General features: G+C 61.4%; 45 protein-coding genes, 1 pseudogene and 2 riboswitches. Of the genes and pseudogenes, 16 read left to right on the top strand and 30 right to left on the bottom strand.

Annotation, left to right across the window (positions count from 1 at the left end):
* The 4 genes from ATY29_RS37325 to ATY29_RS21780 form a co-directional block, all read left to right on the top strand.
* Nucleotides 1–218 (top strand): hypothetical protein (locus tag ATY29_RS37325; RefSeq protein WP_207797762.1); only part of this gene is annotated, 218 nt, incomplete at its 5' end.
* Nucleotides 219–390: 172 nt separating this feature from the next.
* Nucleotides 391–1,392: an NADH-quinone oxidoreductase subunit NuoH gene (nuoH, locus tag ATY29_RS21790; RefSeq protein WP_097537306.1), complete on the top strand. Its 1,002-nt coding sequence runs from the start codon at nt 391–393 to the stop codon at nt 1,390–1,392.
* A 10-nt stretch (nt 1,393–1,402) separates the two neighbouring features.
* The gene (locus ATY29_RS21785) at nt 1,403–1,969 is read left to right on the top strand and encodes an NADH-quinone oxidoreductase subunit I (protein ID WP_003566970.1); all 567 of its coding nucleotides are present in this window, start codon (nt 1,403–1,405) and stop codon (nt 1,967–1,969) included.
* A 45-nt stretch (nt 1,970–2,014) separates the two neighbouring features.
* Complete coding sequence (locus ATY29_RS21780; RefSeq protein ID WP_003566968.1) at nt 2,015–2,455, top strand: CBS domain-containing protein; 441 nt, start codon at nt 2,015–2,017, stop codon at nt 2,453–2,455.
* 70 nt (nt 2,456–2,525) lie between these two features.
* Here the strand turns inward: ATY29_RS21780 and nuoG are convergent, their stop codons facing one another.
* From nuoG to ATY29_RS21710, 14 genes are all read right to left on the bottom strand, one after another.
* Nucleotides 2,526–5,105 (bottom strand): NADH-quinone oxidoreductase subunit NuoG, encoded by a 2,580-nt coding sequence (gene nuoG, locus ATY29_RS21775; RefSeq protein ID WP_097537305.1) that lies wholly within the window; start codon nt 5,103–5,105, stop codon nt 2,526–2,528.
* Between the two features lie 33 nt (nt 5,106–5,138).
* Nucleotides 5,139–6,404 (bottom strand): NADH-quinone oxidoreductase subunit NuoF, encoded by a 1,266-nt coding sequence (gene nuoF, locus ATY29_RS21770; protein WP_003566965.1) that lies wholly within the window; start codon nt 6,402–6,404, stop codon nt 5,139–5,141.
* 2 nt (nt 6,405–6,406) lie between these two features.
* Complete coding sequence (gene nuoE, locus ATY29_RS21765) at nt 6,407–6,916, bottom strand: NADH-quinone oxidoreductase subunit NuoE (protein ID WP_003566963.1); 510 nt, start codon at nt 6,914–6,916, stop codon at nt 6,407–6,409.
* Between the two features lie 16 nt (nt 6,917–6,932).
* Nucleotides 6,933–8,147: an NADH dehydrogenase (quinone) subunit D gene (gene nuoD, locus ATY29_RS21760; protein ID WP_025417148.1), complete on the bottom strand. Its 1,215-nt coding sequence runs from the start codon at nt 8,145–8,147 to the stop codon at nt 6,933–6,935.
* Between the two features lie 28 nt (nt 8,148–8,175).
* The gene (locus tag ATY29_RS21755) at nt 8,176–8,712 is read right to left on the bottom strand and encodes an NADH-quinone oxidoreductase subunit C (protein ID WP_097537304.1); all 537 of its coding nucleotides are present in this window, start codon (nt 8,710–8,712) and stop codon (nt 8,176–8,178) included.
* Nucleotides 8,709–9,212 carry a NuoB/complex I 20 kDa subunit family protein gene (locus tag ATY29_RS21750; protein ID WP_003582024.1) on the bottom strand — a complete coding sequence of 168 codons (504 nt, stop codon included), beginning with the start codon at nt 9,210–9,212 and terminating at the stop codon, nt 8,709–8,711. The genes ATY29_RS21755 and ATY29_RS21750 overlap by 4 nt, the downstream gene beginning before the upstream one ends.
* Nucleotides 9,200–9,565: an NADH-quinone oxidoreductase subunit A gene (locus ATY29_RS21745; RefSeq protein ID WP_037094319.1), complete on the bottom strand. Its 366-nt coding sequence runs from the start codon at nt 9,563–9,565 to the stop codon at nt 9,200–9,202. The genes ATY29_RS21750 and ATY29_RS21745 overlap by 13 nt, the downstream gene beginning before the upstream one ends.
* A gap of 129 nt (nt 9,566–9,694) precedes the next feature.
* Nucleotides 9,695–11,134: an NADH-quinone oxidoreductase subunit N gene (locus ATY29_RS21740; RefSeq protein ID WP_097537303.1), complete on the bottom strand. Its 1,440-nt coding sequence runs from the start codon at nt 11,132–11,134 to the stop codon at nt 9,695–9,697.
* Nucleotides 11,131–12,606: an NADH-quinone oxidoreductase subunit M gene (locus tag ATY29_RS21735; RefSeq protein ID WP_097537302.1), complete on the bottom strand. Its 1,476-nt coding sequence runs from the start codon at nt 12,604–12,606 to the stop codon at nt 11,131–11,133. Before ATY29_RS21735 ends, ATY29_RS21740 begins: the two co-directional genes overlap by 4 nt.
* A gap of 8 nt (nt 12,607–12,614) precedes the next feature.
* Nucleotides 12,615–14,390 (bottom strand): Na(+)/H(+) antiporter subunit D, encoded by a 1,776-nt coding sequence (locus ATY29_RS21730; protein WP_097537301.1) that lies wholly within the window; start codon nt 14,388–14,390, stop codon nt 12,615–12,617.
* Nucleotides 14,383–14,637 (bottom strand): hypothetical protein, encoded by a 255-nt coding sequence (locus tag ATY29_RS21725; protein WP_097537300.1) that lies wholly within the window; start codon nt 14,635–14,637, stop codon nt 14,383–14,385. Before ATY29_RS21725 ends, ATY29_RS21730 begins: the two co-directional genes overlap by 8 nt.
* On the bottom strand, nt 14,634–16,097 hold the full coding sequence (locus ATY29_RS21720; protein ID WP_097537299.1) for a monovalent cation/H+ antiporter subunit D family protein: 1,464 nt from the start codon (nt 16,095–16,097) through the stop codon (nt 14,634–14,636). The genes ATY29_RS21725 and ATY29_RS21720 overlap by 4 nt, the downstream gene beginning before the upstream one ends.
* A 5-nt stretch (nt 16,098–16,102) precedes the next feature.
* Nucleotides 16,103–16,408 carry an NADH-quinone oxidoreductase subunit NuoK gene (gene nuoK / locus ATY29_RS21715; protein ID WP_003566945.1) on the bottom strand — a complete coding sequence of 102 codons (306 nt, stop codon included), beginning with the start codon at nt 16,406–16,408 and terminating at the stop codon, nt 16,103–16,105.
* Nucleotides 16,405–16,905, bottom strand: a complete 501-nt coding sequence (locus tag ATY29_RS21710; RefSeq protein ID WP_003566943.1) for an NADH-quinone oxidoreductase subunit J — start codon at nt 16,903–16,905, stop codon at nt 16,405–16,407. Before ATY29_RS21710 ends, nuoK begins: the two co-directional genes overlap by 4 nt.
* Nucleotides 16,906–17,418: 513 nt before the next feature.
* On the opposite strand from ATY29_RS21710, the gene ATY29_RS21705 reads away from it, so the two are divergent.
* The 3 genes from ATY29_RS21705 (at nt 17,419) to ATY29_RS21695 (ending at nt 19,525) form a co-directional block, all read left to right on the top strand.
* The gene (locus ATY29_RS21705; protein WP_003566942.1) at nt 17,419–18,207 is read left to right on the top strand and encodes a hypothetical protein; all 789 of its coding nucleotides are present in this window, start codon (nt 17,419–17,421) and stop codon (nt 18,205–18,207) included.
* Nucleotides 18,208–18,410: 203 nt separating this feature from the next.
* Nucleotides 18,411–19,199: a DUF2092 domain-containing protein gene (locus ATY29_RS21700; RefSeq protein ID WP_003566941.1), complete on the top strand. Its 789-nt coding sequence runs from the start codon at nt 18,411–18,413 to the stop codon at nt 19,197–19,199.
* Entirely contained in the window at nt 19,196–19,525 is a 330-nt protein-coding gene (locus ATY29_RS21695; protein ID WP_003566939.1) for a hypothetical protein, read from the top strand. The genes ATY29_RS21700 and ATY29_RS21695 overlap by 4 nt, the downstream gene beginning before the upstream one ends.
* Before the next feature lie 14 nt (nt 19,526–19,539).
* Here ATY29_RS21695 and ATY29_RS21690 read toward each other — a convergent pair whose 3' ends face one another.
* The 10 genes from ATY29_RS21690 to ATY29_RS21645 all read right to left on the bottom strand — a co-directional run bounded on the left by ATY29_RS21690 (nt 19,540) and on the right by ATY29_RS21645 (nt 31,679).
* Nucleotides 19,540–22,722 (bottom strand): efflux RND transporter permease subunit, encoded by a 3,183-nt coding sequence (locus ATY29_RS21690; protein ID WP_003566937.1) that lies wholly within the window; start codon nt 22,720–22,722, stop codon nt 19,540–19,542.
* A 41-nt stretch (nt 22,723–22,763) separates the two neighbouring features.
* Nucleotides 22,764–23,960: an efflux RND transporter periplasmic adaptor subunit gene (locus ATY29_RS21685; protein WP_097537298.1), complete on the bottom strand. Its 1,197-nt coding sequence runs from the start codon at nt 23,958–23,960 to the stop codon at nt 22,764–22,766.
* 190 nt (nt 23,961–24,150) lie between these two features.
* Nucleotides 24,151–24,915: a bestrophin-like domain gene (locus tag ATY29_RS21680; protein WP_173883750.1), complete on the bottom strand. Its 765-nt coding sequence runs from the start codon at nt 24,913–24,915 to the stop codon at nt 24,151–24,153.
* Nucleotides 24,916–25,050: 135 nt separating this feature from the next.
* A complete protein-coding gene (locus ATY29_RS21675; RefSeq protein WP_097537297.1) occupies nt 25,051–26,184 on the bottom strand; it encodes a calcium:cation antiporter in 1,134 nt (377 codons plus the stop codon).
* 225 nt (nt 26,185–26,409) lie between these two features.
* A complete protein-coding gene (locus ATY29_RS21670; RefSeq protein ID WP_097537307.1) occupies nt 26,410–27,117 on the bottom strand; it encodes an SDR family NAD(P)-dependent oxidoreductase in 708 nt (235 codons plus the stop codon).
* Between the two features lie 272 nt (nt 27,118–27,389).
* Entirely contained in the window at nt 27,390–27,740 is a 351-nt protein-coding gene (locus tag ATY29_RS21665) for a ribbon-helix-helix domain-containing protein (protein ID WP_097537296.1), read from the bottom strand.
* Nucleotides 27,741–27,764: 24 nt separating this feature from the next.
* Entirely contained in the window at nt 27,765–28,361 is a 597-nt protein-coding gene (locus ATY29_RS21660; protein ID WP_097537295.1) for a DJ-1/PfpI family protein, read from the bottom strand.
* A gap of 88 nt (nt 28,362–28,449) precedes the next feature.
* The gene (locus ATY29_RS21655) at nt 28,450–28,842 is read right to left on the bottom strand and encodes a DUF779 domain-containing protein (protein WP_003566923.1); all 393 of its coding nucleotides are present in this window, start codon (nt 28,840–28,842) and stop codon (nt 28,450–28,452) included.
* Between the two features lie 200 nt (nt 28,843–29,042).
* Complete coding sequence (gene adh / locus ATY29_RS21650) at nt 29,043–30,551, bottom strand: aldehyde dehydrogenase (RefSeq protein WP_025417134.1); 1,509 nt, start codon at nt 30,549–30,551, stop codon at nt 29,043–29,045.
* Nucleotides 30,552–30,719: 168 nt separating this feature from the next.
* Nucleotides 30,720–31,679 (bottom strand): helix-turn-helix domain-containing protein, encoded by a 960-nt coding sequence (locus ATY29_RS21645; protein ID WP_025417133.1) that lies wholly within the window; start codon nt 31,677–31,679, stop codon nt 30,720–30,722.
* A 208-nt stretch (nt 31,680–31,887) separates the two neighbouring features.
* On the opposite strand from ATY29_RS21645, the gene msrB reads away from it, so the two are divergent.
* Entirely contained in the window at nt 31,888–32,373 is a 486-nt protein-coding gene (gene msrB / locus ATY29_RS21640; RefSeq protein WP_025417132.1) for a peptide-methionine (R)-S-oxide reductase MsrB, read from the top strand.
* Here the strand turns inward: msrB and ATY29_RS21635 are convergent.
* Both ATY29_RS21635 and ATY29_RS21630 read right to left on the bottom strand, forming a co-directional pair.
* Nucleotides 32,370–33,578 (bottom strand): TIGR03862 family flavoprotein, encoded by a 1,209-nt coding sequence (locus tag ATY29_RS21635; RefSeq protein ID WP_097537294.1) that lies wholly within the window; start codon nt 33,576–33,578, stop codon nt 32,370–32,372. The two genes, msrB and ATY29_RS21635, sit on opposite strands and share 4 nt — an antisense overlap.
* 72 nt (nt 33,579–33,650) lie before the next feature.
* The gene (locus ATY29_RS21630; RefSeq protein ID WP_003566912.1) at nt 33,651–34,073 is read right to left on the bottom strand and encodes a MerR family transcriptional regulator; all 423 of its coding nucleotides are present in this window, start codon (nt 34,071–34,073) and stop codon (nt 33,651–33,653) included.
* Nucleotides 34,074–34,144: 71 nt separating this feature from the next.
* On the opposite strand from ATY29_RS21630, the gene ATY29_RS21625 reads away from it, so the two are divergent.
* From ATY29_RS21625 to ATY29_RS21595, 7 genes are all read left to right on the top strand, one after another.
* Nucleotides 34,145–36,400 (top strand): heavy metal translocating P-type ATPase, encoded by a 2,256-nt coding sequence (locus tag ATY29_RS21625; RefSeq protein WP_097537293.1) that lies wholly within the window; start codon nt 34,145–34,147, stop codon nt 36,398–36,400.
* Nucleotides 36,401–36,439: 39 nt separating this feature from the next.
* A riboswitch (cobalamin riboswitch) is annotated at nt 36,440–36,708 on the top strand.
* 104 nt (nt 36,709–36,812) lie between these two features.
* On the top strand, nt 36,813–39,137 hold the full coding sequence (metE, locus tag ATY29_RS21620; RefSeq protein WP_097537292.1) for a 5-methyltetrahydropteroyltriglutamate--homocysteine S-methyltransferase: 2,325 nt from the start codon (nt 36,813–36,815) through the stop codon (nt 39,135–39,137).
* A gap of 184 nt (nt 39,138–39,321) precedes the next feature.
* A riboswitch (cobalamin riboswitch) is annotated at nt 39,322–39,547 on the top strand.
* A gap of 278 nt (nt 39,548–39,825) precedes the next feature.
* On the top strand, nt 39,826–40,047 hold the full coding sequence (nrdH, locus tag ATY29_RS21615; protein ID WP_025417128.1) for a glutaredoxin-like protein NrdH: 222 nt from the start codon (nt 39,826–39,828) through the stop codon (nt 40,045–40,047).
* 13 nt (nt 40,048–40,060) lie between these two features.
* A complete protein-coding gene (nrdI, locus tag ATY29_RS21610) occupies nt 40,061–40,477 on the top strand; it encodes a class Ib ribonucleoside-diphosphate reductase assembly flavoprotein NrdI (protein WP_097537291.1) in 417 nt (138 codons plus the stop codon).
* Nucleotides 40,456–42,660 carry a class 1b ribonucleoside-diphosphate reductase subunit alpha gene (gene nrdE / locus ATY29_RS21605; RefSeq protein WP_097537290.1) on the top strand — a complete coding sequence of 735 codons (2,205 nt, stop codon included), beginning with the start codon at nt 40,456–40,458 and terminating at the stop codon, nt 42,658–42,660. The genes nrdI and nrdE overlap by 22 nt, the downstream gene beginning before the upstream one ends.
* 172 nt (nt 42,661–42,832) lie before the next feature.
* Entirely contained in the window at nt 42,833–43,807 is a 975-nt protein-coding gene (nrdF, locus tag ATY29_RS21600; protein WP_097537289.1) for a class 1b ribonucleoside-diphosphate reductase subunit beta, read from the top strand.
* 104 nt (nt 43,808–43,911) lie between these two features.
* A complete protein-coding gene (locus tag ATY29_RS21595) occupies nt 43,912–45,135 on the top strand; it encodes an adenylate/guanylate cyclase domain-containing protein (RefSeq protein ID WP_025417124.1) in 1,224 nt (407 codons plus the stop codon).
* A gap of 6 nt (nt 45,136–45,141) precedes the next feature.
* On the opposite strand, the gene queE is transcribed toward ATY29_RS21595, so the two are convergent.
* The 4 genes from queE to ATY29_RS21575 form a co-directional block, all read right to left on the bottom strand.
* Nucleotides 45,142–45,870: a 7-carboxy-7-deazaguanine synthase QueE gene (queE, locus tag ATY29_RS21590; protein WP_097537288.1), complete on the bottom strand. Its 729-nt coding sequence runs from the start codon at nt 45,868–45,870 to the stop codon at nt 45,142–45,144.
* The gene (gene queD / locus ATY29_RS21585) at nt 45,867–46,223 is read right to left on the bottom strand and encodes a 6-carboxytetrahydropterin synthase QueD (RefSeq protein ID WP_003566894.1); all 357 of its coding nucleotides are present in this window, start codon (nt 46,221–46,223) and stop codon (nt 45,867–45,869) included. The genes queE and queD overlap by 4 nt, the downstream gene beginning before the upstream one ends.
* On the bottom strand, nt 46,223–46,933 hold the full coding sequence (gene queC / locus ATY29_RS21580; protein ID WP_025417122.1) for a 7-cyano-7-deazaguanine synthase QueC: 711 nt from the start codon (nt 46,931–46,933) through the stop codon (nt 46,223–46,225). Before queC ends, queD begins: the two co-directional genes overlap by 1 nt.
* Before the next feature lie 95 nt (nt 46,934–47,028).
* Nucleotides 47,029–48,081, bottom strand: a complete 1,053-nt coding sequence (locus tag ATY29_RS21575; RefSeq protein ID WP_003566890.1) for a LacI family DNA-binding transcriptional regulator — start codon at nt 48,079–48,081, stop codon at nt 47,029–47,031.
* Nucleotides 48,082–48,385: 304 nt separating this feature from the next.
* Between ATY29_RS21575 and ATY29_RS21570 the strand changes: the two are divergent.
* Nucleotides 48,386–48,826 (top strand): annotated as a pseudogene (locus ATY29_RS21570) (sugar ABC transporter substrate-binding protein); the annotation flags it as partial.

The following is a 48,826-nucleotide window of genomic DNA, read 5'->3' as shown; positions in this document are numbered from 1 at the left end:
GTAGCTCGTCGTTCGCTAAAGCTCACCATAACCTGAAGGCCGCAGGTTCAAATCCTGCCCCCGCAACCAAACAAATAGCCCGCCTCGTGCGGGCTTTTTGTTTGGTAACGGGTCGAGGAGTTAACGCCTCATCAGGGGCCCGCAAGGCGGCAAAGCCGACGATGCGGGACAGAAAACTCCAAATCACGAACCAGAAGCCAACTTTCCCTCACCAATGATCAGCAAGACCCATTATCGCGGCGATAACCAGCGACGACATAGCTGCGACGGCATTGTATGAAGTGCGTCGCCGTTGTACCATGTGGTCTGACAAGTGTGCGCAGTGCTCATTGTATAGCCGGAGCCAAAGTCCGGTCGCGCGCTTCAACCGATGAATAAGTAGCCGGGATCATGGAACTTATCGTCGCCCTTGGCCTGATCGTTTTGAAGGTCGCGTTCCTGATTGCGATCCTGCTGTTGCTACCGTTGCCGCTAACCTGGCTGGAACGTAAGATCGCCGGGCATATGCAGCAACGGATGGGGCCGATGCGCGTGGGATGGCACGGGCTGTTGCAGCCGGTGGCGGACGGAATTAAGCTCCTGACCAAAGAGGATCACATCCCAGCCGAGGCCGACCGGTTCCTGTTCAAACTGGCGCCAATCCTGGCGCTCGCCCCGCCCTTTGTGGTGTTCGTCGCGATTCCCTTTGGCGAAACTGTGTCGGTCATCGGCCACGAGGTTACGCTCTACCTCTCCAACATGAATGTGGCGCTCCTTTTCGTTTTCTCGGTGATCGGGATCGAGGTTTATGGCGTCATCTTCGGTGGCTGGGCCTCCAACAGCAAATACGCTGTCCTGGGCAGCCTCAGAACCTGCGCGCAGATGATCAGCTACGAAATCCCGATGGGGTTCGCGGTCATCGGCGTGGTCATGCTGGCGCAATCCATGAGCCTTCTCGAGATCGTGCGCGCGCAGGCCGATGTCTGGAACATCGTCTACCAACCGGTCGGATTCTTCGTGTTCTTCGTCGCCGGGCTCGCCGAAGCGCAGCGCATTCCCTTCGACCTGGCGGAGGCGGAGGGTGATCTGGGGGCCGGGTTCCATACCGAATACAGCGGTATCCGCTTTGCGTTTTTCATGGTCAGCGAATATGCCATCGTGTTGCTGGTGTCGGTCCTGGTAGTGATCCTGTTTTTCGGCGGCTGGAACGGTGTCCTAATCCCCTTGCCACCGCTCCTCTGGTTTGTGCTGAAGGTCGCATTCTTCGTCTATATGTTTATCTGGTTCCGCTTTACTTTCCCCCGCTACCGCTACGACCAACTGATGGCGATCGGATGGAAAGTCTTGCTTCCTCTGTCGATGGCGAACATAATGATCACCGGTGTACTTTTAGGAGCCGTAGCGGCTCCGTAGCGAGGCGGCGATGTCGCGCGCGCAGGACAGAGTCGGAACATGGATTGGCTGGGCATTCTTCGCCGATCTGGCGAGTGCGTTGGCTCTGACCTTCGGCTACCTGTTCTCCAGAACCGTAACCATGCAGTATCCGGACAAGGAAAAATGGCTACCCTACTCACGCTATCGCGGGCATCACTTCCTGACGCGTGATGAAGAGGGCGAGATTAAGTGCGTGGCCTGCGAACTCTGCGCGCGGATCTGTCCCTGCGACTGCATCGAAGTCGTCCCCTATGAGGACGAGAAGGGCAACCGGCACCCGGCGAAATTCGAGATCGACACGGCTCGCTGCCTTTTCTGCGGGCTGTGCGAGGACGCCTGCCCAGCGGATGCAATCGCGCTTGGCCAGCAGTACGAATTTTCGAGTTTTTCCTCGCGTGACCTGGTGATCGGGCGCGACGACCTGCTCGCCAAGCCGGGCAAGGCGGCAACCGGCGGCGGCGTGGTTGCCGCGCGCCTGAATACAACGAAGGACGTGCTCGTCGAGACGAAAGACACGAAGGGCTACAACTGGTGGCGGAATATCCGGCGAACGTGAACGCGCGCCATCCGTCAAACCGGAGCGCGCAGACAGGAGGCTCAGATGCTTGTCGGCGAAATCATGAAGAACAAGGGTGTCGGTGTCATAGCGGTCGCTCCCGATCAGACGATGGTGGAAGTCTTGAGGCTGTTTCGCGACAACAATATCGGCTTCGTTGTCGTCAGCCAATCGAACGACGAATTCCTGGGTTCGCTATCGGAGCGGGATTGCTGCAACGCGGTGGCGGAATACGGGGCCGAGGCGGCGATGATGCGGGTCGCGGATGTCATGAACCGCAATGTGGCGACCTGTTCGACACGGGATTTGCTCCCCGTCGCGATGGGGATCATGACCCAGCGGCGGACCCGTCATGTGCTGGTCATGGATGGAGGCGACGTTGTCGGCGTGGTCAGTATCGGCGACGTGGTTAAACACAGGCTCGACGAAGCGCAGCGCACGGAGCAGGATCTGCAGGATTATATCTGCGGGAACAGGTATCATTGACGTCGCCAACTCGACGTGAAGACGCTGGGGCAGGGCAGCTTACCGGGGGGCGCCGCCCGACCCCAAAGCTTCAGGCCCCACGCCAGATCCGGCTCGTGCGGTCGACCTCCAGAGCGGCATGCACCTTCTGGACCTCCACCGGGCATGGGTATTCGCCCCGCCGCATCAGGCCGTTGAGACGCAAGGCTCTGTAGTTTTCCGGAACGAAGACGAGGCCTTGGGGAAACCGCCTGTCGACCTTGAGCTGCGTCGTCAGGTCTCCCTGGGCGGAACGCACAATGACCAGATCGCCATCCGAAAGGCCAAGCTGTGCGGTATCCTGCGCGCTCATCGCGACATAGGGATCATTGGCGACCGTGTTCAGGATGTCCGACCGTTCGGAAAGATATCCGTTGTGGAACAGGCAGTCGCCGGTGATCAGCATGAGCCGGTCTCCTGCTGTCCGAACCGGCGGCGGCGCAAAGAACTTAGCCCCCGGTGGCGTCGGCGCCGCCTTGGTGAACGCGCCGTCGGCGCCAAGCGCGTCAAGAGTCAATCCCTGATAGGCCGGAATCAGCCGGGCAATCTCGTCGAAAATTTCGCCTGGCGTCGAAGGCCGCAGCACCTGGGTGCGAAGCGCCGCGACGAAGTCGAAGATCGCCAGATTGCTCCGTGCCTCGAAGGCGGGTTCGCGGAATTTGCGGACCGTCTGGGTCCGACCCTCGTTGTTGGTGAACGTGCCAGTTTCCTCGCCGTAACCTGCCGCGGGCAGGACGACCTCGGCAAGGCCGGCCGTATCCGTGAGGAAGGCGTCCTGCACGATGAGGAGATCGGCGGCGCCAAGCGCCCGCGTCACGAAACCTCTGTCGGGATAGGCGATCAGGGGGTCGGTTCCGACGATGTAGAGAGCACCCATCCGGCCGCCGACACAGAGCTCCAGAATGGCGTCGAGATCCGCGCCGGGTTCAGACGGGATTTCGGCGCCCCAGTTCCCCGCAAGAGTTGTGCGCGCCACATCGTCGGCGACCGCCCGCAACCCCGGCAGAACTGCAGGCAGAACTCCCATGTCCCAGGCGCCCATCTGGTTGGCGCGGTCGAAGAGGAACTGCATCGCCAGACCCTTGCCGAGCAGGCGCACAACCTGCAGCAGGTTATTGATCTGCTGCAGCGTCGCGCGCGCCTCGGGTGATCTCAGGAGATCGACGCTGACAAGCACGGTGATGCTGCGGCCTTCCTTGAGTGCCGCGGCCAGACGATCCGGTCCCTCGCTGCCGGTTTCCGCTGCCGGCTTGCCGATTGTCGCATCGATGCCCGCAAGAACATCGCTCGGCAAGACCTGACCGACTGCCGCTACGAGACTGGCCACCACCGCCGCAAGGCTCGCCGCTTCTCCGCCTGGCAGCGCGCGAACTACCACCCTGGCATCAGCATCCAAACGGGATGGCCGCGCCGAGAGTATGAGCAATCCGGTCTGCCGCCGCCGCGCGGCGTCTCGCAGCAGGTATTCGGTGACCGGGTTCTCCTCGGTGACGTTGCCGCCGACGACGAGCACGCAGTTGTTGCCGATCACTTCGTCCAGCGGTGTGCGGCTGTAGAAAGTTCCCAATAGCGGGCCGAGCGCATCGAAGGGCGTGGACCAGCGTGACGAGCAATCAATGTTGTTGGTGCGGAATGCCGTCCGCATCAGCTTCTGGAACTGATAGAGCACCTCGTTGGGGAGGCGAGGCGAGGCCAGCCCGCCGGCAGCCTTGCCCTCGACGGCCGATAGCCGCTGGCGCAGATAGTCCCCAGCCTCATCCCAGGAAACCGGAACCAGGGCGCCATCACGACGGATCATCGGTCGCTTGATCCGATCCCGGCTGGCGACGAAATCGAGGCCGAAGCGTCCCCGAACGCAGAGCGTTTCGTGATTGACCCCCTCGTCCCACGTCGAGCGCACCCGCATGAACTCGCCCTTGCGCGTGCCCACCGTCAGCTGGCAACCGGTGCCACAATGCGGGCAGACCGTGTCGGTCTCGGTGAGATCCCAGGGCCGCGCCTTGTAGCGATAGGGGAAGCTCATCAGCGCGCCGACCGGGCAGACCTCGACGCAATTGCCGCACTGGTCGCAACTCGCCAGACTGCCCTCGAAGCCGGTGACGGCAGTATCCATGCCTTTTTCGACGGTGCCCAGCGCCACCGCGCCGACGACCTCCTCACACATCCGGACGCAGCGCTGGCACTGGATGCAGCGGTTGACGTTCATGATGATGACCGGGCTCAGACGAATGTCCTCGGAGTGGAACACACGTTTGTCATCGCGGAATTGGCTTTCGCGGGGCCCGTAGGCCATTACCATGTCCTGAAGCTCGCATTCGCCGCCCTTGTCGCAGATCGGGCAGTCGAGGGGGTGGTTGGCGAGCAGCATGTCGAGCATGGAAGAGCGCGTTTCCTCGATCAGAGGCGTATTCGTCCGCACGACCATGCCATCGGTGACCGCAGTAGCGCAGGACGGCTGCAGCCGGCGCAGGCCCTCGATCTCCACCAGACACATGCGGCAGGAGGCCAGCGCCGGCAGGCGCTTCATATAGCAGAAGGTCGGGATGTCGATGCCCAAACGCAGGGCGGACTGCAACACCGTCGAGCCAGCCTCAACTTCCAGCGTTTGTCCATCGATCGTGACTTTAAGCATGGTCTCCTCACAACCCGGATCCAGCACGTCGCTTCAGTGAAACGGGCACCTCCGCTCCTCGATATGCGCGACGAATTCATCTCGGAAATGCGCGAGTGCTGCCCGCAGTCCCATCGCTGCCCCGTCACCCAAGGCACAAAACGTATTGCCGAAAATGCCCTTGCAGAGCATATCCAGCTGCTCCAGATCGCCGGGTGCGCCATCCCCGCCTTCAACCCGGCGCAGGACCTTCACGACCCAGTTCAATCCTTCCCGACAGGGCGTGCACTTGCCGCAGGACTCATGGTGGAAGAACTCGATGATCCTGGTGGCGACCTTGACCATGCAGGTGCTATCGTCGATTACGATAACGCCAGCCGAACCGAGCATCGAGCCGGCGGCAGCCAGCGAGTCAAAATCCATCCTCACCTCCAGCCCGTGCTCAGGGATGACCGGCGCCGAGACGCCGCCCGGGATCACCGCCTTGATCTTATGTCCCGGCAAGGCCCCGCCGGCATGTCCCTCGACCAGCTCGCGCAGTGGTATGCCCATCGGCAACTCGTAGAGGCCGGGTTTGCGCACCTGCCCGCTGAGGCAGTAAAGCTTCGGGCCGGGGCTCTTGTCCGGGCCGATGCCCCGGAACCAGTCCGCGCCCCGCGCCACGATATGCGGCACACAGGCCAGCGTCTCGACATTGTTGATCACAGTCGGGCTGGCGTAGAGCCCGGCCACGGCCGGAAACGGCGGCTTCAATCGCGGCTGCGCCCGCTTGCCCTCGAGCGACTCGAGCATCGCAGTCTCCTCGCCGCAGATATAGGCGCCGGCGCCGCAGTGGATGTGGATGGCGAAATCGAAATTCGAGCCCAGAATGCCCGTTCCCAGATAACCCTTTTCGTGTGCCTCGGCGATCGCCTGCTCCAGGCGACGGATCGCCGTCACATATTCTCCGCGGATGTAGACATAGGCGGTTTTGGCCCCAATCGCATAGGCGCTTACCGCCAGCCCCTCGATCAGTTGATGCGGATCGCGCTCCATGATGATCCGGTCCTTGAAGGTGCCTGGCTCGCCCTCATCGGCGTTGCAGCAAAGATATTTCGGCTTGTCGACCTGCTTCGGCACGAAACTCCATTTCATGCCCGTCGGGAATCCGGCACCGCCGCGACCGCGCAGGTTAGACTGTTTGACGAGGTCGATAACCTCGTCAGGCGTGTATTCGCGCAGCGCCTTCGCCAGTGCCTGGTAGCCGCCGCCAGCCTCGTAGGTCGAGAGCAGGTAACTGTCCGGCACGGCGAGATTCTTGAGGAGAACCGGCTCGAACATCGCTACTCTCCCCGTGGTCGCGCAGAGGGCTCGATGCTCGCGCCCCGTTCCGTCATAGCCCGTAGGTTGTCCAAAAGTGCATCTATCCGCGCGACATCAAGGGCGCCATGGTAATCGTCGCCGACCTGCATCACCGGCGCCATCTCGCAGGCACCGAGGCACTCGACGGAGGAAAGCGTGAACAGCCCGTCCGGCGTGGTGTCGCCCCTCCTGATCGCCAGCGCCGTTTCCAGATGCTTCAGCAGGTCCTCGGCTCCGCACAGCATGCAGGAAACATTGTCACAGAGTTGCAGGTGGAACATGCCCACCGGCTCGGTATGGTAGAGCGTATAAAAGGTCGCCAGCTCGTAGACCCAGATCCGTTCGACTCCGAGAATGTCGGCGACTTCTTGCAGCACCTGACCAGGCAGATGGCCATGCTCCCTCTGCGCGATCAGGAGCGCGGGCATGATCGCAGAGCGCTGGTCGGGATACCGCGCCGCCGCCTCTTCGATCTTTTCGCGCATGGTCATCGCATTCAAATCCTTGCTACTTGTCCACCTCCGCCATCACAGGGTCGAGGCTGCCGAGCACGGCGATCATGTCCGCCAGATAGCGGGCGTTGGTGACCCCGAAGAGGGCCTGAAGATTGACGAACGAGGGTGCCCGCACCTTCATGCGGAACGGTTTTGGCGACCCGTCGCTGATGATGTAGAAGCCAAGCTCGCCCTTTGGCGCCTCGATCGCCGAATAGACCTCGCCCTTCGGCACCTTGAAGCCGTAGGCCGACAGGTCGAAATGCTGGATCAGCGTCTCCATCGAGCAGTGCACCCGATCCTTGTTGAGCGGGAAGGCGATTGTCGGATTGTCGATCTGGAACGGCCCCTCGGGCATCTGGTCGATGCATTGTTCGATGATCCCTATGCTTTCGCGCATCTCGTCGACGCGGCATCGCCAGCGTGCATAGCAATCGCCCTCGTTGCGGGTGATGACCTTGAACGCGAGCCGGTCGTAGATCTCGTAGGGCTCATCGCGCCGAATGTCCCAGTCGACACCGGAAGCACGCAGGTTCGGGCCGCTCAGGCCGAGATCAACAGCATCCTCGGCGGAGATCACGCCGATCCCCTTCGTGCGATTGAGAAACACCCGGTTATCTTCGAGCAGTCGCTCATAGTCGCGGATCCGGTTCGGAAAGATGTCGCAAAACTCCCGGATCTTGGGGAAGAACCCGTCAGGCAGGTCCTCGCGCACCCCGCCGACCCGACAGAAGGACGTGTGCATACGCGCCCCGGTGATCATTTCCAGAAGGTCCATGATCATTTCGCGCTCGCGCATGACGTAAAGCAGCGCGGTCATGGCGCCGAGATCCATCGGGAGCGCGCCCGTGATCAGGAGGTGACCGGAGATCCGTGCCAGCTCGGCCATCATCACGCGGATATATTGCGCCCGGATCGGTGCTTCTATGCCGAGGAGTTTCTCCACCGCCAGCGCGAAGGCGAGGTTGTTCGAGGGCGGACAGAGATAGTCGAGCCGGTCGGTGAGCGGAAAAATCTGGGTGTAGGTGAAGCTCTCCGCCAGTTTTTCGGTGCCGCGATGGAGGTAGCCGATATGCGGATCGACGCGCTCGACGAACTCGCCGTCCAGTTCGAGGACGAGCCGAAGAACCCCATGTGTGCTGGGGTGCTGCGGACCGAGGTTAAGAAGCACTTCCCTGGTATTGAGCGCTTCACCCTCAGGCCTGCTGAGCTCGGTGACTTCGGTCATCTCAACGGTCCGGCGTGGTCGGCCTCCCTTACGGAATGTCCCTGGTGGCAAGGTCGGGCTGCGTTGGCGGCGGACCTTCGGCACCGAAAGGGTTCAACTTGTCCTTATAGCCCCTGAGCGGGAAATCCTTGCGCTGTGGGAAGCCCTCGAAGCCTTCCCACATGTAGATCCGGCGCAGATCGGGATGTCCCTCGAACCGGATGCCGTACATGTCCCAGGCCTCACGCTCATGCCAGTTGGCGGTGCGCCAGACTCGCGTGACCGAAGGCACTTCGGGAGGATCGCCAAGCCGGCACTTGATGCGGACCCGCCACCTGTTGGGCAGCGAATAGAGATGGTAGACCGCCTCGAACCGCGGCGTTTCGGGATAATGATCGACCCCGCAAATGTCTGAGAGGAAATTGAACTGCAGCGCCGGATGCTCTTTCAGGAACCGGCAGAATTCGACGATCCTCTCGGGCGGGACGGCAAAGGCGTCGATACCGTGCGCAGTGCCGAGGTCCTCGATTGTTTCTGCGAAGCGCTCCATGATCGGAGCGCGATTGAGGGACGGTTCCGCACTCATGACGCTATAACCCGATCCAGAGGTGTGCCGGCCAGCGCCCGGGACCTCTTAATCTTTTCTTGAAGCAGAAGGAAGCCGTGCATCAGTGCCTCGGGTCGGGGCGGACAGCCAGGCACATGTACATCGACGGGCACGAAAGTTTCCGATCCCTGCACTACGGCATAGGTGTTGTAAACCCCGCCCGAAATAGCGCAGGTGCCCATGGCGATCACCCAGCGCGGCTCCGGCATCTGGTCATAGAGCCGCCGCACGACGGGCGCGAATTTCCGGGTCACGGTGCCGGCGATGATCATGACGTCGGATTGTCTCGGCGAAGGGCGGAAGACCACGCCGAACCGGTCGAGATCATAGCGGGCGCAACCGGCCGAGATCATCTCGATGGCGCAGCAGGCAATGCCAAAAGTCTCCGGCCACAGCGCCGATCTCCGGCTCCAACTGATGATGCTGTCGGCCGTAGTGAACAGCACGCTGTCACGGATCGCGTTGTTTACGCCTCCCATTCCAGCGCTCCTTTCAACCAGGCGTAGGCGAAGCCCACGAGAAGCAGCAATATGAATATGAACATCTCGATGTAGCCGACCAGCCCGATCTCTTTCAGGACGACGGCCCAGGGAAAGAGGAACATCGCTTCGACATCGAAAACGACCAGCAGGATCGCGAGGATAAAGAACGGCACCCTGAAGCGGCCTGCCGCCGCCTCGCCCGCTGCATCCATGCCGCATTCATAGGGCATGTTCTTGGCGGGATAGGGATTGGATGGGCGCAGCAGCGAGGAAACGAACAACGTCACCCCCACCACCAGAACGACTCCGGCGACCATGAAAAGAACGGGCAAGAATTCCATTGCAGTCATATCACTGCACCGGTTGCCCACTGACCTCATCGCGAACCGGTGAATCGGTCACGCCACGGGGCGACTTGGGCAATCCTTCCTCCGTCTTCAAGTCTATTCCGTCGGTGTGATCATTGCAAATCCAATCGCTCACCCGCCAAAGACCGAATCTTGGGCAAGCTTCAGAAACCACGACGGAAATAGGCCGATCCCGATGGTGCCGGCGGCGGTGACGGCCAGCGTGGCGCGCACTAAGGGCGTCAGCGCCGGGGCGAACGCCCTCTTCGGCTCGCGCATGTATATCACCATGACGATGCGAATGTAGAAATAGGCGGCGACTGCGCTAAGCAGCACTGCGATGACCGCCAGCATGACGAAACCACGCTCGACGAGGGCAACTAGCACGTAAAACTTGGCGAAGAACCCGGCCGTCGGCGGAATACCGGCCAGCGAGAAGAGATAGAGTAGCATCAGAAGCGCCAGCCCCGGATGTGATTTGGCGAAACCCGCATAGTCTTCGATGACCTCGCCCGAGAAATCGCCGTTCCGCATCATGATGACGGTGCCGAAAATGCCGAGATTCATGAAAGCGTAGATCAGCAGATAGAGCATCACGCTGGCGATCCCATCGGCACCGCCAGCGACCACGCCGAAAATGGCGAAGCCAGCGTGGGCGATGCTGGAATAGGCCAGGAGGCGCTTGAAATTATCCTGGACCAGCGCCACGAAGCTGCCGAGCGCCATCGTCACCACCGCAATGACGGCGAGGATGATCCAGACGTCCGAGGCTGCGACCAGAGGGTTGAGGAACACCCGCAGGATCACCGCGAACCCCGCCGCCTTGGGGCCTATCGACATGAAGGCGGTGATCGTCGTCGGCGCGCCTTCATAGACGTCTGGCAGCCACATATGGAAGGGAACCGCGCCGACCTTGAAGACCAACCCCGCGACGATGAAGACCACCGCAAGCAGCAATCCGGGATCGAGCGGATCGCCGGTCACGGCCGCAGCCATCCCGTCCATTTGCGTTGTGCCGGTGAGCCCGTAGACCAGCGATACGCCGTAAAGGAAAATCCCGGTCGAGACCGCGCCAAGGATTACGTATTTCAGTGCTGCTTCGTTCGACCGCTGCTCACGCGTCAGGAAGCCGGTCAACACATAGGTGCAAATCACCATCAGCTCGATGCCCACATAGATCGACAGGAGATCGGTCGCCGAGGCCATGATCATCATGCCCGAAAGCGCGAAGAGCAGCAGGACATAGTATTCGCTGCTCCCGATCCCTTCGATATCGGCATATTTTCGCGAAAGGAGGAATGTCAGAACGGTGGCTAAGTAGAAAACGACCTTGAAGAAGACCGCGAAGCGATCGGCGATGAACATGCCCGTGTAGGCCGGCCGCACTTCGCTCGCCAGCATGAGTGTCGCCAAGGCGGCAATCAACACGACCGCGACCGACGCCCAGACAAGGACATGCTCCTGTCGCTTTCGCACAAACTGTCCCAGGATCAGCAGTATGCAGGCGCCGGTGATCACCACGATCTCGGGCAGGCTCGCCAGGGCCGACTGGAAAAGCGTGGCGGCGGTCATGGGCCGCTCCCCCTACTTTGCACGTGCGTCAGCAGATGCTTCACCGAGGCATCGATGATGTTGAGAAAGGGTTTTGGATAGAGCCCAACCCAGAACACGAAGACGGCCAGCGGCAGGATAGCAGCCATCTCACGGGTGTTCACGTCGCGAATCTTCAACCGGGCGCCGACGCTGGCTGGGCCGAGCGCGACTTTCCCATACATGCCAAGCAGATAGGCAGCCCCCAGCAATGCGCCCAAAACGGCGGCCGAGCCGGCGACCAGGTTGGCCGCAAACCCGCCTGACAGCACCAGCAACTCGCCGACGAACGAATTCGTTCCCGGCAGCGCCATCGACGACAGGGTAAACAGTGCCAGAAACGTGGTGTAGACCGGCGCCACCTTCATCAAACCTCCATAGTCGGCGATGCTGCGGGTATGGGTCCGCTCGTAAATCAGCCCGACGAACAGGAATAGGGCGCCTGTGGTCACGCCGTGATTGAACATCTGCAGGATACCGCCCTCGAGCCCGCGGAGGTTCAGCGCAAAAATCCCCAGTGTCACGAAGCCCATGTGGCTGATGCTGGAATAGGCCACCAGTTTCTTCAGATCGTCCTGCGCCAGCGCGAGCAACCCGCCATAGACGATCGCAAGCACCGAAAGCGCCAGCATCAGCGTCGAAAAATACATCGATGCCCCCGGCAGCATCGGCAGCGAGAACCGCAGGAATCCGTAGGCGCCCATCTTCAGGAGCACGCCGGCGAGGACAATGCTGCCCGCCGTCGGCGCCTGCACATGGGCGTCCGGCAGCCAGGTATGGACCGGCACCATCGGCACCTTGACCGCAAAAGCGATCAGGAAGGCAAAGAACAGCCAGGACTGGATCCGGAACGGCAAGTCCTGCTCTGTCAAAGCGAGGATATCGAAGGTCCTGCCACCGTAGAAATAGAGCACGATGACACCGATCAGGAACAGGAGGCTGCCCGCCAGCGTGTAGAGGAAAAACTTGATCGCCGCATAGACCCGACCCTCGCCGCCCCAGACGCCGATGATGAGGTACATCGGGATCAGCATCGCCTCCCAAAAGACGTAGAAGAGGAACAGATCCAGCGCGCAGAAGACCCCGAGCATCAGCGCCTGCATGGAGAGCAGGCAGATCATGAATTCCTTCACCTTGCGGTCGATCGCGACCCAGGAGGCGAGCACGCAGATCGACCCCAACAGTGCGGTCAGGAACACGAAGAGCGCGCTGATTCCGTCGATGCCGAGCGCATAATTGATCCCGAGCGCGGGCACCCACGGGCGCATCTCGGTCAACTGCATGGCATGGGTCGTGGTGTCGAAGCCGACCAGCATGGCGATGCAGAGAGCCAGGTCGAGGACGGTGAAAGAGAGCGCAGTCCACCGCGCCGCATCGTCACCGCGCAGGAACATCAGAACCGCGGCCCCGGCGACGGGGGTGAATATGATGAAGCTGAGGAGCGGGAAGCCCATGGCACCCCCTACCGCCACGCCACGACGAAGACGGCGACGGCTGCGATCAGACCGCCGACCATCGCCAGCACGTAATGGGTCACGACACCCGTCTGGAGCCGCCTGAGTCGCCCGCCGCTGTGCAGGATCGCGTGGGCAATGCCGTTCACAACGGCATCGACGCCGGCAAGATCGAGCCGGAGTCCTGCCCGCGCCGCGCCGTGCAGCAAGGGCAGCGCTGCGGTCTCGGAGACATTGCTCACCGCCTGCTCATAGCGCGCCAGCGGCCTTTCGGCGAGCCACATGAAGGCCCGCGCGCCCTTGCGATAAAACCAGTCGGTGTCGAGGCTGATCGTGTTCTCGGGATCGAGCGCCCAGAGGAACAGCACGAATCCCAGGGCAGTGAACATCAGCAGCCCGAGGCTCTCCGTGACATGCAGGCCCGTATAGGGTTCGAAATCCACCGGATAGGGCAGAAGCGCATAAAGCGGCTGAGGGAACACCCCGATCGCAATGCAGAGCACCGCCGCCATGCCCATGGCAATCAGCATGTTGCGCGGCGGCTCCCGTGCCTCCAGTTTCCGGTCTGTCCCGAAGAACATGTAATAGGGAAGCTTGAGGCCAGTGTGCAGGAACGTCCCGGACGATGCCATCGTCAGCGCCAGCACCACCAGCGCGCGGTGATCCGCTCCTGCGGCCGCTATCACCATCGATTTGGTGACGAAACCCGAAAAGAACGGGAAGGCCGAGATCGCCAAGGCACCGACCATGTAAAGCGCCACGGTCAGCGGCATGGTCTTGTAAAGGCCGCCGAGCTCGGTGAGCTTGCGTCGGCCGGTGACGTAGATGACGGCCCCGGCACCCATGAACAGCAGCGCCTTGTAGAGGATATGCGCGAAGGCGTGGCTGGCGGCGCCGTTCACCGCCATCTCGGTCCCGATGCCGATGCCGGCGATCATATAGCCCACCTGGCTGACGATGTGATAGGCGAGAAGCCGTCGGCAATCGTTCTCCAGCACCGCGTAGATGACGCCGTAGAGCGCCATGATAGTGCCGAGCCAGACCAGGAGCTCGGCCCCCGGAAACGCCCGCGCCAGCACATAGACGGCGGTCTTGGTGGTAAACGCGCTCATGAACACCGCCCCTGTGACGGTCGCCTCCGGATAGGCATCGGTCAGCCAGGCATTGAGCGGCGGCACGGCCGCGTTGAGGATGAAGCCGGCGAGGATCAGGTAGTCGCCGACCCCCAGTCCCCCATTGGTGATGGCCCCCGCGATCGGGCCGAAAAGCAGTGAACCGGTGGCAAGCCCGTGGGAAATGATGCCGCCGAGCAGGACGACGCCGCCGGTGATATGGACCATGAGATAGCGGAACCCGGCCCGGATCGCCGGCCCATCACGCTGCGCGAAGACCAGATAGGCGGAAGCAAATGCCATGCCCTCCCAGAACAGGTAGAGGGTCAGGTAGTCACCGGCAAATACGACGCCAAGCGCGCTGCCGACATAGACGAATGCCGCCACATGCTGGCCGGCATCCGTCAGGTGCAGCGCGTAGACCATGCCGATCAGCGCCATGATGGTGAAAACGGTGGCGAAGACGATGCTGAGCTTGTCCACCTTTGCGATCAGGATCTCCTGCCCGATGAACCGCGCTTCGCCATAGCTGCCCGGCTCCATCGCAAGCACGGCAAGGATCGCCAGTGCAGGGATCAGAAGCAGATAGGCCTTGCGGACCGATCCGCTGAGGAACGGGATCGGCAGGGCGCCAAGAATAAAGAGCAGAGCCGGATGGATGAAGTCAGTCATAATAGTCCTCGCGCCGCATTAGCCCGACCCGATGGCCGAGAAACTTGGAAACGAAGATAAGCAGGACGCAGGAGACGAAGCCGTAGACGGCGGACCAGCCCGGCAGGCTGTCCCACAGATATTCGGCGTGTTCGCGGAAGACCAGAACGTCGGCGACGACGATCAGGACGAGCACGAGGTAGAACAGTCGGCGGCGCGGCCTCGCATATTGTTCGTCACCAAAGAAGTCGACGACATGCTTGATCATCGGATCACTCCGTCTGCCAGGGTAAGAAAATAGCCCGGGAAAATGCCCATCAGCACCGACAGGATTGCCGTTGCGACCAGCGGAATCGTCACCAGCGGAATTTCACGGACCGTCGTCCGGCTCTCCTGCCTCTCAGCCTGGAAGAAGGCGGTATAGCTGATCGGCAGGAAATAGGCGGCGTTCAGGATCGAGCTCACCAGGATGACGACCAGGAACGCTGTCTCTCCCGCCGCCACGGCGCCCTTAGCCAGAAACCACTTGCTGACGAAGCCCGCGGTTGGCGGCACGCCAATCATGCTGAGCGAAGCGACGAAAAATGCCCCCATCGTCCAGGGCAGCCTGCGGCCGATACCGGCCATGTCGCTGATGTTCCGTTTGCCGGACGCGCAATAGATCGACCCGGCGCAGAAAAAGAGCGTGATCTTGGAGAATGCGTGTGCCGCGATGTGGATGATCCCGCCGACCATCGCGACGGGCGATAACAGAACCGCGCCCAGCACGATGTAGGAGAGCTGGCTGACCGTCGAATAGGCGAGCCTGGCCTTCAGGTCGTCCCGCGTCAGGGCGTAAACCGACGCCATCAGGATCGTGAACGAAGCCAGATAGGCCGTGGCGATGCCGAGGCCCAGCCCGCCCACCAGCCCCGTGCCGAAGACATGGAACACCACCCGCAGCACGCAGAACACGCCCATCTTGACCACTGCCACTGCATGCAAAAGCGCGCTGACCGGTGTCGGCGCCACCATCGCGGCGGGCAGCCAGGCGTGCATCGGCATCACAGCGGCCTTGGCGAAGCCGAAAAGATAACAGAAATAGACGACCGTCAGCAGCGCCGCCGAGGCATCGCGGCCCGCCAACAGCCCCCCCGCGACAAAGTCGAGCGATCCCGCAATATCGTAGGTCAGCGCCAGTGCTGCGAGCAACGCGCTTTTCGAGGCGCCCATCAGATAGACGAGGTACTTGCGGCTGCCCCTCCATCCCTCCTCGTCTTCGTGGTGGTAGACGAGCGGATAGGTAACGAGGCTGAGCACTTCGTAGAAGATCACCAGCGTAAACAGATTGGCGGCGAAGGCGCCTCCGGCGGCGGCCGCAATACTGCTGGCGAAGCAGGCGAAGAACCGGGTCTGCGCATGCTCGTTCAAATGCCGCATGTAGCCGATGGAATAGATCGCCGCCACGATCCACAGCAGCGACGAGACGGTGGCAAACACCATGCCGAGCGCATCGACCCGGAAAGCAAAGTCAATCCCCGGCAGAATCTCGAACAGGCGCAATTCGACCGTGCCGCCCGCCAGCACCGTGGGCGCCATCGACACGACAATCGCGAACATGGCGATCGCGGCCAATGGTGAGACCAGATCGCGAAATCTCTCGCGGTTATTCAAAAGGAGAACGGCAAGGGCGGCCAGACCGGCGACAGCGATGGCAAGCAACGGCCGGATCGATACAACCGGGTCCAAAGCCGCTATCCTTTCATCACCGTCACGTCGTCGACCTTGAGGGTGGATTTGTTCCTCACGAGGGCGACCAGGATACCGAGGGCGACGGCAACCTCCGCCGCGGTGATTGCGATGACGAAGATCGCGAAGATCTGCCCGCGGAAATCGGCGTGGTAGCGCCCGAAAGCGATGAAATTGACGTTGACCGAGTTGAGCAGCAGTTCCAGCGACATCAGTACAACGAGAATATTGCGCCTGAGCAGCACGCCCGCCGCTCCGATCACGAACAGGACCACGCCGAGTACAATATACCACCAGAGCGGAACCATCATCCCTGCTCCTTCCGCGCCAGCATGATGGCGCCGATCAGGGCGGCCAGCAGGATTACGGAGGCGGCTTCAAACGGCAGGAGATAGTCGGCGAAAAGGGCTGTTCCAAGCTGCCTGACGTTATCGCCGCCGCCCATGGCGACGGGCTCCATGAGCGAAAAGCGGTTGCTCCAGAGCACCAGCACGAGCATCTCGACCCCGAGCAGGACGAGCAGTACCAGAGCCGGGAGGTTGCCGCCCGGCAAGAACCGCTGCAACACCGCTTCGCGCACATCGATCATCATGATCACGAACAGGAACAGCACCATGATCGCGCCGACATAGACGAAGATCTGAATGACGGCGAGCAATGGTGCCTCGAGCAAGACGAAGATTGCCGAGACCTGCAGGAAGCACGCCATCAGCGCCAATGCGCTGTGAACCGGATTGCGCGCCAGGACCACCGTCAGGGCCGTGATCACGGATACCGTAGCGAACAGAAGAAAGAACCCCTGATCCATCGACGCCGACCTTCCGACGCGAACTGTCGCCCGGCGCGAGACGGCCGGATTTGAGACTGCGCCGCAACTTCCATTGCGTTCATAAATTGTGCCCTAATATTCGATTTTTCACAAGATTATTGTCATCGACCGAGTAGGTTCGGGTCGGTCCGGATGTGGCGAAGGTCGCTTGCGAAAGCGCGCGCTTTCGATAGGGCCGTACCGGAGGCAAAGCCGACCCAGCGGGACAGAAAACTCCCAAATCCTGAACGCGAAACCAACATTCCTTTCCCTATCCCAAAAAGCCCCGGAAGGGGCTTTTGGCGTTTCTGGGCGACAGAACGATGTTGCGACCGATCTGCGAGCGACGACTGGATAGTTGCTAAAGAGATAATATTCTAATATACGTAGATCAGCGTGCTTTTTATATTTCCATAGCGGTAAGCAACGTCCGTCTACACGGCGGCGCCTATTATCTTATTCAGAGGGCAGTTCGATTTCATGAAGTAGATCAGAGATTTATAGGGGGGAGTCATGCGAAAATCTTCTCTACTGACGTCTCGATATCGGAGGCGTCGTCTTCTACTGGTAATCTCCGGCTTGCCCGCGTTCTGTGCGGTGCTCTTCTTCGCTGGGGTTGCATCTGCGCAAGCGCCGACCGAAGAGCAGCGCGATGCCATCAGGGCAGAGTGCCGCTCCGATTTTATCGCGAAATGCTCCGGGGTGACACCGGGAGGTATCGAGGCGCTCACCTGTCTGCAGCAGCACAGCGCTACGCTTTCGGCAGGCTGCCAGAAAGCGGTTTCGGCGGTGAACGTCAAACCGAAATCGACATCCGCGCAGCCAACGCCGGCTGCACCTGCAAATACCGCGGCCTCTACTCCGGCGCCTGCGACCGGCACACCGGCGCAGCAGCCGACCCAGGCGCAGCGCAATGCGGTCAAATCGGCCTGCCAGCGGGATTTCATGGCGCAATGTTCGGGTGTCTCGCCGGGAGGTGCGGCGGCGCTCAGCTGTCTGCAACAGCATAATGCTGCTTTATCGGCGCCATGTCAGCAAGCCGTTGCGGCATTGGGGGCACCCAGCGGAGCTGCGACCGGCGGTGCGGCGGCCACCGGTGCGATCACGCCGGCCCCTCAGGCGATGATGCCGGCCTTCTCCCCACGTGAGGAAGTGATGATCCTGCGGGAAACCTGCGGAGCGGACTTCCGGGCCTTGTGCCGGATGGTGCCATTAGGGGGAGGCCGGGGCATTGCCTGTCTGCGCGACAATCTGCAGCGCGTATCACCAGCCTGCCATCGGGTGCTGACCTCGGGATTGTAGCGCCCGTTCGAAACTTCTCTCAGAAAGAGGTCGTCGCGCCCCAGCGAGAATTCGGTACCCGCGATCACTCAAAGGCATGCAAGCGGCGTTTGCCCGCCTGCATGCATTGCATCCCTTAATTTTCATGTCCGGCTGCGGCGGGTCCGGCAGCCGCCATCTGCAATTCGATGAAATCAATGACGACACCAACGAAAGGCATTGCCATGTCATCGACTTTCTCTTTCCCGCGATTGAAGCGGATCCTCCTCTATGCTTCGCTTGCCGCCAGCCTCGCGCCGCCGACCAGCGCATGGGCGGATGATGCGAAAGCGCTTCTAAAGACGATGTCCGATTTTCTGTCGGCGCAGAAGACGATATCCTTCACCTACCAATCATCGCTCGAAGCGGTGACGCCCGCCTTCGAGAAACTCCAATTCGTCAGCTCGGGGACGGCCAACCTGACGCGGCCGGACAAGCTGCGCGTCACCAGGACCGGCGGCTTTGCCGACCTCGATGTGAGTTTCGACGGGTCGTCGCTGACGGTGCACGGCAAGAACCTCGACGCCTATGCCAAGGTCGATGGCAAGGGTTCGCTCGACGAGCTGATCGACAGGCTGATGACCGCCGGCGTTGAGGCTCCCGGCGCCGATCTGCTGTCCTCCAACGTCTATGACACGCTGATGTCCGATGTGACCGAGGCCAAACACATTTCCAGTGCTTTCGTGGATGGCGTCGAATGCGACTATCTGGCTTTCCGGACGCCCGAGATCGACTGGCAGATCTGGATACAAGCCGGCGCGCAACCCATACCGCGCCGATACGTCATCACCAGCAAACATGTCGTCCAGGCGCCGCAATACACGCTTGAGATCGGCGATTTCAAGAGTGGCGCAGATGTCGCGGCCGTTTCCTACAACATCGAGATTCCTGGCAGTGCGAAGACAGTCGATCTCAGCGAGCTGCAATCGCTCGATGAGCTTCCGGCGGCTGCCGATGCGGGAGAACCAAAATGACCTCCAACAAACTGCTGTTCGCTCTCGGCCTGGCCGGTGTTCTGACATTCACCGACTTTCGCGTCGAGGGCCAAGGTTCAATGCCGCTGTCGATCGGGTTTGCCACGCCGGCGGGCGCCGTCATCGGCAGGCCGTTGACGCCGCTTTCTTATGCGGGCGTTGCCCGCAGGACGACGCGACGGGTCGTCACGCGGACGGCGACGACAATTGCCGTGCTCCCGTCAGGGTGTCTCTACGGTCCCTATTATGGCGGCTATTATTATCGGTGCGGCGGCCTTTATTACGCCAAGAGCGGCAACGTCTATGTGCAGGTGATCGTACAGTAAGTGCTGCGATCGGCCTACCCGACTTTCGATACCTCGGCCTCCGCCATACTTGCGGGCTTGTTCGCGGTCGCGCCGCGCCGCTTCCAGTGTTCCTCGAGGCGCTGCAGCAGCACGTAGAAGGAGGGAACGAAGAGGATGGCGAGGCAGGTCGAGGCGATCATGCCGCTGAAGACCGATATGCCGATCGATTTGCGGGCCGATGCGCCGGCGCCCGTCGCCAGCACAAGCGGCAGGACGCCGAGAATGAAGGCGAAGGACGTCATCAGGATCGGCCGGAAGCGCAGGCGGGCGGCCTCCACGGCCGCCTCCAGGATTTCCATGCCTTCCGCCCGTTTTTCCCTCGCATATTCGACGATGAGGATAGCGTTCTTGGCTGCCAGCGCAATCAGCAGGATGAGGCCGATCTGCGTATAGAGATTGTTGGCCACACCTGCTGCCGTGAGTGCCGCCACCGTGCCGAGCAGGGCGAGCGGCACAGCAAAAATGACCGCCAGCGGCAGGATCCAGCTTTCATATTGGCCGGCGAGCACGAAATAGACGAGCAGCATGGCGAGCGCGAAGACGAAGTAGATCTGCCCGCCGACGGCCTTCTCCTGATAGGAGAGGGCCGTCCATTCGAAGCCGGTTCCCGCCGGCAATGTATGATCGGCGATCTGCTCCATGACCTCGAGCGACTGGCCGGAACTGAAACCGGCGGCCGGTCCGCCGACGATGGTGGCGGTGGGATAGAGATTGTAGAGGCTGATCAGCGAAGGGCCTTGCGTCGTGGTGACATCGACGACGGTGCCGAGCGGCACCATCGTCCCGTCGCCGGCCTTGACCTTCAGATTGCGGATGTCATCTGGGCTGACACGGAAATCGGATGCGGCTTGCGCATAGACCTGGAAGGTGCGGCCGAATTTGTTGAATTGTGTGACATAGCTCGATCCGACATAGCCGGAGAGGGCGGAGAAAACCTGCCCCACCGTAATTCCCAGCGTCTCCGCCTTGATGCGATCGACGGAGACCGCAAGCTGCGGCACGTTCGAGCGAAACGGCGTACTCAGCCTTTGCAGCGATGACTGGGCATTGCCATTCTTGACGATCGTATCGGCAAGCGATTGTAGCAGCGGATAGTCGGAGACGCCGTTGCGGAGCTCGACCTGCATGGTAAAGCCGTTGGCATTGCCGATGCCCTGGATCGGAGGCGGCACGACCACCAGCGTTTTTGCGGTTAGCACATGCTGCAGCGCGTCGTTCAGATGCTGATAGATTGACAGCAGGTCCTGTCCCTTCTGTTTGCCGCGCTCGTCCCAATCCTTGAGAATGACATAGGCGACGCCGGCATTCTGCAAGCTGGCATTGTTGTCGAGAACGGAAAGGCCGCTGATTGTCAGCACCTGATCGACTCCGGGCGCGGCTTCGGCGATTTTGCCGACCTCTTCCATCACGGCATCGGTCCGCTCCTTCGAGGCGCCGTCGGGCAACTGAGCGCTGATCAGCGCATAACCCTGATCCTCGATAGGCAGGAATGCGGTCGGCAGTCGCGACAGCCCCCAGATGGCGATGCCGATCAGCGCAAGTGCGGCGATCGCCATCATGCCGCTGTGGCGGGTCATCGATCCGATCAACCCGGCATAGTGGCGTTCGCCCCAATCATAGCCTCTGTTGAAGCCGCGGTAGAAGATGTTGCGTTTCTCGGGCGGCACCGGGGCTCGCAGCCAGAGGGCGCATTGCGTCGGCTTCAGCGTCACGGCATTGACGGCGCTGATCAGCGCGGTGGCGGCGATGACGAGCGCGAACTGCCGATAGAGCTGGCCGGTCAGGCCGGGCAGGAAGGCGGCCGGAATGAAAACGGCCATCAGCACCAGCGTGATGCCGATGACCGGGCCGAGCAGTTCCTCCATCGCCTTCTCGGCCGCCTTTCGGCCGGGCATGCCGGCCTCGATGTGCCGGGCGACGCCTTCAACGATGACGATGGCATCATCGACGACGATGCCGATGGCGAGAACGATGGCAAACAGCGTCGACAGGTTGACCGTGAAGCCCAGTGCCGCCATGGCCGCGAAGGCGCCAATGATGGTGACGGGAACGGTGGTCGCCGGCACGAGCATCGCCCGCCAATCCTGCAGGAAAACCAGAATGACGATGAGAACGAGCACGCCCGCTTCGATCAGGGTGACGTAGACCTCGTCGATGGAGGCCTTGACGAATTTCGTCGTGTCGAACGGCAGATGATATTCGAGGCCCGGCGGAAAACTCTTCGAGAGCTCCGCCATCTTCGTATTCACCGCCTGCGCCACGGCAATGGCGTTCGCCTCCGGCAGCTGGAAAATGCCGATGCCGGCGGCCGGGTGGCCGTTTTGCGTGAAGGATTGGCTGTAGGTCTGGGCGCCGAGCTCGACGCGGCCGATATCGCGGACGCGGGTGATGCGGCCGCCCTGTCCGCTTTCGACCTTGACGACGATGTTCTCGTAGTCGGTGGCCTCGTTCAGCCGGCCGTTGACATTCAGCGTGTATTGGAAGACCTGGCCTCTCGGCACCGGCGGAATGCCGATCTGGCCGGCGGTGACCTCCTGGCTCTGCAGCTGCACGACATTGACGACATCCTGCGGCGTCAGGCCGCGCGCCTGCAGCAGGTTCGGATCCATCCAGATCCGCATGGCATATTGGCCGGCACCGAACACCGTCACGTTGCCGACGCCGGGCAGGCGGGCAAGCTCGTTCTGCAGGTTGATGACGGCGTAGTTCGAGAGAAACAGGCTGTCATAACGGCTGTCGGGCGAGGTCAGCGTGACGAAACCGAGGATCGCCGTCGATTTCTTCTGGGTTGTCACGCCTTGAAGCTGCACCGCTTCGGGAAGCGACGACATTGCTATGGCGACGCGGTTCTGCACCAGAACCTGGGCCTGATCCGGATCCGTGCCGATGGCAAAGGTTACGGTCAGCGCATACGTGCCGTCGCTGGCGCTGGTCGACTGCATGTAGAGCATGTCCTGCACGCCGTTGACCTGCTGCTCGATCGGCAGGGCCACGGTGTCGATGAGGGTCTGTGCGCTGGCGCCGGGGAAGCGCGTCGTCACCTGCACCGTCGGCGGGACGACATTCGGATATTGCGCTACAGGCAGCTGGAACAGGGCGACCGCGCCGACGAGCACGAAGACCAATGCCAGGACGTTGGCGAGTACCGGCCGCTCGATGAAGAAACGCGAGATCATGCTGTTGTCCTCAGACGTTCAGATGAAGCGTGGTGGCGAATTCATTGCGTTGTGGTTTTGGTCTTGGCATCGCCGGCGGCATTGGCCGTCGGGTTCATTTCGATCTTCTCAGGCGTGACCTTGCTGCCGGGAACGGCTTGCTGAACACCTTGGACAACGATCCAGTCGGCCGGATCGAGACCGGACTCGATGACGCGGAGCTGACCTTCACGCTGGCCCGTCTTCACCCGCTTCTGTTCGATGACGTCATCCTTGCCGAGAGCGAGCACGTAGCTGCCCAGCTGGTTCGTTCCGATTGTATCGTCGCGCACCAGCAGGGCCTTGTCGTTGTGGCCGACCGGCACCCGAACCCGTACGAAAAGGCCGGGCAGCATGGCATGATCCTTGTTGTCGAACAGGGCGCGCACCTGAAGCGTGCCGGTGGAGGCATCGAGCTGAGGCGATACGTAGTCGAGATGTCCCTTGTGCGGGTAACCTTCCTCCGTCTGCAGGCCGATCTTCGCAGGTATGTTCGGAAGGTCCGTCTGCCTGAAAGTATGTCCCTGCTTTGCCAGGGTCTGCTTGATCATCAGCACCTGCGTTTCGCTGACGTTGAAATAGGCGTAAAGCGGATCGGTCTGGACGATGCTGGCGAGTTTGGTGGGGCCGGACACGCCGACCAGCGTGCCGATATCGACGAGGTGATCCGTGACGATGCCGTCGAAGGGAGCAAGCACCTCGGTATAGCCGAGGTTGATCGTCGCGAGTTCGACATTGGCCTGGGCGTTCAGAATGGCGGCATTCGCCTCGTCGAGCGTTGCCTTGGCGCTGTCGACCGCGGTCTGGGTGGTGACCTGTTGTTTCGACAAATTGACCTGCCGGTCATATTCCTGCTTTGCGCCGACCTGTGAGGCCTGCTGCGAGGCGAGCGATGCCTTGGCCTGATCCAGTTGCGCCTGGTAGGTGTCGCGCTCGATGCCGAAAAGCTTGGTGCCCTTCTTCACCAGCATGCCGTCCTGGTAGTCGATGGATTGGATATAGCCCTGGACGCGCGCCTCTATATCGACGGCATTGAGTGGCGCCGTATTGCCGGTGAGTTCGAAATAGAGCGTCACCGGCTGCTGGATCGGCTGCGCGATCCGAACTGCAGGCGGCGGAGGGGGAACGTAGCTGTTGCCGCTCTCCTCGCAGCCGGCGAGAATTGCCATGCCGGCAAATGTCACAAAAAGTCGCAGAGCCTGATGCAATCTCCCACGCATTGTCGCCGCCTCGACAGGTCAAGAGTCACAGTTTGCATGCGTGCCTCGACGGCGACCCCCAATCGGCCTGCCGAAGGTTCAAGGCATGCGATATTATGTCGCGGCATTCCAAAAAATTGCAATAGCCCTTGGGGCGCAATTGAACTGTTTGAGCCACGAAGACCCCGGGGCACGAGGGGTTCGTGGGCGGCTACGGTCTCCCGAGCCGTTCCATGGCGGATTGCAAGGGTGCGTCCGAAACGCGGACCAGCCCGATGTAGGGGTTGGCCATATCCGAGATCAGGAAGACCGCGCCCGCAACGGAAAGCGCGCAGACAAAGAGAATGGACAGCACCGTCGGGTTGGGCGGCGCCTGCAGGCCGAAGGTTGCAAAAAGCAGCGAGAGCCAACAGACGAGAACTGCCAGGAACGCCCCGGGCAGGCCCTCACTGCCGGATTCGACCAGCAGCCAGTGAGTTTCCGCCACCATGCCGCTGACATCGAGGGCGCGTGTCTGGAGAGCGTGCTGGACGGCATCTCTTGGCGACAGGGATCGAAGGTCACCCTGGACAGCCTCTATATCCTGATACTCCCCCAGCGCCTTGCCGGATGCCGCGTCGGTAGTCTCGGCAGTCCAGCCGCGGCTCAGCCGTCTTTCGATAAGTTGGCGCAGCAGCCGGCGCGCATTGTCGGTCTCCGGGCCGTATTGCGCCATGACGCGGTCCAGCAGGAGGACCCGCGCCGCCGCCGTTCTCATTTCCACTTCGGCATTGTCATAGGCCGATTTGGCGGACGCGATCAGCAGGCCGAGCGCCAAGGCCGACAGCGTTCCCACCACCGCGGTCGCGAGCCTGATGACATCCTTGGATTCCGAGCTGAGATGATGATCCGGCAAGCGGCCGCGCACCATCATTCCTATCGATGTTGCCGCCGACAGAAAAACAAATACAAGCCCGCCAAGCAACAGTGAGCTCAAGTCCGGTCTCCGTATCGTTACGTCAATCCAGCAAGCATTGCGATGCTTGCAGGTTGTGCAATTGCTGCTGTCATCATAGCGGAAGGTAGAGGGGGCGTGGAACTCTTTACTTTTCTGTTCTCGCGCCGGCGGACATCATTGCTGGAAAATGAGCAGCACGTAAGCCAGGAAAAGCACGAGATGCACGGCACCCTGCATCAGATGCGTGCGGCCGCTGGCAAAGGTGATGATGCTGACGGCGAGAGTGAGCACCAGCATCACCAGATCGCCGTGTTCCAGGCCGAGGGTGACCGGGTGCCCGTAAAGACGGCTAACGACCAGCATCGCCGGCACGGTCAGCCCGATCGTCGATAAGACCGAACCCAAAAAGATATTGACGGAGCGCTGAAGATTATCGGCGATGGATGCGCGCACGGCGCTGATCGCCTCGGGCGTCGCGACAAGGATGGCCATGACAACGCCGCCGAATGCGGTGGGCGCATGCAGGGTTTCGATAATGTAGTCGATCGGCCGTGCAAGCTGCTCGACCAGAAAGACGACCGGGCCCATATAGGCGAAGAGCAAAACGGTATGGGGCCAGAGCTGCCCGCGAGGGGGAGCGGGTTCGCCGGGATGCTGATCGTGGTTGCGATCGGTGGTGAAATAATCGTGATGGCGGCCGGCCTGGAGAGACAGGAATGTGGCATAAAGGCCGACCGATATGACGCCCAGTATCAGTTGTCTTGCTGCCGATGGATGCTGTCCGCCCGCGCCTGCAAGAAATGTCGGCATGACCAGACTGAGCGTCGCCAGCGGCACGATCACCCCGAGATAGGCGTTGGCGCCCTGCAGGTTATGCTGCTGCTCCGGCCACCGCCATGCGCCCAGCAGCAACGACAGGCCGACCATGCCGTTCAGAATGATCATGACGACTGCAAACAGCGTGTCGCGCGCAAGCGTCGGATTGTTTTCGCCGTGAAGCATGACGGCTGATATGGCCATCACCTCGATCGAGGTGATGGCAAGCGTCAGAATGAGCGTGCCGTAAGGCTCCTTCAGCCGCTCCGCCAGATGGTCTGCGTGCCGCACGACCGACAGAGCGGAGCCGAGCACCACGGCAAACAGCCAGCCGAAAACCACAGTGAACCAAAGTGGATCGGAGAGCTGTGCGAAGAGCTGTTCCTGGAAAGCAAGAAAGACCAAGCTCGTTGCGAGGCTGACGCCGAGGAACCATTCCTCGCGCAGCAGATCGGTGGCGCTGACGGCGTGCAATGCCGGACCGTCCGTCATCGAAACCACCCGCTTCCTGGCAAATGCCGCCGCAATGCGATCATCACCACCATAGGTCCGCCCGCTGTCTCCTGCCCACCATCTGAGCCGGCGGAGATGAGGCTGCCTTAAGGCGAACAGAAGCTCAAGTCAGATCGTATGTCGGGGACCAAAACTTGCAGATTCGTCGTTCACCGCCCACTGATCCGAGCAAAGGAGCGGCCGCAGATCACGCCGCGCCTTGCGTTATTCGCGCCCGGTTGCCGGGATCGCCGCGCCGGTGACGACGGCTGCGGCCGGTGAAATCAGGAAGGCGATGAGGCGGGCGATCGATTGAGGCGATACCCAGCCCTCCGTTTTCGCATTGGGCATGACGGCGCGATTCTCGGGCGTGTCGATCGTCCCGGGGAGGATGCAGTTGGCGGTGATGCGGTCGTCGCGGCATTCGGCAGCGAGCGCTTCGGTCAGCCGGATGACGGCGGCTTTCGAGGCGGCGTAAGCGGCCTGATTGGGGCCGGCCTTCAGGCCTGGTGCGGCAGCGACGTGAACGATGCGACCGTAACCTGATGCCTTCATCGTCGGGAGAACCGCGGCGCTGATCGTCAGCGCGGTGCGGGCGTTGGCGGTCATCATCGTCTCCCATTGGGCGGGAGCATCCGGACCGACCGGTCCCATCTGGAAGCCGCCGACGGTATTGACCAATGCGCTGACCCCGCCGAAGCGCTTGACGGCTCGGGCGACGGCGGCGGCGCAGGAGGCATAATCGGTGAGATCCGTCCCGGCGATCGACAAAAATTCCGTAGAGGCGGGAAGATCGCCGGCCAAGACTTCCAACTCCTGGCTCGAACGGTTCATGCAGACGAGTTTCGCGCCGCCGGCAGCCAACTCGCGGACGACGGCGCTGCCGAGATTGCCGCCGGCTCCCGTGACGATCACGGCTTTCTGCTCGTTCATCATCACAATCGTTCTCCTGACGGTGGTGTGTTGAGTGGTGCGGGCATAGTTGATCCAGTCTGCCCGGCAGCGCAAGCCCGCCGTCGCAAGCGGCTCAACTTTTCACAGAAGCGCAGAATCGGTCTAACCTTTTGTTTTTTTGTGCAAATCCCGAAAAAAGCGCTTCGCACTTTGCCTGGAATTGCTCCAGACAAAATCAGAGACCTTGCGGAACTCCCGCGGAGCGATCCGCGGGAGTTGCCCGTCAGTGCTTGGTCCTGCCAGACCGGCCTTCAGTGATACTTCGCCCCTTCTCGGCCAAGGATGACGGGTGCGTCCAGGTCTGAGATCGGACGGGCGACATCGGCCGGGATGTCGCCGGTAAGCTGCAGGTCGAGATAACGGGCGCAGCAGACGCGCAGGAAAGAGGTGAAGTTTCCGAGATCATGGCCGGCATCGATCGATTCATGATGCAGCCGGGTGATCAGCTGGACGACATTCATGCCGTCGCGACGGGCTATTTCTTCGAGCTTCGACCAGAAGAAATTCTCCAGCCTGACACTGGTGACCATGCCGTCGATGCGCAGCGACCGGGTGGTGCTTTCCCAAAGCCGTGCATCCGCCTTGATAAACAGTTCGCACATGTCGTTCTCCCGGTGCCAGCCTCCTCAGGCGGCGTTGATTTCGAGCAGGGCTGCCGCATCGAGCACGGCCATGAACTGACGCAGCCACGACGGGTGGGCCGGCCAGGCTGGCGCCGTGACCAGGTTGCCGTCCGAAACCGCGTCGCTGATTGATATGTCGGCATAGATGCCGCCTGCAAGCTCGACCTCAGGCCGGCAGGCCGGATAGGCAGAGCAGGTGCGGCCCTTCAGCACGCCGGCGGCGGCAAGCAGTTGTGCGCCGTGACAGATGGCGGCGACGGGTTTTCCGGCGTCGAAGAAATGCCGGACGGATTTGATGACGTCGGCATTGAGACGAAGATATTCGGGCGCGCGGCCGCCGGGAATGACGAGGGCATCGTAATCTTCGGCGCGCACGCTGTCGAAGGTGGCGTTCAACGCGAAATTATGACCGCGCTTTTCCGAATAGGTCTGGTCGCCCTCGAAATCATGGATGGCGGTGGCGACCGTCTCGCCGGCCTTCTTGCCGGGGCAGACGGCATCGACCGTATAGCCGCAGGCGAGCAGCGTCTGGAACGGCACCATCGTTTCGTAATCTTCGGTGAAATCACCGGTGATCATCAGGATCTTTGAGGCTGGCATCGTATCCTCCTTTGAAACCAACGGCTGGAGATTAGCAAACAGCGACAGGCAGAAGGTACTATGGGAATACTACAGGCGAAATTCCCGCTCAAAGCGGCCGGGCTCTCACATCCGGGACGGCGCAGGCCTCGCCGCCGCCGAAGAGGCGGGAGCGGGTGAGGAAGCGTTTCTCGCGGCCATTATCGAGCGAGAACATGCCGCCGCGGCCGGGCACGACATCGATGATCAGCTGGGTATGTTTCCACGCCTCGAACTGGCTGGCGCTGATATAGACCGGCACGCCGCCGATCTCGCCGAGTTTGACGTCGCTATCACCGACCATGAATTCATTAGCCGGATAACACATCGGCGAAGAGCCGTCGCAGCAGCCGCCGGACTGGTGGAAGAGGATATCGGGATGATCGCGCGTGATCTCTGCGATCAGCGCGAGTGCCGCGTCGGTCGCGAGCACACGCGGTTCGCCGTTGACGGTGGTTTCCATGGTTTTCCTCCGCACGTTTGGGGAAAGGGATTCCCCTCCCCAACCCTCCCCACAAGGGGGAGGGACTTAACTTATTGAAATGCCTCGCTCTAAAAGCGGCATATCGCCTTGCTGAGAGTTCGGCAAGGAAAGCTGGTGGAGCGGCATCGTCAGCCCCTCCCCCTTGTGGGGAGGGGTTTTAAACCTCTCCCATATCAGTCTCAGAAGAAGCCGAGCGCCTTCGGGCTGTAGCTCACCAGCATGTTCTTGGTCTGCTGGTAGTGCTCGAGCATCATCTTGTGGGTTTCACGGCCGATACCGGACTGCTTGTAGCCGCCGAAGGCGGCATGGGCCGGGTAGGCGTGGTAGCAATTGGTCCAGACGCGGCCGGCCTGGATCTCGCGGCCGAAGCGGTAGCAGCGATTGGCGTCGCGGCTCCAGACGCCGGCGCCGAGGCCGTAGAGCGTGTCGTTGGCGATTTCGAGCGCTTCCTTCTCGTTCTTGAAAGTCGTGACCGAAACCACCGGCCCGAAGATCTCCTCCTGGAACACACGCATCTTGTTGTGACCCTTGAAGATCGTCGGCTTGACGTAGTAGCCGTTCGCCAGGTCGCCGCCGAGATCGTTGCGCGTGCCGCCGGTCAGCACCTCGGCGCCTTCTTGCTTGCCGATGTCGAGATAGGCGAGGATCTTTTCCAGCTGCTCCGTCGAGGCCTGGGCGCCGATCATCGTCGCGCTGTCGAGCGGATTGCCCTGCTTGATCGCTTCGACGCGTTTGACGGCCTTTTCCATGAAGCGGTCATAGATCGATTCCTGGACGAGGGCGCGGCTCGGGCAGGTGCAGACTTCGCCCTGGTTCAAGGCAAACATCGCAAAGCCTTCGAGCGCCTTGTCGAGGAAATCGTCATCCTCGGCCATCACATCGGCGAAGAAGATGTTCGGCGATTTGCCGCCGAGTTCCAGCGTCACCGGAATGAGGTTCTGGCTGGCATATTGCATGATCAGCCGGCCGGTCGTCGTCTCGCCGGTGAAGGCGATCTTGGCAACGCGGGGGCTGGTCGCCAGCGGCTTGCCGGCCTCGAGGCCGAAACCGTTGACGATGTTGAGCACGCCGGGCGGCAGGAGATCGCCGACCAATTCGGCCCAGAGCAGGATCGAAGCCGGGGTCTGCTCGGCAGGCTTGAGGACGACACAGTTGCCGGCGGCAAGTGCCGGCGCCAGCTTCCAGGTGGCCATCAGGATCGGGAAGTTCCACGGAATGATCTGGCCGACGACGCCGAGCGGTTCGTGGAAGTGATAGGCGACAGTATCGTGGTCGATCTCGCCGATCGACCCTTCCTGGGCGCGGATGCAGGAAGCGAAGTAGCGGAAGTGGTCGATCGCCAGCGGAATGTCTGCCGCCATGGTCTCGCGGATCGGCTTGCCGTTGTCCCAGGTTTCGGCCTGGGCGAGCAATTCCAGCTTGTCTTCCATGCGCTGGGCGATCTTCATCAGGATATTGGAGCGTTCGGCAGCCGAGGTGCGGCCCCATTTTTCCTTGGCCGCATGGGCGGCGTCGAGCGCCAGATTGATGTCCTTTTCATTGGAACGGGGAATGTCGCAGAGCTTGCCGCCGGTGACGGGCGTCAGGTTTTCGAAATATTTGCCTTCGACCGGCTCGCGCCATTCGCCGCCGATATAATTGCCGTATTTCAGCTTGAACGGCGACTCGACGATTTTCTGATGAAGCATGTCATCCTCCCATGATGATCCAGGTTCCAAGTGAACCAGTGGGAGGAAAATGTGCATGTTTTGACGAAGGGAATAGGGGCCGGCATCAATACCGCAGCGCACACTGTCGCAGCTATGCGACAGATCGCATAAGGACCGCAGTTGTCGGCGGAACCTTCGGCCGCTTCGTCAATGCAGGTCGAACTTCTTCATCTTCCGGTGCAGGGTGGCGCGGCTGATGCCGAGCGCGACGGCTGCCTGCGAGACGTTGCCGCTGGTGCGCGACAGTGCCCGCAGCAAGGCTGCCTTTTCCGCTTCGATAATCTCTTCCTGCTGTGAGACACCAGCTTCATGCAGCGCATCGGCGGCCGGAATGCCGGCGGCAATCCGCTTGTCGTCCAGCTGCAGCGCGATGCGGGCGGCCCGTGTCGCGCCGAGCACGAGGTCGTGCCGGTCGACGGCAAGCAGGGCGGCGGCGGAATTGGCGCCGGCCGGGACCATCAGAAAGCGGGCGCCTGTGAAGGCCGAACGGAAGAGGTTGAGTTCGATACGCATCGCCGCATCGCGCACGGTCTGCGTCAGGATCGCCAAGGTCATCTCGTTGACGTCTTCACGGCAGGTGGAGATGTCGAGGGCTGCGGCCAGCCGGCCACGATGATCGCGGATCGGCGCGGTCGTGCAGCTGAGGCTGGTATTCGAGCAGAAAAAATGCTGGTCGCGGAAGATGGCGACGGCGCGCTCGTCGGCAAGTGCGGTGCCGATGCCGTTGGTGCCGATGCTTGCCTCGGTCCAGACCGAGCCGGTCCAGAGGCCGAGTTCGTGAAATTCCTTGTCGTCGCCGGCAGCCCCACGGCGTTCCAAGGCGATGCCGTTCTTGTCGGTCAGAAGCAGGCAGCAGCCGGCCTTGCCAACGGTGTTAAAGAGGCGATCGAGTTCTTCCGTCGCGCTGGCGATCAGCTGCCCGGACTGCTCGCGGGCACGGCGGAATTCCTCGTCGGTCAGGCGCAGCGGCGCCCGTTCATCCTCGGGGGCGAGCTGGTGCATGGTCATGCATCGCCGCCAGGAGGCGACCACCGGCGAACTGGCGGCAGCGGAATCGCGCTGGGCGGACGTGTAGACATGCTCGGCATGTGCAGAGTGTTCGTGCATCGGCTCCTCCCACCGAAGTTCAGCATAGTCTGATGGAAAAGCGGCGGGTTTGCAATCAGCCGGCGCCTGGTGGTTATCCATGTGCGGCTCTTCCCGACAAAACGGTTGAATTCACATTTCGGTGTTCGAGCCGTCATCGTGTAACAAAAGACCGCTCCTGTCCGTAGTTCTGTGCAGAAACGAAGTTTGCCGGCGAGGAGATCCGACGATGATGAACAGACGATTGTTGCTGATGGGTGTCGCTTTCGGGACGCTCGCGGTTCACTTGGGCCTGGCCGGCAAGGCGTTTGCCGGCGAGACCTTCGCGGTGACGCATAGCGAGGCTGAATGGCGCAAGCTGCTGACGCCGGATCAATATACTGTCCTGCGCCAGGCGGGAACGGAATCCCCCTTTACCAGCGCCTTGCTGCACGAGGAGCGGAAGGGCAATTTCGCCTGCGCCGGCTGCAATCAGGACCTTTTTTCCTCGGCGACCAAATTCGATAGCGGCACCGGCTGGCCAAGCTTCTGGGCGCCGCTGAAAGATGCCGTCGGCACCGAGAACGACTCCACCTTCGGCATGGTGCGGACCGCTGTGCATTGTAGCCGCTGCGGTGGCCATCTCGGGCATGTTTTCGATGACGGCCCGAAGCCGACAGGGCTTCGCTACTGCATGAACGGCCTTGCCATGACATTCCATCCGGCCTCGGCCTAGCGCTGGATCCAGGCTTCGATGCCGCGCGCCGCCGCCCGGCCGGTCGCCAGACAGGCGGTGAGGAGATAACCGCCGGTCGGTGCCTCCCAGTCGAGCATCTCGCCGGCGACGAAGGTGCCCGGCAGCGCCTTCAGCATGAAGCCGTCGTCGATGCCGCTCCAGCGGATGCCGCCGGCCGAGGAAATCGCTTCGGCGATCGGCCGGGTTGCCAGAACGGGGATCGGCAGGGCTTTGATTATGCCGGCGAGACGTTCGGGGTCGGTCCGGTTGCGCTCGGGGGCGAGTTCGCGCAGCAAGGCCGCCTTGACGCCGTCGAGGCCGGCGCCCTTGCGCAGGCGGTTTGAGAAGCTCGATTTGGCATCCTGCCGCGCAAGATCGCGCGCCAGCCTTTCGGTCGTCCGGCCCGGGGTGAGGTCGAGCGTCAGGGCCGCGCTGCCGTGGGTCAGAAGCCGGTCGCGGAGGCTGGCGGCATTGGCATAGACGAGGCTGCCCTCGATGCCGCTTGCAGTGATGACGAATTCGCCGGGAAAGGTGCCGGCCTCGGATGTAGCGGTGACCGACTTCACCGGCTCGCCGGCGAAACGCTCGCTGAAATTTTGGCTCCAGCCGACGACGAAGCCGCAATTGGCGGGCTGGAAGGCGTCGATCTCGACGCCTTTCTCCGATAGCCAGGGCAGCCAGCGCGCATCGGAGCCGAGGCGCGGCCAGCTTGCGCCGCCGAGCGCCAGCAGGGCGGCGTCGCAATGGACGATGCTGCGTCCTTCGGGCGTTTCGAAAAGGTAGCCCTCCTCGGCAAAACCGACCCAGCGATGACGGCTGCGCAGCGTGACGCCCTGCGCCTCCAATCGCCTGAGCCAGGCGCGCAGCAAGGGAGAGGCTTTCATCACCGTTGGAAAAACCCGACCGGACGAGCCGACGAAAGTTTCCGTCCCGAGCCCCGCTGCCCAATCCCTGATATCGCCAGGGGTAAAGGCATCAAGCGCGGGACGCAGACGGCCGGCGGCGGCGCCGAAGCGCGTGGCGAAACGGGCATAATCTTCGGAATGGGTGATGTTCAGGCCCGACTTGCCGGCCAGCAGGAACTTGCGGGCGAAGGTCGGCATGGCGTCGTAAACCGTCACCGCATGGCCGGAGAGCGAAAGCAGTTCGGCGGCCGCAAGGCCCGCCGGGCCGCCGCCGATGATGGCAATTCGCTTCTGGTTCATGGATGCCTTCGCCCGATTCTTTCTGCTGCAGTTTTGACGTGGGCGTTGGTTGCTTGCAAGATTGTCAGTTCGTCAGTGGCGCGAATGCGTGCACTGGCCGTGGTCGGCGAGAACCTCGATGACGCGGCATTGGTCGACCCGGCCATGGCCGCAGCCTTCCACCATGGTTTCCAGCTCGGCCTTCAGCGCCATCAGGCTGCGGATGCGCTGTTCGACCTCGACGAGGCGGGCCTTGGCGATGGCATCGGCCGAGGCGCAGGATTGGTGCGGATCATCCTGCAGGGTGAGCAGCGTGCGGATCGCCTCGATCTCGAAACCGAGTTCGCGGGCATGGCGAATGAAGGCGAGGCGGCTGATGTCGGCGGGCTCGAAGGAGCGCTGGTTGCCCTCGCTGCGGCTCGGCGCGGCGAGCAGGCCGATGCTTTCGTAATAACGCACCGTCGGCACTTTGACGCCGCTCTGGCGAGCCGCTTCACCAATGGTGATCTTTTTCATGATTTTTCTCTTGCACCTCTAGTCGCTAGAGGATGTAGGAGAGATGCTTCTGTTTGACAAGGAAGCGGATCATGGCTGAAACGAGCGAGACACGATACCGGGTCGGCGGCATGGATTGCGCCTCCTGTGCAACCAAGATCGATACCGCGGTCAGGCGCGTGGCGGGTGTCGCGGATGTTTCCGTCTCGGTGATGGCCGGCACGATGACCGTCCGGCATGACGGCAGCGATCTCAAGGCGATCGAGAAGAAGGTGACGGGGCTCGGATATTCCGTCTCGCCCTTTGCCGGAGGCGTGGCGCCGACACATGACCACGGCTCGCATGATCACGGCGATCACGGCGATCACGTGGGTCACGATCACGATCACGAAGGCCATGACCACGATCACGCAGGTCACGATCACGGCCTTGCCCGTGGCGAAAAGGAAATCGAAGGTCTGCATGGACATGACCATGGGCCGACGACCGGTCCCTGGTGGCAGAGCAAGAAGGGCCGGCTGACCATCTTCTCGGGTGCAGCGCTGATTGCCGCCTATGCGATCGGCCATCTGGTGCCGGCGATCGGATCTTATGCCTTCATCATCGCCATGCTGGTCGGTCTGGTGCCGATCGCGCGGCGGGCGGTCATGGCGGCTCTCTCCGGCACGCCATTTTCGATCGAGATGCTGATGACGATCGCTGCCGTCGGCGCCGTCATCATCAATGCGGGGGAGGAGGCGGCGACCGTCGTATTCCTGTTCCTCGTCGGTGAGCTGCTGGAGGGCGTGGCCGCCGGCAAGGCGCGCGAAAGCATCCAGTCGCTGACCGCGCTGGTGCCGAAGAATGCGCTGCTCGAAGAGAACGGTCAGACGCGGGAGGTGCCGGCGGAGAGCCTTGTCGTCGGCGCGATCATCATGGTGCGTCCGGGCGACCGCATTTCGGCGGACGGCATCATCATCTCGGGCGAGAGCGCGATCGACGAGGCGCCGGTAACGGGCGAAAGCACGCCGGTGCGCAAGGGCGTCGATGCCGTCGTCTTCGCCGGAACGGTGAATGGCGACGCGGTGCTCAGGGTCCGCGTCACGGCGGCCGCTGCCGACAATACCATCGCCCGCGTCGTCAAGCTGGTGGAGGAAGCGCAGGAATCCAAGGCGCCGACGGAACGCTTCATCGATCGGTTCTCGCGCTATTACACGCCCGGCGTGGTCGTGATCGCAGCACTTGTTGCGGTCTTGCCGCCGCTGTTGTTCGGCGGCTTGTGGAATGAATGGGTCTATAAGGGCCTTGCCATCCTGCTGATTGGCTGCCCCTGCGCGCTCGTCATTTCGACGCCAGCGGCAATCGCCGCGTCGCTTTCGGCGGGTGCGCGGCGCGGGCTGCTGATGAAGGGCGGCGCAGTGCTGGAAACGCTCGGCAAGGTGACGATGGTCGCCTTCGACAAGACAGGCACGCTGACGGAAGGCAAGCCTCAGGTGACCGATATCGTTTCCTTCGGATTGAGCGAGGCGCAGGTGCTCTCGCGCGCCGCGGTGCTGGAGCAGGGTTCCAGCCATCCCTTGGCGCTGGCGATCCTTAACCGCGCCAAGGCGGACGGCCTTCCCGTGCCGCCGGCTTTCGAGCTGGAAGCACTGCCGGGCAAGGGTATCAGCGGCAAGGTCGGCGGCGAGACGCTGGACCTGCTGTCGCCGCCCGCTGCCCGCGAGCGCGGCGCGCTGGACGGCGAACAGGAAGCGCGCATCACTGTTCTGAACGACGAAGGCAAGAGTGTCTCGGTCCTGCTCGTCGATGGTGTTGCGGCCGGCCTCATCGCCATGCGCGACGAGCCGCGCGGGGATGCGCAGGCCGGGCTCTCCACACTGAAATTGGCAGGCGTCAAGGCGATCATGCTGACGGGCGACAACAAGCGAACGGCGGCAGCCGTTGCCGGCATGCTCGGCATCGACTGGCGCGGCGAGATGATGCCGGAAGACAAGCAGCAAGTCGTCGGCGAATTGAAGCGCCAGGGCTTCATCGTCGCCAAGGTCGGCGACGGCATCAACGATGCGCCGGCGCTGGCTGCTGCCGATATCGGCATCGCCATGGGCGGCGGCACCGATGTGGCGCTGGAGACGGCCGATGCCGCCGTGTTGCACGGACGCGTCGGCGACGTCGCACGGATGATTGAACTGTCCAAACGCACGATGCGCAACATCCTGCAGAATATTACCATCGCGCTCGGGTTGAAGGCGGTGTTCCTGGTGACGACGATTGCCGGCATCACCGGGCTCTGGCCGGCGATCCTCGCCGATACCGGCGCGACAGTATTGGTAACGATCAATGCGTTGGGACTGGTTCGAATAAAGATATAAACATTTCTTTATATCTCTTGACGGCATCCGCTTGCGGGCGCATTCTCGCGGCATCGTGGTTCTGCGGATCGTTCGGTCCGGAGCTAAGAGGGAATTCGGTGCGGCGCTGTGTTGAATTGCTGCATAATTTTATCCTGAAATGGAATCCGATTTCAGGAATTATGCAGTAGCGCCCAATCCGAAGCTGCCCCCGCAACTGTAGGCGGAGAGCCGCCGTCCAATTGACGTCACTGGGAAAGACGCCCGGGAAGACTGGACGGTGGCAACGACCCGCAAGTCAGGAGACCTGCCACGATCGATAACGTCCACGGGCGGGGTGTCCCGGTGTGCCGCCTTCTGCGAAACGGTACCTTCATGTCCGTTCGTCGATGCGTCTCGCCAGTGCCTTGCCCATAACCTTCGGGGTAAGGAAATGAGCATCAAGACTGCAAATCTCGGCTTTCCGAGGATCGGAAGCCACCGCGAACTGAAATTCGCGCTGGAAAGCTACTGGGCCGGCAAGAGCAACGCGGCAGCACTCCTGGAAACGGCGAAAAAGCTGCGCGCCGAGAACTGGGAGCTGCAGCAGCAAAAGGGGATCGCCATCATCCCCTCCAATGACTTCTCGCTCTATGATCATGTTCTCGATCTCGCGGTGATGGTCGGCGCGATTCCGGCCGCTTATGGCTGGAAGGGCGGTCCTGTCGATCTCGACACCTATTTTGCGATGGCGCGCGGCTCGACCGGCGAGAGCCATCACGGCGATTGCGGCCATGTCCACCATGGTCACGGGGTGCCGGCGCTGGAGATGACCAAATGGTTCGACACCAACTACCACTACATGGTTCCGGAACTCAGGCGTGACCAGGCGTTCACGCTGACTGCGAATAGACCGCTGGAGGCATTCCTGGAGGCGAAGGCGCTAAGTATCCATACGCGGCCGGTCATTCTAGGGCCAGTCACCTTCCTGAAACTCGCCAAATCCACCGAGGCCGGCTTCGACACGGTCGAGCTGCTCGACCGGCTGCTGCCGGTCTACGCCAAGATATTTGCCGAGTTGAGTGCGGCAGGTGCCGACTGGATACAGGTCGACGAGCCATGCCTCGTCCTCGATCTTTCCGACAGCGAGCGCGCCGCGCTCAACCAGACTTACCGGGCGCTTGGCGAAGTGGTGCCGGATCTCAAGATCATGCTCGCCGGTTATTTCGGCGACTTGGGCGACAATCTTCCGGCGGCAATTGAGTTGCCGGTCGCAGGCCTTCATGTCGATCTGGTGCGCGGGCCGCAGCAGGTCGAGATTCTCCTGGAAAGGACTCCTGATAGTCTCGTGCTGTCGCTCGGCGTCATCGACGGACGCAACATCTGGCGGGCCGATCTAAACGCCATCCTGAACAGGATCGCGCCGCTGGTTTCCAGGTTAGGGGAACATCGACTTCAAATCGCGCCGTCCTGCTCCCTCCTTCACGTGCCGATCGATCTCGATCTGGAAGCAGGGCTCGACGGCGAGCTGAAAACATGGCTCGCCTTTGCGACGCAGAAGCTGGACGAGCTTGCCGTGCTCGGCAGCGGTGCTGCGGACCGGAGCGGCGTTATCGGTGCGCTTGAAGCGTCTTTGCGCGCCGTCGCTGCCCGCGCCTCTTCCTCAAGGGTTCATGACGCCGGAGTTGCGGTGCGATTGGCAGGCATCGACGGGAGGATGAAACGCCGAGGTCGCGCATTCCTCGCGCGCAAAGCGCTTCAGGACGACCGGTTGCGACTGCCGCTCTTCCCTACGACGACGATCGGTTCCTTTCCGCAGACGCCGGAAGTGCGCAAGTCGCGCGCGGCCTATGTCAAGGGTGCGATCAGCGGCTCCGATTACGAGGCCTTCCTCAGAAAGGAGACGGAATCGGCGATCCGCTGGCAGGAGGAGATCGGACTCGACGTGCTCGTTCACGGCGAGTTCGAGCGTAACGACATGGTGCAGTATTTCGGCGAGCAGCTTTCAGGCTTCGCCTTCACCGCCCATGCCTGGGTGCAGAGTTACGGTTCACGCTATGTCCGTCCGCCGATCATCTTCGGCGACGTCTCGCGCCCGAAGCCGATGACGCTGGAATGGTGGCGTTATGCGCAATCGCTGACGGAAAAGCCGGTGAAGGGCATGCTGACGGGGCCGGTGACGATCCTCAACTGGTCCTTCGTCCGCGACGATCTTGCGCGTGCAGATGTCAGCCGGCAGATCGCGCTGGCGATTCGCGACGAGGTGACCGATCTCGAAAAGGCGGGTGCGGCGATGATCCAGATCGATGAGGCGGCACTTCGTGAAGGCCTGCCGCTGCGTCAGGCGGACTGGAAGGCCTATCTCGACTGGGCGGTGGAAAGTTTCCACCTGTGCTCGACCGGCGTTGCCGACGAGACACAGATCCACACCCACATGTGCTATTCGGAGTTCAACCAGATCATCGGCGCCATCGCCGCGATGGATGCCGACGTCATCTCCATCGAGACTTCCCGTTCGAAGATGGAGCTACTGGAAGCCTTCCGAAGCTACAAATATCCGAACGAAATCGGCCCCGGCGTCTACGATATCCATTCGCCGCGCGTTCCCGAGGTCGCCGAGATGACCGAGCTCATGCAGCTTGCCCGCGGGCGACTCTCGGACGGGCAGTTGTGGGTCAATCCGGATTGCGGCCTGAAGACCCGCAAATGGGAAGAGGTGCGTCCGGCACTCGTCAACATGGTCGCCGCCGCTCATGTGTTGCGGACCACGGGCCGGTGAAGGGCGCTTAAATCTCCGAACAATCTCGAGGAGCCGGCTTTTGCCGGCTCCCTTTTATAAATGAGTTCTCCACAGCGCTTTTCCGTTAACGCTTCGTTATCCACATCATACACAGGCACGGCGATTCGTCCCCGCCATTGCTGCGCCGCCACAACAACTTGTTGACGTCATCAGCGATTCGAGTACCATATATAGTGTTCGAGGTTCCGTCGATTCGTAGGGATTGATGGCTAAGACGGGAATTCGGTGCGCTTCGCCATCATGGTGCGGCAATGCCGGAGCTGCCCCCGCAACTGTAAGCGGCGAGCAACTGTCCGATTTCAGGTCACTGGAGCATGATGCTCCGGGAAGGCTGGGGCAGACTGCTTTGACCCGTGAGCCAGGAGACCTGCCTCGAGCAAAACGTCCACGGGCGGGGTGTCCGGAAGGTCGCGTTGCATGGCTGCGGGGAATCTCCGCGTCGCGTTTCGCAGGCCCGAACCACCGCCCCGAAACCTTCGTATTGAGCTACTTCGGGGTGAAGTCATGTCAGCATCTCAGTTCAGGCCGCCACCCGCTAGAGGTAGAGGGCGGAGTATGCTCAGCGGCTAAACGGCCGCATAGCTCAGATCATCGAAGAATTTTCGACGGATATCGACAGATTTCCGATCGATGTCCTGCGCCCAATCGCGTCGTCACGAGGAATATCATGACCATTACCGTCTACAGCAAGCCTGCGTGCGTCCAGTGCACTGCCACCTACCGCGCTCTCGACCGCATGGGCGTCGATTATGACATCGTGGATATCTCGCAGGATGCCGAAGCGCTCGATCGCGTCCGCAGCCTCGGCTACATGCAGGCGCCAGTCGTCATCGCCGGCGAGCGGCATTGGGCGGGTTTCCGTCCCGACATGATCAGCGCGCTCTCCTGATCGGGGCAAGGCGATGGGGCTGATCGTTTATTATTCTAGCCGATCCGAGAATACCCATCGCTTCGTCGCCAAGCTCGGACTGCGCGCGGCACGCATTCCGACAGGCGGCGCAGAGGCGTTCCACATCCGCGAACCCTTCGTGCTTGTCGTGCCGACCTATAGCGGCGACGGCGGCCGAGGGAACGTAAAGGGGGCCGTTCCAAAGCAGGTGATCCGCTTCTTGAACGATGCGGAGAACCGAGGACACATCCGCGGCGTGATCGCCGCGGGCAACAGCAATTTCGGCGAGACATACGGGCTCGCCGGCGACGTGATCTCGCGCAAATGCCAGGTGCCGTACCTCTACAGGTTCGAGCTCATGGGCACCGAGGAGGATGTCGCCAAGGTCAAAGACGGAATGGAGCGATTTTGGACACGGGAACACCTTTAACGCGGGATGCGGGCGCAAAACCGCATAACACTTTTGCTCATCCAGCTGCCGAACGCCCTTTGAAAGCGGCGGAGACACTCGACTATCACGCGCTGAACGCGATGCTGAACCTCTATGACGAGGAGGGACGGATCCAGCTCGACAAGGACCGCATGGCGGCCAAGCAGTATTTTCTGCAGCATGTGAACCAGAACACGGTGTTCTTTCACAATCTGCGGGAAAAGCTCGATTACCTCGTGACCGAAGGCTATTACGAGCAGGAGGTTCTCGACCAGTATTCCTTCAATTTCGTCCGCGACCTGTTCGACCAGGCCTATGCCAGGAAATTCCGGTTTCCCACCTTCCTCGGCGCCTTCAAATATTACACCAGCTATACGCTGAAGACCTTCGACGGGAAGCGCTACCTCGAGCGCTATGAGGATCGCATCTGCATGGTGGCGCTGGCTTTGGCGCGGGGCGACGAAAGCCTTGCCCGCGACATGGTCGACGAGATCATTTCGGGCCGTTTCCAGCCGGCGACGCCGACCTTCCTCAATGCCGGCAAGAAGCAGCGCGGCGAACTCGTCTCCTGCTTCCTGCTGCGGGTCGAGGACAATATGGAATCGATCGGCCGCTCGATCAATTCGGCGCTGCAATTGTCGAAACGCGGCGGCGGCGTGGCGCTGTCGCTGACGAATATCCGTGAGGCCGGGGCGCCGATCAAGCAGATCGAGAACCAGTCGTCGGGCGTCATCCCGGTCATGAAGCTGCTCGAAGACTCGTTCTCCTATGCCAACCAGCTTGGCGCGCGCCAGGGCGCGGGCGCGGTCTATCTCAATGCCCACCACCCCGACATCGTGCGTTTCCTCGATACCAAGCGTGAGAATGCCGACGAGAAAATCCGCATCAAGACGCTATCGCTCGGCGTCGTCGTGCCCGACATCAGCTTCGAACTCGCTAGGAATAACGAGGACATGTACCTGTTCTCGCCCTATGACGTGGAGCGCGTCTATGGCGTGCCCTTTACCGAGATTTCGGTGACGGAAAAGTATCGCGAGATGGTGGCGGACGCCCGCATCTCCAAGAAGAAGATCAAGGCGCGCGAATTTTTCCAGCTGCTCGCCGAAATCCAGTTCGAAAGCGGTTATCCCTACATCATGTTCGAGGACACGGTGAACCGGGCGAACCCGATCGCCGGGCGCATTTCGATGAGCAATCTCTGCTCGGAGATCCTGCAGGTCAGCGAGGCGAGCGAATACGATGACGACCTCTCCTACAAACATCTCGGCAAGGATATTTCCTGCAATCTCGGTTCGCTGAACATTGCCGCAGCCATGGATTCCGCCGATTTCGGCAGGACGATCGAAACCTCGATCCGGGCGCTGACGGCCGTCTCCGACATGAGCCACATCGCCTCGGTGCCCTCGATCGAGAAGGGCAACGACGAGAGCCATGCGATCGGCCTCGGCCAGATGAACCTGCACGGCTATCTCGCTCGCGAGCGGATCTTCTATGGTTCGGAGGAAGGCGTCGATTTCACCAATATCTATTTTTATACGGTGACCTATCACGCGATCCGCGCTTCGAACCTCTTGGCGGTCGAGCGCGGCACGAGCTTCAAGGGCTTCGAGAACTCGAAATATGCCTCCGGCGAATATTTCGACAAATATACCGACCAGCCCTGGCAGCCGGCGACGGAGAAAGTGAAGACGCTGTTTCAGACGGCCGGCATCCATATTCCGACACAGGAAGATTGGGTGGCGCTGAAGAAGGCTGTCATGACCTCCGGCCTTTATAACCAGAATCTGCAGGCGGTGCCGCCGACCGGATCGATCTCCTACATCAATCACTCGACCTCCTCGATCCATCCGATCGTCTCGAAGATCGAGATCCGCAAGGAAGGCAAGATCGGCCGCGTCTATTATCCGGCGCCGTTCATGACCAACGACAATCTCGATTATTATCAGGACGCCTACGAGATCGGGCCGGAGAAGATCATCGATACCTATGCGGCGGCGACCCAGCATGTCGACCAGGGCCTGTCGCTGACCCTGTTCTTCCGCGACACGGCAACGACGAGGGATATCAACAAGGCGCAGATTTACGCCTGGAAGAAGGGCATCAAGACGATCTACTACATCCGACTTCGCCAGATGGCACTTTCGGGTACGGAAGTGCAGGGCTGTGTGTCCTGTACGCTGTAATTTGGTTTCGGCCGTGAGCCTTTAAGCGAGTGGCCCCCTCATCCGCCTGCCGGCACCTTCTCCCCGATAGGGAGAAGACATCTGCGGCAGGCGTGACATCCCCTCGCCCCTCGGGGAGAGGGCAGGGTGAGGGGCTCCGAACGCTAGCATCTAATGGAGAGACATAATCACCATGAACATCGCCGTAAAGCCCATCTCCCGCGTGCGCGCCATCAACTGGAACCGCATCGAGGACGATAAGGATCTCGAAGTCTGGAACCGCCTCACCGGCAATTTCTGGCTGCCGGAAAAGGTGCCGCTGTCGAACGACATTCCTTCCTGGGCGACGCTGACGGCGGCCGAGCAGCAGCTGACCATCCGCGTCTTCACCGGGCTGACGCTGCTGGACACGATCCAGAACGGTGTCGGGTCCATCAGGCTGATGGAGGATGCGGTAACGCCGCATGAGGAGGCGGTGCTTTCGAATGTCTCCTTCATGGAGGCGGTGCATGCACGCTCCTATTCCTCGATCTTCTCGACGCTGTGCTCGACTGTTGATGTCGACGATGCCTACCGCTGGTCGGAGGAAAACGAATTCCTGCAGCGCAAATCGGCGCTGATCATGGAGCAGTATCGCTCTGGTGATCCCCTGAAGAAGAAGGTTGCCAGCGTCTTCCTCGAAAGCTTCCTGTTCTATTCCGGCTTCTACCTGCCGATGTACTGGTCGAGCCGCGCCAAACTCACCAATACGGCCGACATGATCCGGCTGATCATCCGCGACGAGGCGGTGCACGGCTATTATATCGGCTACAAGTTCCAGCGCGGACTGGAGCTGCTCGGGGAAGAGAGAAGGCAGGAGATCAAGGATTTCGCTTTCGACCTGCTGCTCGAACTCTACGACAACGAGGCTCGATATACCGAGGCGCTCTATGACGGCGTCGGGCTGACCGAAGACGTCAAGAAATTCCTGCATTACAATGCCAACAAGGCGTTGATGAACCTCGGTTACGAGGCGCTTTTCCCGGGCGAGGCCTGCAAGGTCAACCCGGCGATCCTGTCTGCGCTGTCGCCGAATGCCGACGAAAACCATGACTTCTTCTCCGGCTCCGGTTCCTCCTATGTTATCGGCAAGGCGGTGGCGACCGAAGACGAGGATTGGGATTTTTGAGGTTTGACCGCAGTTTCCCCTTATCATTTGCTTGCCCGTCGACCACATACAGCGGAAATCGAGTTCGGTCCTTTTCGGGTGATCTGGCGTAACGGGAGTTTTTGATGTCGTCTTTTCCAAACAAGGCCGGGAGTGCCGTCGAGGCGGAGGAGGGTGTCTGGCCGATCCGCAGAAGGCGGGTTCTCGACTGGCTAGTGAACGAGACGCGCAGCGAACGTTTCATCGACAATATCCTGGTGGAAATGTGCGGGAAGCTGCTTTCGGCGGGGGTGCCGGTGGCGCGGGCGACGTTGCATTTCCGCACGAACCATCCGCAATGGGTCGGCGCCCGCATCCTCTGGAAGGACGGTCTTGCGGAGGCGAAGATCGACACATTCGCCTATGGTGTCGAAAACACGCCGGAGTTTCTGAACAGTCCGATCAATGCGATCCATCAGGGTGCCGAGGAGCTGCGCAAACGGCTGGAAGGCGCAGCCGACGGTGACCTGGATGCATTCTATCAGGAACTGCATGACGACGGCCTGACCGAATATATCGCCTGGCCGGTCGAGCACACCTTCGGCAAACGGCATGTCGTGACATTTTCCACCAGCCGACCGGGTGGCTTCGAGCGCGAACATGTCGATTTCCTGCGCGATCTCCTGCCGGCCCTGACGCTGGTCAGCGAAATCAGGCTGAAGAACATCATGGCGCGCACGCTGCTGCAGACCTATGTCGGGCCGCATGCGAGCGAGCAGATCCTGTCGGGCGTGACGACGCGCGGCAGCGGCGCAACCGTCGGCGCGGCGATCATGATCTGCGACCTGCGCGACTTTACGGCGATTTCCGATCTCTGGCCGCGCGACGATGTCATCCACCTGCTGAACGACTATTTCGACGCCATGTCGGATCCGATCGAGCGTTATGGCGGCGAGATCCTGAAGTTCATGGGCGACGGATTGCTGGCGATCTTCCCGCTGACCAAGGAAACGGCCTGCCTCGATCTGCTGCAGGCAATCCGCGAGGGGCAGGCGTCGATGGCCGAGTTGAACAAGGAACATGTGCGCATGGGGCGCGAGCCGCTACGCTACGGCGTCGGCGTGCACGTCGGCGATGTTATGTACGGCAATATCGGCTCGCGCCGCCGGCTGGATTTCACCGTCATCGGCCCGGCGGTCAATGTCGCCTCGCGGCTGGAAAGCCTGACCAAGGAGGTCAAGCGTCCGGTGCTCTTGTCGCGGGCCTTCGTCGAAATGGCAAGCTGCGCGAAAGACATGGACAGTCTCGGCACCTTCCCGCTGCGCGGGCTCGGAGAGCCTGTCGATGTCTTCGCCTTTCCGGAACGATAGACCGGCTCACACGCCGCGCTTGTTGCCCCACAGCAGCACGTGCAGCTGCGGCAGCACGCGCGGGGCAAACCATCCGTCGGCGGTTACCTTATCGATTAGCCAGTGCATCCTGTCCATGAGGCCATCGATATCGATGCGGGCGTCGTCGTCATCAGGCGGCGGCGGTGTATGGTTGCCCGGCTGGAGAAACAAGGGAATATAGGGATAACGCTCGCCCACCCGTTGCGCGAAGGCGTAATCGACGTCGTCGAAGACGACGATTTTCAATGCGATCTCCGGTCCGCCGGCGGCATGCCGTAGACAATTGTCGATCTCACCCCAATCGGTCAGCATTCCGCTCGACGGCGGCTTGGGGCTCAAGACCAGGACGTCTAGATCGCGAAACCAGTCTCTGGCCACACTTCCCTGCGTTTCCAGCGCGAAGCGGTATCCCTGGGAATGGCCGAGCTCGATCAGCGGCCCCAGAGGTTGGATCGCCGGATTGCCTCCGGAAAGGGAAATCGTCATCGGCCTGCCGCCGGAAAGCCTCGTCACCTCCTGCCAGATCGCATCGACCGCCATCGGAATCCATTGATCCCGGTAGGCGCTGTCGACCGCGTGAAGACTATCGCACCAGGAGCAGCGATAGTCACAGCCGCCTGTCCTGACGAATACTGTCGGCAGTCCGATCAAAACGCCTTCGCCCTGGATGGTCGGGCCGAAGATCTCACTGACGCGAATGGTCCCTGCGCTCATGGCCGGTACTCCGCCCAGGTCTTCGGCGTCTCGCTGATGCGGACGGACGATGTCTCCGGGAAGCGCTGCTTGCACCAGTCGTAAAAGTGCTTTGCCAGGAACTCGGATGTGACTTTCGAATGGCCGAAGACCTCGTTCAGATGGCGATGATCGAGCGCCTCGTCGATATAGCGCTTGAGCGGCGAGAGGTCGTGATAGTCGCGCACGAAGCCGTCGTCATTGAGGCTTTCGGCCGCGAGTTCGACGACCACGATATAGTTGTGGCCGTGAAGCCTGGCGCATTGATGATCGGCGGGCAGGTGGTCCAGCTGGTGCGAGGCGGAGAGATGAAACTCCTTGGTGATGCGGTACATCAACGCACCTCCGCGGCGGAATATTGCGACACCGCTGCCTTCCAGAAATCCCCGTCTTCGTACTCGGTGGGATCGGGAATCTCTGCAAGGTGGAAGGCCTCGCGGCGTTCGACGCAGGTTCCGCAACGCCCGCAATGGAGCCTGCCGCCCTTGTAGCAGGACCATGTTTCCACAAACGGTGTCGCATGTTTCGCGCCGTCGGCCACGATCGCCGCTTTGGGAGCATCGACATAGGGTGCGAGCAGTCTGACACTGGCATAACCGTCCAGAGCTTCGTTCTGCATATGCTGGAAGGCGTCGATGAAGCCCGGCCGGCAATCGGGATAGATGAAGTGGTCGCCGCCATGCACGGCGACGGCGACGGCATCCGCCTTCTGCGCGGCCGCCAAGCCGAACGCGATCGCCAGCATGATGGCGTTACGGTTCGGCACCACGGTGGCTTTCATGGTCTCCTCGGCGTAATGGCCATCCGGGACCTCGACATTGTCGGTCAGGGCCGATCCGCCGAGATGGCCGCCGATGGTGGCGATGTCGATGATATGATGGGGAACAGCAAGGCGTGCGGCGCACCGGGCGGCGAAATCGAGTTCCTTGCGATGCCGCTGGCCGTAGTCGAAGGAGACGAGGCCGATAAGCTGTTGTTCCGCTGCTATTTTGTGAGCAAGCGAAACGGAGTCGAGTCCGCCGGAGCAGACGACAATAGTCTTCATATTTTGGATCCCTTGTTTTGACCGGGTGGGCTGCGACCGGATTACGGCGTGCTTCTAGGGCAAATCACGCCTGTTGGGAATAGGCTTCAGAGGGATTAGCCGATCGGGAAATTGATCTGCGGCGGCAGCAGCAGATGCAGGTCTTCGGCGTCGGGGTTGTTGATGCGCTGCAGCAGCATGCGCCCGAGATCCTCGCCCGCCGCCGTCAGGTCCTCGTGAATGGTGTCGACCTTCGGCTGCAATTGGGTGAGAAGGCGGGATGTTTCCTTGGCGACGATATCGTAGTCGACAGCCAGTGTCCGGCCGGCGTCGCTCATGCCGCTGATGACGGCGAGTGCGGAGACTTCGCCCGGACAAATGAAGCCGTCGGGCGCATCCGGGGCGGCGGCGCGGCTGCAGATGCAATCGCGCAGCACATCCGCCGGCGTGTCGAGATCGACCGTTTCGGGGATCTCATAGGCAATGCCGGCTTCGCGCACCGCCGTCATGAAGCCGTGCAGGATATGCTGGCAGAAGGTCAGCCTTTTCGGCGGCAGGATCACTGCCACCTTTCTACGGCCCTTCGCAATCAGCCGGCGTGTCGCCTCGTAGGCAAAGGTGAAATTGTCGTAGTCGACATAAGGGTGGGGCGTCGAAAATTCCGTGCGGCCGTGACAGATGAAGGGAAAGCCGGTTTCGAACAGCAGGCGGACGCGGGCATCGAGCGGTTCGGTCCGCGTGAAGATCAGCCCGTCGGCAAGGTGGTTGCGGACGATATATTCGGCGGCCTCGACATCGGTCGTCGACAGGAAGTTCGGGGCGACGACGAGGTGATAGGAGGTTTCCTTCAGCGCCTTGGCGATGCCGTACATGATCGAGGTGCTGAAACCGACCACTTCCTCGTGCGAATCGAGCAAGATGGCGATGACATTGGTGCGGCCGGTCTTCAGGCGCTGCGCGGCCCGATCTGGGAGATAGCCGATCTCGCGGGCGATGCGGTGCACGCGCTGGCGGGTTTCCAGTGAAATCTGCGGCGCATCGGAGAGGGCGCGTGACACCGTCGTCACCGCAAGGCCGGCGATCGTGGCGATCGTCCGCAAGGTCGGCTTGCCGCGCTTATGGGTGATATCGAGATTTTCGCCGCGTCGCGGCCGGGACGGTTCGGTCACTTTCGGCTTTCCGTGCTGGAATTGGCGATACAATAACACGATGACTCGGACGCGCAATCGAGGAATGAAAACGTTTTAAATTTTTGCGATCTGTTAGCCAAATCAATAATATACATAAAATTCAATAGGATATCGAAATAGGCATATTTTTCTCGGGAGTCGAGAAAGGGCTTGACGATCAGAGGCTTATAACGTTTTAAATTAGCAACCGCGCGGAGGAGTGCGGCCGATGTCGACCGCCGGAACGGTGGAAAACATCGGGCGGCAGGGAGGGCCCGCCGCCGATTTCAATGGGAGGAAATTCATGCGCAAGTTTTTGAGCTCGGCGGCCATTGCCGTCGTGATGATGGCTGGCCTTGGTGCGGCGCAGGCTGCCGACGTAAAAGAGGTTCAGATGCTTCACTGGTGGACGTCAGGCGGCGAGGCAGCGGCGCTGAACGTTCTGAAGCAGGATCTGTCGAAGGAAGGCTTTGCCTGGAAAGACGTGCCGGTTGCCGGCGGCGGCGGTGATGCGGCGATGACGGCGCTGAAGGCGATGGTGGCGGCCGGCACCTATCCGACGGCCTCGCAGATGCTGGGCTACACCGTGCTCGATTACGCCCAGGCCGGTGTGATGGGCGACCTGACCGAGACGGCGAAGAAGGAAGGCTGGGACAAATCGGTGCCGGCGGCGCTGCAGAAGTTCTCGGTCTATGACGGCAAATGGGTCGCCGCCCCGGTCAACGTCCATTCGGTCAACTGGCTG

Origin of the sequence: Rhizobium hidalgonense, from assembly GCF_002914525.1 — a bacterium.
GTDB classification, from domain to species: Bacteria; Pseudomonadota; Alphaproteobacteria; order Rhizobiales; family Rhizobiaceae; genus Rhizobium; species Rhizobium hidalgonense.
Note: the sequence above shows the minus strand (reverse complement) of the source record. Positions and strands in the feature narration are given on the sequence as shown.

Excerpts from the sequence above, each read along its gene's own strand:
- nuoH (WP_097537306.1), top strand. The coding sequence starts at position 391 with ATGGAACTTATCGTCGCCCTTGGCCTGATCGTTTTGAAGGTCGCGTTC.
- ATY29_RS21785 (WP_003566970.1), top strand. The coding sequence starts at position 1,403 with ATGTCGCGCGCGCAGGACAGAGTCGGAACATGGATTGGCTGGGCATTC.
- ATY29_RS21780 (WP_003566968.1), top strand. The coding sequence starts at position 2,015 with ATGCTTGTCGGCGAAATCATGAAGAACAAGGGTGTCGGTGTCATAGCG.
- nuoG (WP_097537305.1), bottom strand. The coding sequence starts at position 5,105 with ATGCTTAAAGTCACGATCGATGGACAAACGCTGGAAGTTGAGGCTGGC.
- nuoF (WP_003566965.1), bottom strand. The coding sequence starts at position 6,404 with ATGTTCGAGCCGGTTCTCCTCAAGAATCTCGCCGTGCCGGACAGTTAC.
- nuoE (WP_003566963.1), bottom strand. The coding sequence starts at position 6,916 with ATGACCATGCGCGAAAAGATCGAAGAGGCGGCGGCGCGGTATCCCGAC.
- nuoD (WP_025417148.1), bottom strand. The coding sequence starts at position 8,147 with ATGACCGAAGTCACCGAGCTCAGCAGGCCTGAGGGTGAAGCGCTCAAT.
- ATY29_RS21755 (WP_097537304.1), bottom strand. The coding sequence starts at position 8,712 with ATGAGTGCGGAACCGTCCCTCAATCGCGCTCCGATCATGGAGCGCTTC.
- ATY29_RS21750 (WP_003582024.1), bottom strand. The coding sequence starts at position 9,212 with ATGGGAGGCGTAAACAACGCGATCCGTGACAGCGTGCTGTTCACTACG.
- ATY29_RS21745 (WP_037094319.1), bottom strand. The coding sequence starts at position 9,565 with ATGACTGCAATGGAATTCTTGCCCGTTCTTTTCATGGTCGCCGGAGTC.
- ATY29_RS21740 (WP_097537303.1), bottom strand. The coding sequence starts at position 11,134 with ATGACCGCCGCCACGCTTTTCCAGTCGGCCCTGGCGAGCCTGCCCGAG.
- ATY29_RS21735 (WP_097537302.1), bottom strand. The coding sequence starts at position 12,606 with ATGGGCTTCCCGCTCCTCAGCTTCATCATATTCACCCCCGTCGCCGGG.
- ATY29_RS21730 (WP_097537301.1), bottom strand. The coding sequence starts at position 14,390 with ATGACTGACTTCATCCATCCGGCTCTGCTCTTTATTCTTGGCGCCCTG.
- ATY29_RS21725 (WP_097537300.1), bottom strand. The coding sequence starts at position 14,637 with ATGATCAAGCATGTCGTCGACTTCTTTGGTGACGAACAATATGCGAGG.
- nuoK (WP_003566945.1), bottom strand. The coding sequence starts at position 16,408 with ATGATGGTTCCGCTCTGGTGGTATATTGTACTCGGCGTGGTCCTGTTC.
- ATY29_RS21710 (WP_003566943.1), bottom strand. The coding sequence starts at position 16,905 with ATGGATCAGGGGTTCTTTCTTCTGTTCGCTACGGTATCCGTGATCACG.
- ATY29_RS21705 (WP_003566942.1), top strand. The coding sequence starts at position 17,419 with ATGCGAAAATCTTCTCTACTGACGTCTCGATATCGGAGGCGTCGTCTT.
- ATY29_RS21700 (WP_003566941.1), top strand. The coding sequence starts at position 18,411 with ATGTCATCGACTTTCTCTTTCCCGCGATTGAAGCGGATCCTCCTCTAT.
- ATY29_RS21695 (WP_003566939.1), top strand. The coding sequence starts at position 19,196 with ATGACCTCCAACAAACTGCTGTTCGCTCTCGGCCTGGCCGGTGTTCTG.
- ATY29_RS21690 (WP_003566937.1), bottom strand. The coding sequence starts at position 22,722 with ATGATCTCGCGTTTCTTCATCGAGCGGCCGGTACTCGCCAACGTCCTG.
- ATY29_RS21685 (WP_097537298.1), bottom strand. The coding sequence starts at position 23,960 with ATGCGTGGGAGATTGCATCAGGCTCTGCGACTTTTTGTGACATTTGCC.
- ATY29_RS21675 (WP_097537297.1), bottom strand. The coding sequence starts at position 26,184 with ATGACGGACGGTCCGGCATTGCACGCCGTCAGCGCCACCGATCTGCTG.
- ATY29_RS21670 (WP_097537307.1), bottom strand. The coding sequence starts at position 27,117 with ATGAACGAGCAGAAAGCCGTGATCGTCACGGGAGCCGGCGGCAATCTC.
- ATY29_RS21665 (WP_097537296.1), bottom strand. The coding sequence starts at position 27,740 with ATGTGCGAACTGTTTATCAAGGCGGATGCACGGCTTTGGGAAAGCACC.
- ATY29_RS21660 (WP_097537295.1), bottom strand. The coding sequence starts at position 28,361 with ATGCCAGCCTCAAAGATCCTGATGATCACCGGTGATTTCACCGAAGAT.
- ATY29_RS21655 (WP_003566923.1), bottom strand. The coding sequence starts at position 28,842 with ATGGAAACCACCGTCAACGGCGAACCGCGTGTGCTCGCGACCGACGCG.
- adh (WP_025417134.1), bottom strand. The coding sequence starts at position 30,551 with ATGCTTCATCAGAAAATCGTCGAGTCGCCGTTCAAGCTGAAATACGGC.
- ATY29_RS21645 (WP_025417133.1), bottom strand. The coding sequence starts at position 31,679 with ATGCACGAACACTCTGCACATGCCGAGCATGTCTACACGTCCGCCCAG.
- msrB (WP_025417132.1), top strand. The coding sequence starts at position 31,888 with ATGATGAACAGACGATTGTTGCTGATGGGTGTCGCTTTCGGGACGCTC.
- ATY29_RS21635 (WP_097537294.1), bottom strand. The coding sequence starts at position 33,578 with ATGAACCAGAAGCGAATTGCCATCATCGGCGGCGGCCCGGCGGGCCTT.
- ATY29_RS21630 (WP_003566912.1), bottom strand. The coding sequence starts at position 34,073 with ATGAAAAAGATCACCATTGGTGAAGCGGCTCGCCAGAGCGGCGTCAAA.
- ATY29_RS21625 (WP_097537293.1), top strand. The coding sequence starts at position 34,145 with ATGGCTGAAACGAGCGAGACACGATACCGGGTCGGCGGCATGGATTGC.
- metE (WP_097537292.1), top strand. The coding sequence starts at position 36,813 with ATGAGCATCAAGACTGCAAATCTCGGCTTTCCGAGGATCGGAAGCCAC.
- nrdH (WP_025417128.1), top strand. The coding sequence starts at position 39,826 with ATGACCATTACCGTCTACAGCAAGCCTGCGTGCGTCCAGTGCACTGCC.
- nrdI (WP_097537291.1), top strand. The coding sequence starts at position 40,061 with ATGGGGCTGATCGTTTATTATTCTAGCCGATCCGAGAATACCCATCGC.
- nrdF (WP_097537289.1), top strand. The coding sequence starts at position 42,833 with ATGAACATCGCCGTAAAGCCCATCTCCCGCGTGCGCGCCATCAACTGG.
- ATY29_RS21595 (WP_025417124.1), top strand. The coding sequence starts at position 43,912 with ATGTCGTCTTTTCCAAACAAGGCCGGGAGTGCCGTCGAGGCGGAGGAG.
- queE (WP_097537288.1), bottom strand. The coding sequence starts at position 45,870 with ATGAGCGCAGGGACCATTCGCGTCAGTGAGATCTTCGGCCCGACCATC.
- queD (WP_003566894.1), bottom strand. The coding sequence starts at position 46,223 with ATGTACCGCATCACCAAGGAGTTTCATCTCTCCGCCTCGCACCAGCTG.
- queC (WP_025417122.1), bottom strand. The coding sequence starts at position 46,933 with ATGAAGACTATTGTCGTCTGCTCCGGCGGACTCGACTCCGTTTCGCTT.